The following is a 56,678-nucleotide window of genomic DNA, read 5'->3' on the forward strand; positions in this document are numbered from 1 at the left end:
TAACAGCGTCTGCGTCAACGCTTTCTTGTAGGAGCGCACTTGTGCGCGACCGTAGCGTCCAACCACGCGACTGATTGAAGCCTCTGGTCGCGCACAAGTGCGCTCCTACAGGTCAGAGACGTGGTGGGAGCGCACCCTGTGCGCGACAGGTCCTGTCGATACCGCTCCGTAGGATCGTCGCGCACAGGGTGCGCTCCCACAGAGATTCCCGCAGCGGAAAGCGAATCAGTTCTTTCGCGGCACCAACCCGCGCTCGGTCGCCATGCGGTAGAGATCCAGTTCCGAACCCGCACCCAACTTGCCCATCAGGCCGGCGCGGTGGATGCAGGGAGCGGGCGCGGGTCTAACAGCGTCTTCGTCAACGCTTTCTTGTAGGAGCGCACTTGTGCGCGACCGTAGCGTCCAACCACGCGACTGATTGAAGCCTCTGGTCGCGCACAAGTGCGCTCCTACAGGTCAGAGACGTTGTGGGAGCGCACCCTGTGCGCGACGGGTCCTGTCGATACCGCTCTGTAGGATCATCGCGCACAGGGTGCGCTCCCACAGAGATTCTTGCGACGGAAAGCGAATCAGTTCTTCCGCGGCAACAACCCGCGCTCGGTCGCCATGCGGTAGAGATCCAGTTCCGAGCCTGCCCCCAGCTTGCCCATCAGGCTGGCGCGGTGGATGTAGACCGTCTTCTGCCCGATCCCCAACTCGCCAGCCACCTGCTTGGGCGCACGACCGGCGGCCAGCAGCAGGAACACCTCGCGCTCTCGTGCGGTAAGCCGGTGAATGGGATCGCGCGATTCACTCGGCCGCTCGGCGCGACGCTTGCGCAGGTCAGAACTGAGGAAACATTCGCCCTGCATCACCGCGCGCAGGCCGGCAACCAATTCCTCCGGCGCCACACCCTTGGTGACGTAGCCACTCGCGCCGCGACGCAATGCTTCGGATACGTACGGCTCGCCGTCGTGCATGCTCAGCACCACGATGCGCGTGTCGGAAGCAACGCTGCGCAGATGCTCGATCAACGGCAACCCGCTGCCGTCAGGCAGCGAGAGATCGAGTGCCACGAGGTCGGGACGGTGCTGGCCAATCGCTTCCACCGCATCGTCGGCGCTGCGGCATTCCGCAACGACCTCCAGATCCGGTTCCATCTCGATCAGCCGCTTGAACCCCTCTCGGACAATGGCATGGTCATCGACCAGGACAATGCTGTACATGCTGCATGTATAGCAGCCCCGGGGATGGCCGCCTATACCCCCGCCCACGCCATGTACCATCGCCGGCATGCGATCGAAACCTTCCGTACTGCCCGGCTCCGACCTTCTTCTTGCGATTGGCTATTTTCTGCTCTGGTTGCTGCTCTGGCCCACCGAGCAGCCTTATTGGATGCTTCCCTACGGCCTGCGCTTCGGCGCACTGCTGCTGGCGCCGTTTCGCATGTGGCCGTGGCTGCTCGGCGCGGAAGTTGCCGCCAGCGCGCTGATTGCCTCGTTTCACCCGCTACCCCTGGGCTGGCTTGGATTCTTCCTGGGTGAATTGCCCGAACCCATCGTTGCCGCCATCTGCCTGTGGCTGATGAGACGCGCCAAGCTGCACGCAAGCCTGCGCGATCCGGAAGATGTCGCTCGCCTGCTGCTTTCCGCCGCGTTCACGGTAGCGGCCACCACGGCGACCGACGCCGTATTGCTGGCGCTGATCCACGCCGCACCCAGCACCGACCTGATGATGCAGGCATTGGGGCAGGATCTGCTGGGCAACTACGTGGGCGTGCTGCTGCTCGTGCCGCTGCTGGTGATGTTGCTGCGAGCACGCCTGGACAAGCGCGGACTGGGACGCCTGTTGATGGACGGCCTGCTCGTGCTGATGCCTTCGCTGGCCATCCTTCTGGTGCTCTCGTCCCACGAGGCTCCGCAGCCGCAGTTCGCGCGGGTGCTGTCGCTGGCGCCGGTGCTGTTCTTCGCGTTCCGCCACGGCTGGCGTGGCGCCAGCCTGGCGATGCTGATTTCCAGCCTGGGCATGACACTGGTCGACCACCTGTCCGGCCACGGTGCACCGGGCGCCGCGGGCGAATTGTTCCTGGCCGTGGCTGGTACGGGCGCGCTGATGCTCGGCTCGGCCACCGATGCCCTGCGCCGCAGCAGCGAGCGCGTGGCAGAACAGAACGTCTACCTGGCCGCCGTGAATCGTCGCCTGGATCATCTTGCCCGCCAGCTGCGCGATGCGGCACGCGGCAACCTCCGCACGGAGGAAAACCAGCGCCGCCACATGGCGGCCGAGCTGCACGACGAGCTGGGACAGAACCTTACAGCCATCCAGACCCACCTCAAGCTCGCGCAGTCGCGTTTGGCGCAGGGAGGCATGGACGACATCGGCGTATCGATCAACACCATCCTCGGCCATATGCGACGCGCCCTGCACCGCCTGCTCGACGACCTGCGGCCCGCGGTGCTGGACGAATTCGGCCTGTTGCGCGCTTTGGATGAAGGCCCCATCCGAGACCTGTTGAACGCGGCGGGTGTGGCCTACCGCACCGACCTGCACGGCGACCCGCGATTGCTGGATGACGACACCCGCACCGTGGTCTATCGCCTGGTCCAGGAAAGCGCCACCAACGCGGTGAAGCACGCCCACGCCGATACCTTCCAGCTGCGCCTGCGCATCGGCGAGCGCCAGGGCGTGGCCCTGGCCCTGCTGGATATCCGTGACAACGGCATCGGCCTGCCGGCCCGCATGCCCCGGGGTGGGCGCGGCATGCAAGGCATGCGCGACCGGGTCACCTCCCTGGGTGGCCTGTTCAGGGTCCGGCCCGAGGCCCAGGGCGTTCATCTTCGGATCTTGTTGCGCAGCAACACACAAACTAGTGACGCAGCTCGCACTTAGGAACGTTACATAGGAAATTTTCCGATACCCGAGGTGTGAAGGGTTCGTTACGCTGGATTCATCGATGTGGGGGAGCCACCATCGCAAGATGGTGAGCCATGCCAACCGTGGGGACGGTGGGCATGAAGAGCGGCAGGATGCCGTTCCGCCGGAATCGGTGGCAAAACCGGGATGTGCGAGCAACTCGCCTCCCAGGAGCCATCCGGTAACGGATCAAGCCGCAGGGCGGACAGGAGTCCTCCCGCGGCTTTTTTTATGGGCGGCATTTGGCCTCGGGCACGAAAAAGGCCGGCAGCTTCCGCCACCGGCCCTCGAAAACCGCCCTTTCCGCTTGCTTACTTGCTGCCCTTCTTGGGGCGCACATACAGCACCAGGCTGTGGTCCTCGATGACATAGCCATGCCGGGCGGCGATCTCGGCCTGCAGGCGCTCGATCTCCTCGCTGACGAACTCGATGACCTTTCCGCTGTCCACATCGATCATGTGGTCATGATGCTTGCCACGGTCCAGCTCGTAGACGGCCTGGCCGCCCTCGAAGTTGTGCTTGACGACAATGCCTGCCGCCTCGAACTGGGTCAGCACCCGGTAGACCGTGGCCAGGCCAATGTCTTCCTGATGGGCCAGCAGGCGTTTGTAGATATCTTCGGCGGTGAGATGGTGCGCCTCCTCATCCTCGAAGATCTGCAGGATCCGCATGCGGGGGTGGGTCACCTTCAGCCCGGCTTTGCGCAGTTCTTTTGTTTCCTGTTCCATAGCAAGCTCCACGCACACGGCCAAACGAGGCCGTTAGTGTATCATCCGACACCTTTACGATCCGGACGCAACACGCATGCACAAGCTGATTCGCACGCTGGGTTTCGCCATGCTGGCACTGTCGCTGGCCAGCTGCCGCCTCATCTATACCCCCGACGTGCAACAGGGCAATTTGCTCGACAAGAAGAATGTGGATCAGCTGCAGCCGGGCATGACCAAGCGTCAGGTGCTGGTGCTGATGGGTTCGCCTTCGGTCAATTCCCCGTTTGCCCAGAACGAGTGGGACTACGTGTCCACGCAGCAGCACCGCGGTGGTGACATCAAGGTGCGCGCGCTCAAGCTGACCTTCAACAACGACGTGCTGGTGCGCACGGAAGGCGATTTCTTCGCCGAAGACGCGCAGAAGCTGGTCAACGACACCAAGAAGTACCACGCCAGCTACCCGGTTGACGAAACCAAGGGTGACAAGAACACCGGCGGCTCCAGCGGCGGTGACAAGGGTGGCGACAACGGTGGCGGTGACAACGGCGGCGGCAACGACGGCCACTAAGGCTGCATGGCCGGCGTCAGCCCTCGTGGGCGCGGCGCCGGCGAGCTTCTTTCGGATCAAGCGTGAGCGGCCGGTAGATTTCCACCCGGTCGCCCTCGCCTACCACATGCTCCAGCGTGACCTTGCGGGCGAAGATGCCCAGCCGGGACGGATCGACCACCAGTCCCGGAACATCGCGCGGCAATCCTGATGTCTCGATGGCCTGGGCCACCGTGCTTCCAGCCGGCAACGTGACCTTCCGCAACCAGTGCTGTGCCGGTTCGGCGTAGACCACTTCCACGGTGACCTGCTCAGCCATAGGTGCGTTCGGCCTCGCGGCAGAAATCGTCCACCATGCGGCCGGCCAGCCCCTGGAAGCCCAGTTTCAGCGCGGTGCCGCCGAGTTTCCCGGCGTAGTCGAAATCCAGCGCAAACGACACCTTGCAACCCGCGTCGCCCAGCGCAATGAACTCCCAAAGCCCGTCAAGGCTGCGGAACGGGCCATCCACCAGGCTCATGTGCAGGCGGCTGGGACGCACGGTAGTGTTGCGCGTGGTGAAGCTCTGGCGAAAGCCGGCGTACTTGAGATCCAGGCGCGCCACCAGCACATCATCGCCTCGCTCCAGAATCTCGGCACTGGAACACCACGGGAACCGCTTTGGGTATGCTTCGACCTCATTGACCAGATCAAACATCTGGGCTGGCGAATATCGCACCAGGGCGCTGCGGCGGATTTCGATCACTTCAGCCTCTTCTTGAGCATCATCTGGGTCCCGCGACGAAGGGCCCGTCATCAGGGCATAGAGCCCGAAGTTTAACGGACATGGCCAAGCCCAAGGACAAAGACAAAAACTCCGGCACCATTGCGCTCAACAAGCGCGCGCGCCACGAATATCACATCGACCAGCGCTTCGAGGCAGGACTCGAGCTGCAAGGCTGGGAAGTGAAATCGCTACGCGCCGGCCGCATCAATTTCGGCGACAGCTACGCCATGGTGATCCAGGGCGAACTGTTCCTCGTGGGCACGTCCATTCCGCCGTTGATCAGCGCTTCCACCCACGTGGTCGCGAACGATCGCCGCACGCGCAAGCTGCTGCTCCACCGCGAAGAAATCGACACGCTCATTGGCGCCGTCGAACGCAAGGGCTACACGCTCATCCCCATGGCCCTGTACTGGAAGGGCAACAAGGTGAAGGCGGAAATTGGCCTGGCCAAGGGCAAGCAGGCGCACGACAAGCGCGATACGGAGAAGGAACGCGACTGGCAGCGCGAGAAACAACGCACCATGCGTGCTCACAACAAGCACGCCTGATTCGCTCAGCCAGCCACCCTTCGCCACGAGCCGGGCTCGCCCTCAGATAGCCCGATCACGCCCTGGTGCAATGTCATGTTCATGGCGTCCACCGAGGTGCCGAAGCCGAAGCGCTCGTACAACTTGTGAGCATCGGCGGTGGAATGGAGGTTGAGCGAGTCGACCTCCTGCTCCCTTGCCGCGGCGCCCACCGCGGCCAATAAAGCCGCCGCCGCGCCCTGCCGTCGATGGGCACTCCTCACGTACATGTTCAAGATGTACCAGCCCACGCCGCGGCGAAAATAGGCGGAAGGCAAATGCGTGTACGGATGCACCATCACGCACCCCGCGGCACGTCCATCCCGCTCCGCCAGCCCCGCCAGCAGGCGCCCTTCCGGCATGGCGTCCTCGATCCAGCCGCGCAGCTGGTCGGCAAAGCCGTCCGGCAGCCGCTGTTTCAACTCTTCTTCCAGAAACGCGCAACGCAAATCCGTCAACACACCTGCGTCGTGCAGCCCTGCCTGACGTATCCGCACCATGGTCGATTCCTGGGGTGGGTAGGTGCCGGCAACAATACCCGGGTCATGCAGCCTTGATGAAAGCCCGGCGACCTACATATACTGACGGGTCAGTTATCTGGTTTTCCCCGGGGGTGTCATGGCTTCGACGGGGGTAGTGAGATAGCTTGGTGCATGCCGAGGGGGCAGCTTTCCTCGTTAATCCAGCAGCAAAACTCATAGTTGCCAACGACGACAACTACGCTCTGGCCGCTTAAGGCCTAGCCCCGAACCCACTTGTGCTCGTGCTCGTGGATGTAGGGTCATTATCACGAGATCGCCCGAAGCTGCCGCCTGTCGGCAAGGGTTAAATCAAGCAGGCTGGTCCTTCGATGCGCTTTGCACGCTGTGCTGTCGCGGGACGAGATCTAACGGCGAGCTAAGCATGTAGTACCGGGCGTCAAGCGCCTTCGGACGCGGGTTCGACTCCCGCCACCTCCACCAACTCAACGTCCACGGACGTTCCAAGAAGGCCGGAATCCCTAGCAATACCAAGGGTTCCGGCCTTTTTCTTTGTCCAGCAATGTCCCAGAAGATTTCTTGAAATCCGGGGGCAAGTGGGGGCAAGATCGGGGGCAACACGGACGTCACCTTTTACAGTTGCCCCCATGCGCCTAACGAACGTAGCAATCAGTAAAGCCAAGCCCACTGGCAAGACCCAACGCCTATCCGATGGCGGCGGCATGTATCTAGAAATTGCCCCAAGTGGCGGGAAGTGGTGGCGACTGAAGTACCGCTATGGCGGCAAAGAAAAACGTATCTCCCTTGGCACCTATCCGGACACCAGCCTCGCGGAGGCTCGCGAGAAACGCGATGTTGCGCGGAAACTGCTCGCGTCCGGTGTCGATCCAGCGGAGCAGCGAAAGGCCACCAAAGCGGCCGGCATAGAACGCTCTGCCAATAGCTTTGAAGTTGTGGCACGCGAATGGCACGCCAAGCAATCAACCACATGGGTGGAGCAGCATGCCAGTCGAATCATGCTTCGTTTGGAAAATGACGTATTTCCGTGGCTAGGTAACCGCCCAGTTGCAGAGATGAGTGCTAAGGAATTTCTCGCCACAGTAAATCGCATTGAAGCCCGCGGAGCTATCGAATCCGCACATCGAGTACTTCAAAATTGCGGGCAAGTGATGCGCTACGCCATTGCTACCGGCCGGGCAGAACACAATCCCGTCGACAATCTGCGAGGCGCTCTTTCCCCCGTAAAGCCCAAAAACCTCGCAGCAATTACTGATCCTTCGGCAATTGGCGGCCTGTTACGTGCCATTGATGCTTATCAGGGCACCTTCATTACAAAGTGCGCGCTGAGGTTAGCGCCGCTGGTGTTCGTTCGCCCGGGTGAACTAAGGCATGCTGAGTGGCCTGAGTTCAATTTGGAGACCGGGGAGTGGAACATTCCCTCTGAGAAAATGAAGATGCGCTTACCGCATCTAGTCCCACTCGCCCCTCAGGCTGTGGAAATTTTGCGCGAGCTTCAGCCACTCACCGGTACCGGTCGGTACCTATTTCCTAGCGCACGTAGCCCAAAGCGCCCGATGAGCAACAATGCCGTACTCTCCGCCCTCCGCAGAATGGGATTTGCTAAGGAAGAGATGAGTGGGCATGGCTTTCGGGCGATGGCTCGCACGGTCTTGGACGAAGTTCTCGGCTTCCGCCCAGACTATATCGAACATCAGCTAGCACACACGGTCAAAGACCCCAATGGCAGAGCCTACAACCGCACTGCTCACCTAAGTGAACGACGCAGAATGATGGCAGCTTGGGCAGATCATCTTGATCACCTACGTCTGCTACGCGCTGAGTAAGCAACGTTGGAGTTTCCGAAGATCCGAGGTCCGGTTAGAGCCACACGGAAAATGCCATAGAGGATGGAACCTTGAGCACCAAGAAACGCAATCAAAAAGAACAAGATCGACGGATTCTTGGGATCTACAACCCCAAAGATGGACCTACAGCAGTGGGAGAACTGCGGCTAGAGGGCTCCAACACTTTGCTCAAGGTACATGCTGACTTCCCATTAGACTCTTTCGCACAAGCCGCCAACATCACTGGGACCTCCTTTACCGGCAAGCAGATAACACTAATCGACTGTTTCAGCCCCGGTGTAGGCCATACGCACTTTCAGGGGAAACCGACTAAGTATCACGCAGATATCTTTCCTCACTATGTTGCCATTGGTCACGGCCATATCGAGCCAAACGATCGTTACGTCAAGGCCATCCATTTCACGACCAATGACCTGACACATCTTTTCTACGACTTCGACGCCTTCAGCAACTTGATTGATGCGAAAGCGGTGATTGAAGAGGTGTTGAAAGAACGCCGAAAGATGAGGCCTGTCGAAACAGGCGAACACCCGCAGATAGCTTATTTCACCGGAAAGACGCAGATTGTCGAGACCGAAACTACTATCGGCAAGGTATCTGTTCATCATCGGCCAACCCATAACTTAGGCGGCCCTGCTGGCGTTTACATTAAAAACAGAATGGTCGTCACCATTGAGCCCGATGAACCCATCGCCTTTGATGACGCCATAGACAGGATGTACGTAGTTGCTGCATTTCTGTCGGTGGCGGCAGGTCGCAGGCAGGGCATAAAACACGTCCAAATTGCTACTCTCGATCACGACAACGGAGTACCTCGAACACTTCAGGTACACCCGAGCTATCGTTGGAAAGCAAGCAACAAGATCGAGCTCTTTAAGCCTCATCCCGGCGATTTACCGCTGGACCCTATCCAACATAGCGTTGAATTCGAAACAGTCTTTTGTAACTGGATAGCGCGACATAAAGGCTGGAAGGTTGCGCGCTCCAGATATATCGATTGCCTACAAAAATCTAATGAATACGACGGCGGAAGGCTTGTTGCCGCCGCGAATATGTTCGATATATTGCCAGTGGAGGCGACCCCGGCCCCGTCAACGCTGACAGGTGACTTGGCCAAGACTAGAGACGAGTGTCGCGCCCTATTTCGCAAGCTCCCAGCTGGGATCGATCGAAACAGCGCCCTTGATGCGCTTGGCAGACTCGGAAAACCGTCTCTTCCCAAAAAGGTGGCCTATCGAGTATCGATCGTCGAATCGAGACTCGGCGCAATCTTCCCTGACATCCAAATTCCGGCAGCCGTTGCAGTTAAGTGTCGGAATTATCTCGTACATGGAAGCGCTGGAGATATTGACTACTCAAGAGTGGAACCACTTCTTCCGTTTCTTACAGACACGCTAGAGTTCGTCTTTGCCGCATCTGATTTCATTGAAAGTGGATGGAACACTCAACGATGGGCGTCATCTTCATATGGATGGGGCCATAGCTTCACGCGGTATCGCGCTGAGTATTCAGTAGCGCTGGCCAAGCTTCGAGGCGTTCTGCTAGACGACACTCCTAGCTCCTAAGGCACACATTACGGTGCGCCTAATGTTGCGACACTAGTACGAACAATATTGTGTGCTGCCACGATGAGACGGATCGTGGCGTAAGCGACCTACAGCGATTTGGCGGACCGATACGAATAACTAGAAGGCTCTAAGCGAAAAAGCGTGGACGAGATATCCAAGAAGGCCGTGTCGTTACGTTCGTTTCCGATGCTCTCCCTTATCCGCTGACATAGCCGAGTAAAGGCAAGAATCTCCTCTTCCTTCTCCAGAGTCCCGCCAAGCCGCCAGAAATCTACCAAAGCTTCAACCACATACACATCAGCGCACATACAAATTCGCACTTTCGCATCGTTCAACACGGCAAGATCGCTTATCAGATCCGAGGTACTGCCCATTCTGCGCGCTGCAACAAGTTGGGACGCAGCCGAGATGAAGTCAGCATAGGCCTTCAGCCGAAAGCCATCCAAAGAATCTTTTCGGCTACGTCGTTGGGCGAGAACGTGCCCAAGTACGACACCAACGGCGGCTCCTAGAGCCCCACTTAGCAGAGACAAAACAGCAACGGAAATCGTTGGCATGGCGAACACGATGAAGTTAGAGGTTCGGGCTAGCTAAGAACCGTCAAATTACGAGCCGCGGGACCAAAGAATGAGAACCCTAGGGTGACCGAAACACGATCTCCAATGCTAGGCAACTCCTCCTCATCCCCGAGCGATCTGTTGTCGAAATAGCAGTGAATGTGATTGTGATCGAGCTCTATGAAGCCATAAGAGCCAAATCGCTTCACCACAGTTCCGTTGAAGATTCGTGGAGTTGTCCGATCCCTCAACACCTCTTCCTTGACAGCACTCTTCGCAGCGAAGGGCACGGGAGCAGCCTTTAGTCCGTCATAGAGAACTTTCGCTTCAGAAATCCTGCCAGCCAAACTCAACTGCCGAGCACACAATAGTTGTGCCCTATAGTTCTTATCTCCCTTGGCGAAAGACCGCTGATAGTAGCTCAGCAAGAAATCAGGGCGTTCGGCATCAATCGAAGGTTCGATAAGCCTCGATATCTGCGCAAAGTCGAAATTGAGGTCTTGGCTACCGGGGTTATATTCGAGTGCCTGCCGCAAGACCTCCCTAGCCTCTTCAAGCTTGCCCCTTGCCCTTAGGACAATTGCATAGCGACGAGCGATGAGCTGGCTTCTTTTGTTGCCTTCAAATGCTCGATGAAGAGCACGCTCTGCTCGCTCGTCGTTTTCCAAAAGGCGCGCAAGCGTCGCCTCTTCCGTAAGCAGATGTGAGTCCCCGGGAAACCTCTTTAGTCCATTTCGAATTGTCTCTTCGGCCGACTTGATCGCATCACTGACTGCATCTGCCGAAAGCTGATCTTCCACCTCTGAATCCATCGCATCAGAAAGCGCTTGGATGTGCGCTTTTGCAATGGTGTGGTAAGCGTAAGAGCCATTTGATGCGGCCAAAAGCGTTTGAGCTTTTGTAACCGCCTCATTGCGCCATGCCGCACGCTCGATGGGATCGGTAGATATTCGAGCACGCGTAAGTGCTAGCTCCGCGATTGAGTGCCGGATAGTTCGATCTGTCGGCGCCAATTCCGCAGCTTCCAACAGGGCATCTTCGGCTAGCGCGAGGCCCTCGATATCACTGGCGACCCTCATCAGATATATGCCCTTCTGATGAAGGATGTAATGCTCCTCACCCAGCGCAGACAATGCGAGATCGTATAGCGCAACACCTCGGTGCGATTCGGTGAGAAGCTCAGCCAGCCGACTTCCTCGCAACAAGTCGCCGATAATTCTCCGATCATACGAGTACGTAGGATTGAGGCGCCCAATCAACTTGGCCAAGTTGTCCAAACGTTCGTCTTCGGTCTTAAATACCTGACCGTAGAGTATTTCCGCGATGTAGGGGTGCCTTGAACGATAGATCCAATCGCCGTTACGTGAATCGACCTCCAGCGAAACTACCTGTTCCAGCGGCCGAAAGAACCGCTCATGGAACTGCTCAAAGCTAATGCCGTGAACGCGCGAAATGAGACCCGCACGCACCGGCGAACCGAACCTATGCAGCGCACAGATGTCCGCATACAAGACCTGAGCTTCCCTCGGAACTATCTTGCTGTACTCGTCGAAGATGACGTCCCGGAAGTGACCATTCCTAGTGGCCTCGTGCAGCGCGACAAGGAGTTGCCGCCCATAGACCTCTTCAAGTTGCTTGAGCTGTTGGTCATGCGGAAGATGTTTAAGCTCCCCGAGACAGTCGTTCAACTCCAGCTGCACAAGAAGATCTTCCGTCTCCTTGTGCGACATGTACCGAAGCTCGTATTCAGCTGTGACGCTACTATCGAGATTCTGCGAACGAATGTTCCACTCGTTAAAGCGAGCCCCACCAATGATCACTATTGGCAGCTTGTCCTGCTTAGCTGCGCTCAGAAGTCCCGCAACCCCCTCGGAAACTTGGGTGATGTCGTCGATCACCAAGAACAAGGGTTCTTGCGCAAGAGTTACCAGCTCCTGCAAGGCCTCAATATTTATGTAGCCGGTACTCGGCACAAAGACAACGAGCTTATTGAGCCTGCGCGACGCATCCCAAGCCAATCGGCGCAACATGACGCTTTTGCCTGCCCCCGCGTGGGCCTTGAGGACAACAAGCCGCGGCCCGGTCAATTGTCCGGTCACTACAACCTGCTCTTGCAAAATGGCCTGAGTCAACGGGCGAGCGAAATCGAGCTCCTTCTCGATTGGATACCATCCTAGATCGAACCCGTTGAAGAACCTCTGCGGCGTCCCATCCGGAGACACTGTTTCTGCAGAAACATGCTCTGCACCTGTCTCCAGATAATTTCTGAGGAGCGAACTTTCTCTCCGGTGGCTTGCGATATAGGTCGTGAGCGAAGTGGGTTCTTCGCTCTTTGCCACCGCAAGTTTTCGCAATGCACCGGGAATGGAAGCATCCAGTTCGTCGATGAAAGCTTCGAACGTTGAGTCAATGAGCGTGAAACGGCGTTCCTGCCAGTACTGCCGTTCAACGTCGAGCACACCTTTTTTAACGATATAGTGCCGCGGCCGGGCGTCACCATCCTTAATAATTTCGTCTAGAAGAAGCCTCAAGTTGTAGTCGCGCAAGCTGTAGCCCGCAAAGATCAATGTCTTTACTTTGGCCCATTCGAGCAGCTGGCTAAATTGAGCGGCCCTTCCCTCTTTATGTCGAAGTATCCGTTCTGTGCTGTAAACCATGCCCGGATTCAGCTGTTCAAACGCAGTGACACAGCCATGCAACTTCAAATAGAGGAGGTCTCCCTTCTCCATCGTGTCTATGAAGTCCGGCGTGTCTCTGACTAGCGGACGCAATCTCTGCAATCGATCCGGCTCTTGCTCGTATGCCCGCTCAACCACAAGGTCAAAATTGGTCGTCGCCATTCCTGCCCAATGGAAGGTAGGAATCTTTCTATGGAACCGTGCAGGCTGGAAAGGCGTTAGCGTGTCGTGGATAAAGCGCTGCAGCTCACGGCCACTTTTGGCCGTGGCGGCGTAGTCGCATATCTGCACGAAGTCGAGGTCAGTTACACCCGGACCGAGAAAGGATTCAGCAATAGCCTTCCCAAGCGCCTCTGTACCCGGGATGGTGTGACCTTTTCCGTCCGATGCGCCCAACGACGCCCCTGCTCCGAGAAAAAGTACCGCTCTGCCACCTTTCACTTCTTCAATTAGATTCGCATCCAAGGGCATAGGTCGTTACGGTCCCTGCATCGACTAAGGCAACCCGAGGATATGGGTTCCTTAACAAAGTCGCTAGGCATCCTTCTCTTTTTGTATACCTTCTGATCCACCCGAGAAGGCCTATCAAATCTCTTATCAAAATGATATTCTCACATCATCTAGGAGATATGATAATGAGCGAAATCGTAGGGTACGCCCGCGTCAGTAGCGTCGGCCAATCACTCGACGTCCAGCTGGATAAGCTGAAGCGGGCCGGCTGCACACGGATTTATGCCGAAAAACGGTCAGGCAAGCAGGCTGATAGCCGTCCAGAACTACAGGCATGCCTCCAGTTTCTCCGGGAAGGGGACACCGTCGTCATTTCACGCTTAGACCGCATGGCACGTTCCGTCTTGGACTTGGCGAAGATCGCGGACCTGCTGAAGAAAAAAGGCGTGGCCCTTCGGGTGGTGGATCAGGCTATTGATACAGGTACGCCTGAGGGAAAGCTAATGTTCTCCCTGCTCGCAGGATTTGCTGAATTCGAAAATGACATCCGAGCCGAGCGTCAGGCCGATGGGATTGCGAAGGCAAGGGAAAAGGGTGTGGCCTTCGGTCGGAAGCGTGCCCTGACCCAAGAGCAATGCCAGCGGATCAGGACGCTGCGGGAAGAAGAGAAGTTCTCTGTTCCCCAGCTGGCAGAACGGTTCAACGTTGGACCCGCAACAATTTATAGGGCTTTGCAATCCACCGAATGACGAGTCGCCCAAAGGAGGCTTGGATCGAACTCGGTCGGGTACGCCACCGGGTTCGGCTGTCTCGCCGATATGTTGTTATTTGCGAGAGCACTTAAGATGGGCCCAACATTATTCGGAACAGAGGGCCCGATGAAAAAGCTTGCACTCTTCAACAACAAAGGTGGCGTCGGAAAGACCACCCTTACAGTCAACTTGGCGGACGCTTTCGAAGAGTTAGGGAAAACGGGCCTTCTCGTCGACGCCGACCCACAATGTAATCTGACGTCGTTCTACATTAACGAGGATGAACTGGAGAAGCTCCTCGGCGACTCAGATAACGAGGACTCTGCAGACACTCTGTGGTCAGCGATTAAGCCAGTTGTGATCGGCAGAGGCGGTACAAAAGAGCCACCGATATGGACCGTTCCGAAGCGAAACATTCATCTCCTTCCCGGTGACGTCCTCTTGTCGGAGTACGAAGAGACGCTGCCCGCTGCTTGGACTGACAGCTTCGCACGTAAGACTCGCGGGTATGACGTTACTACTGCACTGGCGAAAGTCGTCGGGGAAGCAGCCGAAAGCGTTGGGGCGGATATTGTTATGTACGATGTCGGACCAAATGTCGGCGCACTCAACCGCGTCGTCCTTATGGACTGCGACAATTTCATTACACCGGTTGCGGCAGATCTATTCTCTCTTCGGGCCCTCTCAACCGTTGGTCGATCCATTGCGAAGTGGGCAACCGATTGGGCAACGATTCGCGGAATGGCGAGCGATGAAGACAAGGAGGCGCTGTTCGCGGGTGTGCCCCACTATCTTGGGTATATAACGTCGGCCTACAAGATTGGACGAGGGGCGAAGGCTAGTGACGCTCATACCGGGTGGGAGAAGGATATCGGCCCCCGAGTCCGCTACCGCGTAATTGATCAACTCCGCAAAGCCAACCCAGCCCTTGCGACCCCCGGACAGAGCAAGCTAGGCGGGATTCGCAATTACCATAGCCTTGCTCCTGACGCACAGCGATACGGGGTCGCCATTGGTAAGCTTAGAGGGCTGATCAACTCCGGCCAAAACGCGCACATCGAGGACGCCCGTCAGGAATTTCTAGACCTCGCCAGCGAAATCATCCAAAGAATAGGTGACTAACACCATGGCGTGGGGCGGGATGCCATCCTGAGTTCTGGAGGCATCTTGGCTTTCTAGCGGCTCGTGCGCCTTGAAGCTCTGGCTTCCATCCGCATCATTAGCGGTTCGGCTCGTCTGGGGCCAATATCTTTCCTTAAATACGCGCTTCCTTGCGACAGCTGCGGAGCAGCTGTAAGCGAGCAAGTCAGCGCTGCTCTAGCCACACTCATCTTTAGGGGGGTCTATGATTACAATCGATTCAAAAGAATTCCGCGACTTGATCGGACAGGCAGTAATCCAGCGAGATCTTGGGTCCTACGAAGTGGCGGCGATGGTGCTGGAGCAGACGATGCCAAGCTTCGATCAGCCAGCAAAAGAAATCGCACTATTGCAGCTCATCTACATTTACGATGCCGCTGGAGATACGACCAAGCGCAAAGCGTCTGCCGAAAAGCTGGCGAAGTACGATTCGGAAATTCCTTCTGTAAAGAAGGTGCTTGGTACGTACATGTAGCCTGCGACAAGCCGCAGGATCACGTACAAGTTCAGATGTCTGCTTTCTAAAGCGAAGCGGACATCCCTCCCCCCGAAAATGTAAATTTCACTGCCTGTTCTCGAACGGAAGAATTGAGGCAGATGCAAATGCAAATGCAAATGCAGAATGGAGCTTCGCGAAGTTTGCTCGTTGGATTAGCCGTAGCTGCTGCGCATCTGCTTCGGAAAAAAAGCAACTCTCGAAATTTCCAAACTTGTTTTCATCTCAGGCCGACGGACTAGTCCAACGTGACCGACTAAATTCGTCACTTAGAGATGCTTTCTAGTGATAGTTGTCAGCCATCATATGGTGGCCCCGGTGGAAGCAGGGGGCCATATCTCCCTCCCTTGATGGCTACTCACCTCGATTGCTTAGGCTTGACCCAACAGTTGAATTCACCATTGGCTGCAACAGTCATCGCCGCAACATATCCCTGATACTCAACCGAACCATACGGGTTGTTCGGAAGTGTCTTGCGGAACTGATCGAACATAGTAGTAACGAGGGCATCCGCCGTTTTAGCTGGAATGCCTAGCGCGGCCTGAACCGTCTGAAGGCATAAAGCGATGGAGCTCGATCGATCCATCGTTGCGACCTCGAAGGTATTGTTCTCCGCATACACAGCCGCGTTTGGCAGGCGGGCTTCATTTCTGCCTAGACGGTTCTTCCGAAATTCATCGATATGGTAGGAGGCGTCAGTCTGGCTGTTCCATCGCTCTTGGAAGGTCGTTGCCGTGTTTGCCCAACCAGTATTGCCGCTTGCTGATGCTCCGCAACCAACTAGGACAGCCAAGGCTGTGGCTGCTAAGCCGGACAGCAACGCCTTAAATGCGTTATCGGACATTTCTTCCCCCTATCGCTCATCCAAAAGCTAAGAAAAACTTAGTCTTGGAGAATGCTAAGTATTCCTTAGTATTCGGTCAACCTCCTCACCTAGCACGCTGGCATCCGTTTAGCCCACGGATCGCCAAGTGCCCCACTCAAGGGACAATCCAACAAGCCTTTCAACAGCTGGGATAGTAGCCCGTAGGCTAAGGCAAGCTAGGGAAGCTGTCGGCTTGTCTCAGCGAGACCTTGGAGTGAAAGCTGGTCTAGATCCCTCAGTAGCCTCTCCTCGCATTAATCAGTACGAGCGTGACAGGCATATCCCCAATCCTGCAGTGCTTGGGCAGCTTGGCGCAGTACTGGACGTTCCAGTGGCTTACTTCTTTGCGGTGGACGACGATCTAGCGCAGGCGATCATGGCGATCCATCGGGCAGCTCCCAGTCGCCGCAAACATTGGCTGCAAGCGCTGCTTGCTGAGACCAGCCCAACCCGGAAGGCATAAAGTTGATGCGGACTGTCCGTAAGTCTTGCTCACGTCATGTCGGCTAAGTGCCGGCTTATCATCGCGGCCGGGCAATCTGCCTCCCCCGCAGACTTACCCTAGCTACCAACAACGAGACCTCGCGGACGCGTTGCTGCGTCTTGCGATGTGGAGACTACACGAGGGACGAGGCACTGACACCGGCACGTATATGTGCTCGCAAAGCATCCGAAGTCAGCTCTGAACTGGACCATATGGGCCAGTTCCACACGATGCTTCGCACCACAAAAGCACAACCTTCTAATTTTTCGAATCGCTGACAGGTTGAAAGCCTCCACCTCGATTTAGATGAAGGCCGCTTTCGCGTGCCATTTTGGCTCCAGACCGATCAGCGAATCGTCAGATTTTCTTCTATGGCCGGCACCCCGATGTCTGCAGGTCGAACGAAAACGATGTCGTGGACATTCGGACCAACAAAGCGAGTACTCATCCCTATTGGTGTGCCCAGTGCGGTCTGACCTAGTTGATAGCTCAACCAAGACCCAGATGCCTCAGCAATGTTGATCGCACCCACTTCACTGCCTGCGTCCACAAAACAAAGCGCGTCGAGAGCTTCTTTGATTCGGCCTTCGAATAACTTGGCCGCAAACAACTCTGCTTTTAACGAACCGTCCGCATGGAACAACAGGTTGTCCTCGATCCACATGTGAATGAGGTGCCACCCTGCTGAGAATGTCCTGCTACCTGAAGGATCAACAACAGCAAGGTGCCCCTGAAATGATCCCGGGCAATTATCAAAGTGGCCGTGTTCTTGGTAGTGCAGTGCAGCGACCAAGTAGCTAAGTGCCGCCTCTAATTTCTCAAGGGATTTGGCCGAGTACTCAATATCAATGCGGATCAAATACGGTCCGTCACGATATACCTCCCCCTTCAAGCTTTTTAACCCACCGCACACATGCGCCGGGAGTTCAAGAACGGTAATTTGCTTACTTGCTTCAAGGTGTGTTGCTTGGTTTATCATTTTGATGTGATTCCTATATAGATTTTGGAGCAAAGCATCTGCTGTCCGCCGTTGCTCAAGCCGGCGAATGCGAAGATGTTCGGGAGTTGCCAATTCATCCAGAGCGGCATGAAGGCTATGAAATTCAAAGGTCAAGGCTGCTGCCAGAGCCCTGTCTGTTCGTTCTTAAAAGACGTCAGATTCCGTCTTTGCCTAGGTAGAACACTCGGTCATCCCAACGCCAATTCTTCAAGCCGACTTCCTTCGCAACATACTTGCAAAAGGCAGGGCTCTCGCCGGACCCAATAGCGATGACATTGACACCATGCTTGCTGACCAACTGCCTACGACGATTGGGTGCTGTCAGCTGCTTGGCTGCATCGGTAAAAGCAAGGAATAGCTTGGCCGCGGCCGCCAATGCATCCCTAGGAAGGCTAGGATGATCATGGACTAGGAGATGGTAGTGACAACTGCCGAACTCACGACTAGACCTATCAAAGATCTGAGCCTTCTCCATGACTGCTATACCTGTCATGGGATTGACACCCTTTTTGATCCAGCGCCTGCCAAGAACCTTCTTCATTGTGCGGCGCCATACCTTAGCTATCGCCTGCTGGCCTTCCTCGTCCGAAATCTCGTACTGAAAAGTCAGGGTTAGGAAGAATCCGTATGGCCCGCAGCCGTCCAAGACCTTCCTTATCTGTACGTAGTCATCCCATCTTGGGTGATGACCAAACTTGTTTGCCTCTTCCTCATAGATATGAGTTGGAATGTTGTAATCAACTATTTTTTTCATATTCGTACCGCTCCTTATATGTTTTCTTTAGGTAATAAAACTCCATCTGATCGGCCCTCGGGCCTACCAGTTCTCGTTCAAAGTTGTGGGAGGTTGCGGCCTAGTTTCACCATATGGCCGCGAGACGCTCGGTCTCTATTTAGAGACTTCTAGGCTGTGTTGTATCGGGTCAACTAGAAGTTTTGCTCTTAGCAGAACTGGCTACTCGCCCAGCCATCCACTCGCGGACCTTAGATTGAGGCCACGCAACGCTGCGTGTGCTCAATTTTATGCTCTGAGGGAAGCGCCCCTCGCCCATGAGCTTATAGACCTGTGTGCGGGATATGCCGCACGAATTGCGCACCTCGGGGAGCTTTAGAAAGCGCTCATCGTTAATTGTTGTATCCACCGTCACCTCGTTGTTTGTTGTGGTGCGCACATGATCTGCTGCAACCGCCTCCACGTAAACTATGAAGTTTCGCCATATCAGTGACTTAGAGAAATTCACTAGATCTCCCAGTCAAACCAAGCGAAAAAGCCGCGCCACTCGAGGTAAATGGACCGTGAGCGCATCCGAGGCTCGCTGAGAACGTCCTGCTTAGTCTCAGACGCGTTCAAGGACCGTGGCGACGGGTGAAAACTTTGTGATGAAGTTTCACTGAATGATGTGCGCTCCTGACGGGTTTGAACCCTTTCTACCAAGCCCTAATCGGCCACCAAGTCGCTGAGCATTACAACTTGCGTCCAACAGGTTGGGGGCAACTTTGGGGGCAACAGTTGGCACCCCTCAACAACCAAGCCTTATTTGGTATGACACACACGGCTTAAGTTGATAGACGCCACCTCCACCATCAACGAAGAAGCCCGGCGAGCCATCGCCGGGCTTTTTTGTCAGCGGACAACGTATATTCGCGACGCCGGCCTTGTCCCCTGCCCCTGTTCAGCCCTCCCCTCCACGACACGAGTACTGAGGTGTGTTCCATGGCGATGACCGCTGAGCTGCAAGTACGTACCCTGGGCAAGGTCATTGTTTCCGCCGTCATGTTTTGCACGGCTACGCTCACGCTGCTCACGACCGTGCAGGACGGACGGCCGCCCCAGCTCCTGTCGTCGGGAGTGGCATCAACGGGCCTGTATGTGCTGCTGATGATCTTCGCTGGCTATCTGGTCAGGACATGCTGGAAGCGCGAGGAAGCGGCGGATGCCGTCGACGCCTCGCTCTGGCGTGTCGTTGCAACGTTCCTCAGTGCCCTGGCCTTCGTGATGTTCCTGGTGTCGCTTGGCTACGACGCGGTGATCAGCGCATAGGGTGGCCTCGGGAACATCTCCTTTCCGCTTCACCTCCGCTTCGCGAGAGCCGCGACACTGTTCAGCCGTCCGGACCAGCCGCGTCCGGCAAGGGGATTACGCATGAGCTTTACGCTGAACCATCCATGGGTGGTGTTCGTCGCGTCGTTCGTTGTCATGCTGATCGCCGAGCTCATCGGCCACGGGCTGTCGCGGCGGCAGTCCGATGATGTGGAGTCGCATGACACCTTCAACGTTATCCAGGGCGCCACGCTCACCCTGCTCGGGCTGATCATCGGCTTCAGCTTTTCCATGGCGATCAGCCGCTACGACCAGCGCAAGAATTACGAGGAAGCGGAAGCAAATGCCATCGGTACGGAATACGTGCGACTGGATCTGCTGCCTCCCGAGGACGCCGTGCGGCTGCGTCCGCTCTTGAAGACGTACCTGGAACAACGCATTCGCTTCTACGAAACCACCGATCGCAGCCAGCTACCCGCTTTGGCTGTGCTGAAGAACCAGTCGCAATCGGCACTGTGGAGTGGCGTCACGGCGCCCGCCAGTCAACAACCCAACCCCATCCAAGCGTTGGTGGTGTCTGGCATGAACGACGTGTTGAATTCGGAAGGCTATACGCAGGCGGCTTGGTGGAACCGCATACCCGTCGCCGCGTGGTTGCTGATGGGCCTGATCGCCCTGGGTTGCAACGTCATGGTGGGCATGGGCGCACGCCGACTGTCGTCGCGACGAGGATTGCTGCTGGTGCTGCCGCTCGTCGTCTCGATTTCTTTCATGCTCATTGCGGACATCGACAGCCCACGTGGCGGGCTGATTCGCGTGAACCCGCAGAACCTGCATGCCTTGCTGGAAAGCCTTCCCCATGGCTGAGCGATGACGTCAGGCCATGAAGGCCCCCGTGATGTCAGTCGGGACCATCGACATTCAACACGGTCGCGAGCGCATCCACTTCACAATGATAAAGCGCTGTCTGGTCGTTGACGCTCGCCGCGAAGGTGAACTGCTTTCCCCCGGCGTTCGCCTCTTCGTCGACAAGACGCCAGCCGTCGATCTCGCCCTGCAGCCTGGGACGGATCTGTTCTTCGCATGAGGCGACCTGGCGATCATGCCGGGTCAGGGCAAGCACGGTGGAGGCATCTTCAGGCTGATGCCAGCGATGCCAGCCCGCAGCACCAACCAGGACGCCCATCACCAGAACGGTAATCAGCGTGCGGACAATGCGCCGTCTTGTACGTCGTTTCATGCATGCACTCCGCCCATCCCATCGACGAAGAAGCCCGGAATCGCTCAGTCACCGCCGGAGCGGTCGGCCATGTTCTGCTTGTACGCGTTGGCACGCGTGAGTATCGCCAGCGTTTCGCGGAAAATGTCCTGCACGGGTGCCGGCAGGTTTTCCTGCTGGCGACAGGCCTCCCAGTCACCTTCCGCACCGGTGATCAGCTCTTCGATAAGGCCGGGCTCCTTCATGTCCATGCGTTGAAGCAGGCTGAGCAGAATGTAGGAACAGGCGTGAGCCTTGGCGTCGGCTCGCGTGAATTCATCGGCCATGGTGGCTACCCGGGTCGCGTGGACGGATTCGGCAAATGTACTGCCGTTCGGTTTCAACGCGGCCATTTTCCGTGCCGCAAGCTTTGGCGCCGCGGGAAAGGGATAAGCCATGCCGAGGCTGTCGTCGCCCACGCCGCCGTCACGGAGTGCCGCTGAGACTGTCGCCGGGGCGGACACCAGGACCACGTACACCTATGCCATCCACGCTACCTATGGGTGAGTCGATCAACCGTCGTTTTCGAATCATCGTCACCGTGCTGTACATGGTGGTGGTCGGGCTGCTGCTCTGGCTGTTTGCTACGCAATGGCGTGGTTACTGGGACGCTCAAGAGGCCCTGAAAGAATTCAACGTTGTAGAGGCCGCACTGCGGGCCATGGCGGACGTATCCAGCGAACGCCGTCCCACAGTTGCGGTTGTCATGCTGAAGGACGCGCCGCCACAGGTTTATCTCGCCGCCCAGCAGGCGGCCCGTCGACAAACCGATGCGCACATGAGCGATCTGGATGCCGCGCTGCGTGATCCCGACTGTCGCAACTGCGGGGCCATCCTGCCGCAATGGGAGGAAACGAGAACCCAGCTGGCACAGGCGCGACAAAACCTGGATGCCCTGGCGAACAACACCGGCACCACGGCCGAGATTGTCGACGGCTTCAAGCGCATGGTGGCCGTGATACCCATGCTGTCTTCCATCGCCCAGACCAGCTCGACGGGCGTCATACGCGAAAACGCGGACGTCCAGAGCTTTCTTCTCGTGGCGCGCCTGTCCGGCCTGTTGCGCGAGCAGGCCGGCATGATTGGGCAACAATTTGCCCCGGCGCTGGTGATGCACAGGCAGCTCACGGATGAGGAAGACGTTGCCATCATCGCCACCGTGGGCAAGATCGAACAATTGCAGCAACTTCTGCTACCGAGCATACGACTGCTTCCGCCCAGCCTTCAGGCTGACTACGCTGATATGGAACGACGCTATTTCGGCGAAGCCATCAGCCAGGTGCAAAAACTTCGCAGTGATGCATTGAGCGCAAACGGCTCGGACGAAACGCTCATGCAACTGGCTGATCGTTACGGCCCGCTGGTAGCACCGATCAACAAGTTCCGCGACGACTCACTTGCACTGGCCGGTCAGACCATTGATGAAAGCCTTCATTTGCACCTGATCTATTTGATCGCCAGTGGCGTCCTTGCGCTGGCGCTCACCGCGCTGTTGTTGCTGATGATCTGGCGCTTCCGCGAAAAAGTCATCCGCCCGTTCGCGGAAGCACGGCGATTCATCCTGGCCATCGCCGCGGGTGACCTGGCGGTGGCACTGCCGACCAAGCATTACGGCAGCGAAGTACGCGAACTGTTCAGCGCCTTGAAAGTGCTCAAGGAAAACGACGCCAAGCGCCAGCGCCTGGAACTTGAACGCAACCGCCTCATTGACGAACTTCGCATCCTTGCTGAAACCGATACGCTCACCGGCCTGCTCAATCGTCGCTCCTTTGAAAGCCGCGCAAAGATGCTTCTGTCGGACAAGCGCGGCGACGAGCAGGTCATTGCACTGATGATGCTGGACATCGACTTCTTCAAGCGCGGGAATGACACCTACGGCCACGAAAGTGGTGACAAGGCCCTGGTGATGCTTGCCACGCTCTGCAGGCAAACCGTGCGCACTGAAGATGTGGTGGCACGCTTCGGCGGCGAAGAGTTCGTGATACTGCTGCGCGTACGCGCCGCATCGCAAGCCCTGGCCATCGCGGAACACCTGCGGCAGCGGTTGCACGAGGAAACCGTAACCAGCACGGATGGCAGGGTTTTCAATGTCACCGTAAGCGTGGGCATTGCCTATGCGAAGCGCACCGGATCGGCCATTCTCGATACCGAGCAGCTTCTGCGCGAGGCGGACGCCCTGCTCTATCGCGCCAAGGAGAACGGCCGGGATCGCATCGAAACCGCTGCAGACCTCTGACGCTCAGCGATCCTTACCGCCAGTCTCTTCCGCGGGATACAGCACGTCGGCAAGCAGCGGCCAGCGTTTCCGGGCGGCGAGCCAGACTTCGCGCGCCTGGCTGTCGAAGTAGCGCGCCGGGTCAACGCCGTCGACATAACGTGCATACGTTTCGATATCGCTGGGCGACAGCTTGGCGTGGGGATCTTGCGGCGTAGCCATCACTTGCCCTCCATCCACACGCCATCGGGCGTGTGGATCACGTAACCATTGGCGGTCGTCAGGGTGATGGTGTTCTCGTTCTCGCCGACCATGCGCGTCTGCGGCAGGTCGTGCGCGTACTGATCGAGTGCCGGTGCGTCCGCCTTGAACGGGCTGTTGGCCACCAGGTTCGACATGAGCTGTGCCAGCGCAAGGTAGCTGGTAGGCGTATCGATGGAAATGGCCTTTCCTTGCGGTGCCTTGCCCGCCGGGAGACCCACCAGCTTTACACCCACGGGAATGTGCACGATGCGCGGCGTGGGAATTTCACGCAGGCCGGAAATCTGGCCCGCATCGCCGCGCAATGCCGCACCGTGTTCGGGCACGAAAATGATCACTGCTTTGCGGCCCGAATGGGCTACGACGTCGGTGAAGCGATCGATGTCACCCAACAGGCGCGTAAGGCGGATGGGATACGACTGCAGGCTGGTCAGATTGCTGTCCGGAAGACGATTGCCGTCGTGCATGGACACGGTGTTGTAGTAGAGCGCCACCGGGCCGCCGCCCTTCGCCGTGCGGTCCTGGTACCACTTGGCCAACGCGTCGTAATCGTCGACCAGCTGCGAGCCGTCGAATTCGCGCATGAACGGCGGCAACCCTTCCGTCGATTCCGGCTGGATGCCGGGCCGACCGATCTCGCGCTCCACGATGCCGCGGAAATCGTCGAAGCGGCCATTGTGGTTCATCATGAACTGCACGTCGTAGCCGGCCGCGGCCAGGTCGGCGAACACGTGACATTCCTGCGGATCGCTGCTGTACAACTCCTGGTGCGATTCCTGGCCGCACGACGCACGCAGCAGGCGAATGGCCGCAGGTCCGCTGTAGCTCGCCGCGCTGCTGAAATTCTTGAAGACGTAGTCGAATTTGCCGAACAGCGGGTTGTCCCGCATGTTGGCCACGTCCAGGTCATCCCACGACAGCGAACAGATGTGGATGACGATGATGTCGAACTGCGCGGCAGCATCGGTACTCATCGGGAAGAACGACACGCGCCGGCTCTTCTCCGCGTGATGAAACGCAGCCAGTTGTTCGTCGTAGCTTCCCGTCGAACCATCCGCTCCGGCATTCGCCGCATTGGCATCCGCACGCGGATTGGCGGCCACGCTGCCCGCGGTGTTCGACTTGGCGATCAACGTGCCCATGCCTTGCCAGAGTGGAAAGATCACCAGTGCCAGCAGCACGAAGGTGGTCACGCGCACCCAACGATTGATGATGGCGTACACCACGATGACGATCAGCGGGATGTAGACCATGGCCGGATGGAAGATGCGGCGCGCCAATTCCATCATGTAGCCCGGTGAAAAACCGGCCAACGCGGGAATCTGCTTCAGCACATAGCCAAACGGCGGCAGGCTGGACTCGTGGTACAGCAATGCCGCGCCCACCACGATGGCCACGATCTGTCGTGTCACCCGCTGCCAGCGCCGGTGGAACGGCACCAGCAGCGCCAGCGCGAACAGAAGATTGAGCCACCACATCGGCTCGATCGTGCCCACGGAGGCCAGGTAAAGCTTGGCGATGAAGTAGAGATTCCAGAAGCCCATGCGTTTCCCCGTTAACCCGACTGACGCGGCCGACGCATCACCACGGCCTCGGTGGCATCCAGGCAGGCATCGAACAAGCGAAGCACGCCCTGGTAGCCCATCTCGATCACTTCAACAAAACTGTGCAGTGGCGCGTCGGGCACCAGCTCCTCTTCCCAGCGCACCCACGCATCCGCTCGACCGAAAGTGCACTGGATCAGCTGCGTCTCTTTCTCGTGCGACCATTCTTCGAACTTCAAGCCCAAGTGGATGCCACTGTTGCGCGCCACCACGGCCGGAAAGTAGTAGTCGATGTCGCCACGGGAAAGCGCCACGCCCAGCGGGTCGCCGCGCTCAAGCTTCAATGCTTCGGGAAGCACGATACCGATGCCGCCTGTGGAATAGTTCTCGGTGTTGCACGCGATGGTCTTGCCATTCGTCAGCACCAGCGTTGCCGGCACACGCAGCGGTACATGGTGCGATACACGCACCTGCCTTGCTTCCTTGGCCACGCCCACCGCGGCGCCAAGCATGGCCACGTTGAACAGCGACCACACCATGTTCATCAGCACCGTGGCCGGCTCGTCGCGCTGCGTGGTGAACATGCGGATGACGCCGGCAAGCAGGCCTGCAAGGTTAAGCGCCAGCAACCACACATAGGGCTTGGATGTGGCCCAGTCGAGATATTCCTGCTCGATCAGGCCGCCTTTCGCCGTGACGTTGAACTTGCCCTTCTTGGGATTGATGAACGCGATGGTGGTAGGCAACACCGTGTACCACGCCAGCACCGACTCGTAGACCTCCGCCCAGAACGAATGGCGGTACTGGCCCTGGATGCGTGAATTGGCCAGGCCGGACACGAACAGGTACGGGAACACGTAAGCCATGACCGAGATGGCGTCCGCGCCGAACACGTGCAAACCGAAGAACAGATAAGCGCCCGGCATGCACAGGAAGATCAGTCGCGGAATACCGTAGAAGAAGTGCAGCATCGCATTGCTGTAGCAGATGCGCTGGAAAAAGGTCAGGCCCTTTTTCAACCAGGGGTTGTCGATGCGGAAAATCTGCGCCATGCCACGTGCCCAGCGAATGCGCTGGCCAATGTGTCCCGAAAGGCTTTCCGTGGCCAGGCCTGCCGCCTGCACGATGCGCAGATACGCCGTCCGATAACCCTTGCGGTGCATCTTCAGCGAGGTATGCGCGTCTTCGGTCACGGTTTCCACCGCAATGCCACCCACCTCCATCAGCGGCGCGCGGCGTATGACGGCACAGGATCCGCAGAAGAACGTGGCATTCCAGAAATCGTTGCCATCCTGGATCAGGCCGTAGAACAGGCTGCCCTCGTTGGGAATGCGCAGGAACGTGTCGTAGTTGCGCTCGAACGGGTCGGGCGAGAAGAAGTGATGCGGCGTCTGAACCATCGCGCACTGCGGATCGGCGAGGAACTCGCCCATCGTGGTCTGCAGGAAGGCGCGCGTAGGAATGTGGTCGCAATCGAAAATGGCAATGAATTCGCCGCTGGTCAACGACAAGGCGTGGTTGATGTTGCCAGCCTTGGCGAAGCGATGCTCTTCGCGCGTGAGGTAACCCACGCCCACCTCGTTGGCGAAGCGGTGAAACTCTTCGCGGCTGCCATCGTCCAGCAGGAAAACACGCAGCTTCTCCGCCGGCCAGTCCATGCGCTTGGCCGCGAGCACGGCGGGGCTCACCACCGACAGGGGCTCGTTGTACGTCGGAATATAGACATCCACCGTCGGCCAACTCTCGATGGCGTCCGGCAGCGGCTTGGGCTGCCGGTTCAAGGGCCATGCGGTCTGGATGTAGCCAAAGAACAGCACGATCCACGTGTTGATTTCGGCAGCGAAAAGCAGATAGCCGAAGAACGCCTCGACCGGCGTCGCGAAATTGAGTGTCTGGGTGATGCGCCACCACATGTAGCGCCCTGTCATCAGGATCGACAACGACACCAGCAGCATGGTTGGCCAGCGCCCGGGAATGCGCCGGGCAAGAATCATCACCACGCAGACGAGAATGAACAGGCGGAATTGATCGGCAATGGCCAGCGGTGTGGTCCAGAACGCCACCGCCACCATGAAGGCGAGCAGCAAAATCACCTGCTTCAGATAAGGCACGCGATCGAGCCAGGACGACCAGTGGTTCACGCGATCGCCGATGCCCGCCCATGGCACCGTAGGCAAACGCGACGTCACGGCCTGCCCTGCGCGCCCCACCGCACCGGTCACCGGCGCAAACCAGTGACCTATGCGGCCCAGCAGCATGGAACGACGACGCGCGCCGCGATGGTGTCGCGAACTGCGCAAATTGGCAGCGAGTCGCACACGACGACGGCGCGGCCGGAAGAACAGGCGCTTGAACCACGTGCCGGTGCTTTCGTCGTCACGCAGCGCCAACTCGAACTGGAGGTGCCGGCCCAGGCGATGCGCCCACAACGCAGGCCAGTCCCGCTGGCCCGGCCGTGGCGCGCGAAACACCAGCCGTAGCAGCCAGGCACCGCGATCCGCATCAGCATCCACGCCCAGCTGCTGCGCCACGGTATGGCGCAGGCGCGCGAACATCGACACGGAGCCTGGCGACTTCATGCGCTGCCTCCCGAGACGGGCGCCGCGGTCTGATAAGCGCTTCGAATCCAGCTCGACAGCCACGACGCCAGGCCCTGCATGTCATGCGCCGCCTGCGAATGTGGCGCGGCGTGCACGAAACTCTCGTTGCGCGCCAACGCTTCGGGGATGCCGCTGTCGGCATGCACGCGATACGTGGAAAGCGCGGTGCCCAGGGTGTCGCGTAACAGGGCGACGATATCCGTATGCAACTGCGAAGCCGGAGACACCGCATTGGCGACGTACACCGCCTGTTTGCCCAGCGCGTTCAGCTCGCTCTTCAGGCGCGGCAGCGTGGCACAGGCGAGCGGCTCGGGAGGCACGACCACCATCACCAAGTCGGCTGCTGCAATGGCTTGTGATGCATGCACGGAAGGCCATGCCGCCGTATCGACCAGCGCCACCGCGTGGCCCGGCAGATCCACGCGGGCAATCAGGTCGCGCAGCCACATCGGTTCCTTGTGCAAGGAAGCAGCAATGCTGGCGCTGGCTTCTGCATCCGGCCCACGACCCTCGCCACGTGCACCGCCCCATGGCAGCCATAGCGCGCCATCATCCGTTTGCAGCGCGGCGTCGCTCCAGTCGTCCGTGGGCGCCAGCACGTGCGATACCAGGCCTTGTCGCGCTGGCGTGCGCAATCCGCAGTAAAGCGTCAACACGTTGCGGGGATCGCACTCAACGGCCAGCACGGCGTGACGGCGCGCCATCAACAGGCCGGCCAGGGCAGCGGTGAGCATGGTGCGACCCGCACCCCCCACGGAGGAAACAATGGCGATCGTCTTCATGCCTTTTTCCCGGTGCCTCCCTGTCGCTTGCCAAGAATCACCAGGCCTTCCAGCTGCGCCGGCAACTGGATGGAGCGCCGCCGGAACAGCGTGCGTGACTGTGACAGCCAGTAACCCAGCCGAAACCGCCAGCTAAGCCACCATAACGGCGCGGCGAGTATCAGGCCCCAGACAAACCAGCCGAGGAAGGTGCTCATGGCGCCATTACCTCCGCGCCTTCAGCGGCAGCGATGCCGTGCGTGGTGCACGGCGAGTGGTGACGGCCGCGTCTGTCGTAGCGGCATCGGATGCTCCCCAGATGGGCAGGTTGGCAGGAGTCACCGCGGCAGACGCCCGGTTTTCGTCTTCGGCCGGTGGCGTCACATCGTGTGACACCACCGGTATGGCGGGCTCGACCAGCCCGGTGTAATCGGGTGGCGGCAACTCCGCGATCTGGTCCGACAGTTCGTTGAGCGCGCCATTGATGGTCTCGCGATCACCGCAACGCAGTTCGCCCTGGAAAAAATCCTGCAGCGGGACATCGAACACCTTCTCCATGGCCTTGCTGGCGTTTTCCACGTGGCAGGCGAAAAAGAAGATGTACAGGCTGTCGCCAGTGGCCGTGCACAGGTCACCCGTGCGGCGAATGTGACATGCCCTGAGTGCGTCGATGCCGGCAACATCGTGTTCCAGCGGCAGCTTCAGCAGCACGTTCGGCAAACGGATCGGACGGCTGCGTTCCACCGCCTGGCGGACGAGTTCAATGAAGCGATGCGCCGGCAGGTAGCCTGTGGTGGAGTCGCGCATCGCCGCGGAGAGCGCGCTGCGATAGTCGTCTGGCACGGGGCGGGAGAACAGCTGCCCCTGCACGCCATCCACGGTAATTTCCACCTGCGCCAACGGCATGCTGCGCGGAATGATGGCGTTGGCGCCCAGCGTGAGCATCAGCAGTTCATAGCGGATGCTGACGTTGTCCTCGCGGATAAGGATCTTCAGCGCCTTGCCGCATTGCCGACGCAGGAAGTTCACCTGCTTGGCCAGCGTCGCCAGGCTCACGTCGATGCCGTAATGCAGGATCACCGTGGCGGCCACGGCGCGGCTTGCCGCAGACACCAGCGCATCGTTGTCCGGCAATACCTGCCAGCCTTTGGGGATGACGCGTTCGCGCGCCACGGCTTCGTGCGACACCATCACCACCGATTCGTCCGGTGCCAGCATGCCGACGCCGGTTGCGCTTTCGCTATCGGTGTCCACCACAGCGACCAATCGGTGATCGTTGGCGGAGAAGCGCAGGGGAATGGATTCGTTCGCCGACAGCGCGCCGCGATTGTCACGCCAGAACGCCACTTCCCAGCGAAACTCGCCCTGCACGTGTACCAGCTGTGCCGCACCGGCAAACTGGATCTGGAAATCGGTGAGCGGACGAAAATCGCCACTCTGTTCAACCAGGGGCGGCAGCATCACCAGCAACACCGAATGGCGAGTCTGTGCGCACCAGCCGGCGAGCGCGGCGCCCTGGCGGATCAACGCAGCGCGGTCATGCCAGGCAAAGCATGTCGCCACGCCTTCCACCAGGAACTGGCTGGCAGGCGTCGCCACCTGCTCGGACAACGCCTGCAACGACTCCATCAGCACGTCGCAGCCGTCGCGGTTTTGTGGGAGATGCAACGAACACACGTTGGATCTCGGATGCACCGCACCCGGCTGGTCGATATCCATGCCGTGCTGGCGCAGCGCTTGCGCCACGTCGGCAGCGGGCCGCGTGGAGAGGACGGTCACCGGCGTCAGCAACGCGTTGGCCGCGGTTTTCCAGAACAGTGCATCGCGCGCGGGCGAGCGGCTCGCGTACACCGCATACACATGCCCGGTCGCCAGCGCCGAAAGCGATGGCGGCAATCCTTCGATCGCCAGCGATTGGTTCAATCGCAGGCGCGCTCGCGACAAGGCGCGTTCGTTGGATTCGGCAGATGGCGGAAGTGGCGTCACGGCATGCGTCCCAGGAGTCGAATGTCACCGGTTCAATACGAGGAATACGGTTTGACCGGATCAGGCGGATACGGCACCGGCATCCGCTGTTGATCGAAGAAATAGCGCAGATAGATCGTGCCAAGGTTCGGAGCGTAGTCACGTGAACGATCGAGCTTGAAGCGCGTACCGATGACCCAGTGTGGCGTGAGGCGATATTCCAGCGCACCGGCCACCGTGTAACTGAAACCGCCACCGGAACCGGTGCCGAAGTACGGCGAGCCCAGGTCGGCTGCCGCCATGCGCGCGATGGCCTGCTGTTGAAGATCGGGACGCGTCGGGAAATACGGCGCCTCGTCTTCGCGCGTGGACGAGGTACCCACCGATGCCTCCAGCTCCCACGCCCAGCGCTTGTAGCGGCCGGTCCAATCCAGCGGGATGGAAATGGATGCGTACTTGCCCGGGCTGTAGTAGCCGCCGTTGCCGAACGTGTAGAAGTGCTGGTTGTTCGCGTAATGCCAGTAATTCAGTACCAACCCGCTGCTGAAGCGCTGGTCGGTGCTGACGTACACCGGCCAGTCGACGCCGGTGCGCACCTTGAATTCGTGATTGGTCTCGGTGTTTTCGCCGGTGAGCACACCAAAGCCCACCGAAGCGAACAACGTGGTGATGCCCACATCCTGTGCGCCGCGCACGGTGACACCGCTGCGCACCACACCACCCCATGCCTCGCCCGTCACCGGATCGCGCGCACCGGCGTACGACACCAGGCTGCTTGTCACAGGGCGTCGCGATACATCCACCGTCAACGACGAACTGTAGAAGTCGTGCCGGTAAAGGAAGCCACCCAGGATGTTGTTGACGGTGAAGCCAATCGGCGTGGTGCCAATGTCCGCCCGCCAGCTGTTGCTTGCACCACTGAAGTCGTAGCCCGCCGCCAGCGCCACGCCCTTGTCGGTCTGGTTGATCGGTCGCAGGCCGTCGTTGCCGAGTGCGGCGATCTTGCCGTACTCGTAGGCGGGGTCCAGCCGATCTGCGGGCAAGGTGCCGGCGTTGAGCAGCACGGTATCCGCATGGAAAAAGTAGTGACCGGTGTAGCCATCGGGAATACGCAGGTACAGCGGAATTTCCGTGGCATCCAGTCGCGACATGCCGCTGCTGCCCGACTCGTTCGACTGGATGACGCCCGTGGCCACCTGCCCCTGCCGACGATCATCCAGACCCTGCAAGGCACGTTGCGCGGAAGTCAGGCCGTCTACCGGACTCGGCGTTTCGCCTTCACCCTGTTCTTGCGTTTGCGCCGTGCGATACAGCTGCGCGGCGTCGTCATAGCGACCCTGCGCCTGCGCGTTGCGTCCCGATTGCATGGTGACGTCCGAACGATCCGGATACTGCGCACGCAGCGGATCGACGATGGCCGAGGCCTGCTCGTTGCGTCCGATGGCCGTGTAGCGACGTGCGATGGCCAGGCGCGTATCGACATCGTCCGGCGGCGTATCTGCCAAGACCTCGTCCACCATGGCCTGGGCGGTCTTGCGGTGGCCCATGCGTTCTTCCATGCGCGCAATGGTGAGCCGCGCGTCGACGTCGCCGGGGTGATCGACCAGCACCGCGCGTGCGGATGCCTCGGCGCCGCGATAGTCGCGATGCGCTTCACGCAGGTCGGCCTGGGCAAGCAGCCAGCGCTTGTCCTTCTTGCTGGCCTCCGGCACCTCATTGAGCGTCGCGGCAGCACCGGCGAGATCGCCGGCATCGATCTGCCTTCCGGCCTTGCGCAGGGTCAGACGCAGCAACTGATCATCGAACTGCGTCTGCTGCTCCGGTGTCACGCCCGGGCGCCGGCGTGAGTCGGCAATCCAGGCGCGCCATTCGTCGTCGCGGTTGGCTGCGCCCAGCAATTCGCCGTACCGCAGACGCACGCCAATGGCGGGATCATCCGGATGCGCATCGAGCCAGTCGCTCACCAGCTTCAGGCCCTTGTCGGGTTCACCGAGCGCGATCCACTCGCGTCCCACGCTGGCCAGCATTTGCGGATCGTCACGCACGTCGACGGCAATGCGGTCGAGCAGGGCGCGCGCTTCGGCTTGCTTGCCCTGCGCTTCGAGCTGCCTAACTTCGCGCAAATCGCCTTGCGCCTTGAGGTTGGCCGCCAGCTCGCGCATACCTTCGCTGCGCTGGCTTTCAGGCACCTGCGCCAGCACGCGGCTCGCCGTGTCGATGTCATCCAGTGAATTGAGGTACAGCGCCGTGGCGTAACGCATGTCGGGCGTGGGGGCGTCGCGCAGCCCATCTTCCATCACCGAACGCCCGAGTGCGGGGAGTCCCATGTCGCGGTACTGGCGCGCCAGCGTGTAGCGCAGCCATGCATCCTGTGGCGTCAGGGTCACGGCGTCTTCCAGCCGCAATACGGCCGCACCGCTCTTGCCTTCGGCGATCAGCTGATCGGCCTCGATGGACAGCAGCTGTGCGCGCAGCTTGATCATGGCCTCGCTGGAGCCCTTGGTGCGCTGCTCCGCCTGGGCGATGAGCGGCGTGAGATCGTCGGTGCGATGCGTGGCGATCAGGCATTTGGCGAGCAATTCCAACGCGTCGACATCGGGCTCTTTCGCTTCCACCATCGGACGCAGGATGGCCTCGGCCTGCGGCCATTTTTTCTGCGCCACCAGCGATGTCGCCAGCACCTTCTGCGCATCGGCCTGCCCGGGTTGTTGCTTCAGGGCATCGCGCGCCAATACCTCGCCCTGCTCCGGATGCCCTTGGTCATTGGCGGCGCGCGCCTTGGACAACGTGCCCCAGAACGTGGCCGTCGCCATGAGGCTGCGCCACTTCCCGGCGTTGTCCGGATCGAGCTTCATCGCCTGCGCGAACAACACACGTGCTTCGTCGTGCTTGCCCTCGCGAAGCTTTGCCAGTCCCTGTTCGCCCAGCGCCTCGCCGCGCCGCGAGGACGCCGATGACACAGACGATGATGGTGCGCGCGACGCTGGCGCGCTTTCCGAAGGCGCCGTCCCCTTGGGCGGGGGCACGTAGTTGGCACCGCCCTTCTTCGCCAGCGCAGCCAAGGCTTCCTTGGCGCTGTCGTCGTCGGGCACTTCCTTGAGGTAGCGCTGGTACCACACGTAGTACGCCGGATCGTCACTGCCCGCGCTGTTGAGCGCTCGGCGCCAGAGCTCAAGCGCCTGCTGGCGGTTGGCATCCTGCCGCTGGTAGACGCGGTAGATGATGTCCAGGCCTTCCAGTCGCGACGACGCACGATCGGTCAGCAAGTCCGCCAGCGTCAGCGCGAGGCCCAGATCATCGGGATTCTGGCGCACGCGATCGCGCAATTCACTCAAGGCGCGATCGCGTTGACCTGCCGCCGACATCGCGCGGTAGTAGTCACCCGCCATGGGACCGTTGGGTGCACCGCGTGGAAACAGCGCCTGCATTTTCTGCCACGCCTCGTCGGGCTTGCCGGCGCGTGAGGCAAGGCGCGCTTCGGCCAGCGCCGTCTTGTCGGTGGTGGCAAGGCGATAGGCATCGGCAAGCTGCAGCGTGGCCGGATGCGTGGGATAAAGCTTCTGCATCTGCGCGAGCACTTTCCCCGCTTCGGCCGGTCGATTGGAGCTGAGTTCGACCTGGCCCATCACGCCCAGCGCGTCCGGCTGCGTGGGATCGATAAGCAACGCCTTTTCCACGATGCCGCGCGCCATGTCGGGCCGGTTCTTGGACAGCCACACGCGCGCCGAATCCAGCAACTGTTTCATCTGCGGGCTGGGTGCCTGCGCATCAGCCTGTGCGAGCGCAAGCGACGGCATCGCGCTGCCGGCCACCAGCAGCACGATGGCGGGTGCGAACAAGTCGTTCAGTGCGCCGCGGGACATGTGGACATCCATGCGGGAACAAGCGCGCCATCACCATCGAACCGGTACAGGCCGTCGAGAAAGCCGAGCCCGAACAGCGACAGCACCTGACTGTAATAACCCGGTGGCGATTGGGTAGCGAGCGAGCGGGAGCGCTGTACTTGCGCCTGTGCGAGATCGTTGCGGCCCAGCGCGGCGAGATAAGGCGCAACGGCGGCGGAGAAGCCGCTGTTGCCATCGTTGGCGCCCGGCGTGCCGCTCTGCGTGTCGACCCGTTCGGGCGGCGCACCGTGCGCGGCAACGTAGTCCGCCAGCGGACGAAACGCGTCGAGCACGCTGGAACGCCCGGCGGCATCCGGTGCCAGCATGCCGGCCCACAGATAGACGCGAATGGCGTTGTACGCGCTCTCGGCCTTGGTCTGCTCGTCAGGCGCGAAGCCCTTGCCACTCTGATAGAGCACCCAGTCCGGCGAATAACCATGCGGTGCCGTGGCAGTCACCAGCGTCGCAGAACTCGCCTGCATGGCTTTCCATTCCACCTGCTGCGGCAACGCAGTGGCCAGGTGCCGCATCACTTGTAACGGCACGTAGCTGGGATTGAGTCGCCACACGTCGTCCTTCGGATGAAAACCGGCGGGCCCCGGCAGCACGGTGCGTCCCAGACCGGGTATCACGGCGGTTTCCTGCGCCACGATGGCGCGCGCCATGGTGGTGCCCAGTGCGGTGTAGCTGCGTTCGTGCCACAGGCGTCCTGCTTCGAGCAGGGTGTAGGCGATCCAGATGTCCGCGTCGGAGGCGGGATTGCTGTCCAGCACGCCCCAGGCCGGCGCACTCTTGTCGCCATCCTTCGCCTCGTGGCGACCCCACTGCCATGCCGGCAAGTGTTTGGTGAGATCGCCTTGCGCCAGGTTGTTCTGCGTCCAATTGAGCACGCGGTCGAACATGGCGCGGTCATTGGCTACCAACGCGAAGAACAGCGCATAGGCCTGGCCTTCGGACACGGTGACCTGCTCGGGTGTGCTGGCATCGATGACGCGACCATCGGCACTCACCATGCCCTGCTTGAAGTGGTCCCAGTCCGGCCACGTGCACGACACAGCTGCCGCGCTACCGGATGCAAGCATCACGGCAGCGGACAACAGCACGCGCAGCAGCGGGGTCATGGCGCGTCGCATGGCTCACCTTTCAAGGCGATGTGCGGCGAGTCGACCCAGCGCCCAGAACACCGTCAGCGCCACGAACAAGCCCGCAAGGATGCCGGCCAGCGCCATCAGCGCGGGGTACTTGGAAATATGCACCCACAACCAGGCGTACCACGGCAGGTGTCCCACGTAATATGTGTCGCCGACGGTAAGGCTGGCCACGATCTTCTGCCGCACGACAGTCAAATCGCCACGCACCTCGCCGACCTTGGCGTCATCGCCCAGCACATCGAGCAGATCGCCAAGGCGGTCGGACGAGTTGGCTGCCAGCGCCACCACGCTCCTGCCCTTGGTGTACGGCGACTGGAACGCCACGAAAGCTGCTGTCGGTCCATTCACGCTCATCGCTGCGCGACCGAGTGGACCATTGGGTTTGGGTCGATCCGTGGCTTCGCGCAGCGCGAGATCGTTCTCGCTGCGTTCGATCAGCATGGGCAGGCCTTTGCCCCACTTCGCCATCAGCTCGCCGGCGCTGCCGGTGGCGATGACCAGAAGATCGCGATCGCGCACGGATTCCACCGCACTGGCCGGCACCAGCGACACGCGCAATGCGGGCAAACCGCTCCAGCGCCCCATCTGGCCCAGCATGGTGAGCATGGCTTCGATGTCGTGTGCGTCCGGCGTATCGGACATCACCACCGCGGTGTCGGCCATGTCGGCCATGCGGGTGAACGGAAAACCGCTGGTCGCAAAGAACGCCAGGTTCGGCATGGCCGTGTAATGCACGAACTGGCTGAAGTCGATGGTGGAGTCGGGATCGACCGCCGCCCGTGCGCTATCCGTGGCGGCAGAGACACACAGCCCGGTCTTCTGCGAATCCATGTGGAACTGGAACTGGAACTGGTTGGTGCTGCCGATGCGCAACGCCGGCACGCGCAGCTCTTCCGCGCCACGCGCCTCCGAACCGGACAACAGCGGCACGTTGAACTGGCGTTCGACACCCGAGGGATCGGCGGGACGCAACCGCACCGAACGCAGCAGCTGATCGTTCACGCCGATGTTGAGCACGGAGTCGTTGTAGCTGGACGGCGCCGTGTAGCGGTAATGGACATTAAGCGGCACGCTGTGGCGCGCCCACGCGAACAGATCAGGTGGCAGGCGCATGTCCACGCGAATGGCCGGCGGATTGAAGCCCGCGGCTTCGAGCTGCGAGGGATCGGTCACCAGTTCCTTGAAGGTCACCGGGCGATCCACCGGCGACCAGTTCGGTGCATCGTAAGGACGACGGTCAGGACCGAGGTCCACCGATTTCACGATGGCCTGGTCACCCGACATGCCAACCTGGCCCAACACCAGCGCGTTGGCTGCCTCCTGCAATTCCTTCGTGTCGCGACCGGCAATCACCAGCAGCTTGCGGCCCGATTCCGGAGGGCTCGCCGGGTTGGGCATCACGATGACGGTGGGGCCCTTGATCTCGCCGAGCTTCAATCCATCCGGCATCGCGTTGGGCAACGCGAAAGCAATGGCATGCGCGTCGGCAGGCGGCGCCTGCACCACGGGGAAACGTGCACCGCGCCAACCGGCCAGCGCACCGAACCACGACGACACCACGCCCGCCGCGCGCAAGGTCTGCGGGTCGGCATGCGCAGGCAGCACGAACGGAACGAGCAGCGCACGGTTGTCGCGACGGTCGAAGAACGGTGCCGGCAACAATGCAAGGCTGTTGGGCAACGCAATGCTCGATGTCGTCAGCGTAAGCGTCGTGTCCGGGCTGATATCCGTCCACAACGACGTGTGATACGGGTCTTCGCAGTGATCCAGCGTGTAGTGCGCGATCATCTGCACGCCGATGCGATTGAAGTCGGTGAACAGGCGCGGGTCCAGGTCCACGTCCTTGGTCACCGTCTGCCCGGCCAGGTCCTTGTCCATGGGCAGCGTGGCGATGACTTCACCATTGAGGAATATCTTCAGGTGCGACAGCGAATAGATGAGCGACGGCGAGTAGGTGTAGACCAGCCGCAGCCTGGCGCCTGTCACCACCTCGTCGTTGCGCACGGCAACGTTCAATGTGCCGTTGGGGTCTTGTCCACGCAGCTTGATGGGACCAAACACGCCCATCTGCTTGAGCGTGAGTTCGCGTGCGACACCGGCAGGTGCCGAAGGCGCTGCAGGAACCTCGGCACCGGGTGGCGTTGTTGCGGAGGTAGCAGGAGCCGGTGGCGTCGCAGGGCGAGCCACCTCGGCAGGCAGCGCGTGGGCTCCCTGTGCCATCCAACAGCCGACCAGCAGTAAAGACCACCAAACACGACGAATTGGCTGCATGGAATGTTGCCTTGGGTCAGTGGCGGAATGTCGGGAACGGATCGGCCCGCATGGCAGATCCAGCGTCCTGCAGTCCTGCCTTTACCAACGAACCCACACGAACCGCGGAACCCCGGCTGCAACGCTATGGCGTGCAGCGATGGGGCGCATCCACGTTCATGCCCCTGCTGACGATGACCTTTGCGCACCACCCTCCGGTGAAGCGTGCACCGCACGTGTGAGCTGGCCAATCATGCGCCTCGCGTGCGAGCCATCGAACATCGTCACTTCAAAGAAACGATTAAAGAAACAAGCATAAAAGGAACGTGAAATGTGCAGCCCAACTGTACGCATTTCCGGCATGACAAATAAAGCTGGGCCCCGCAGGAAAACACGCCATGCCAAAACGCGCTCGCCATCGACGCCGATGCGCGTTGACGGAAGTGGAAGGTGATGCATTCGGTTACCTACCAAAGTCCGTATCGGCTTCTGGAGATCGCGCTTAAATCACGCTGGTCTTTCCACCATCCATCGGGATCACGGCGCCAGTGACATAGCTGGCCAGCGACGAGGCAAGGAACACCGCGACATGGGCAATTTCGTGTGGCTCAGCCATGCGACCCATCGGGATCTCGGCGAGCTGCTCTTCAAGCAAGACATCAGGAGAACGACCACTCGCACGCGACGCAGCATCGAGCCCCTCCTGCACGCGCCCGGTGCGCGTCAGTCCCGGGTTGATCACATTCACGCGCACGCCCTGGGATGCGTACGCGTTTGCGTAGCCCACCGATGCGAGCATCAAGGCCGCATTGGCCGCGCCACCACCGATATGCAAGGGGTTCACCTGCCGGCCACCCTGCCCGACCACGTTGACGATGCTGCCCTTGCCCCGCGACGCCATGCGGCGGATTACCGGATCGATCATGTGCATATAGGTGAAGTACTTCGCCTGCATCGCATCGCGCATGGCATCGGCATGCAGGTCGGCCACGGGCGTGCGTCGCGCGGCGCCGGCGCAATTGACCAGCACGTCGATCGGTCCGAATTCGTTCTCCACGTAGTCGGCCACCATGTGTGCCGCCACGCTTTCGCGCAGGTCCGCCGCGGCGACATCCATATGCAGGCCCTCGCGTTGCAGATCGTGCTGGGCGGCATGCAGGTGATGGAGATCCCGCGATATGCCAATGACCTTCGCGCCTTCCCGTGCGAAGGCAAAGGCGCAAGCCAGACCCATGCCCTTGCTGGCACCGGTGACAACCACGATCTGCCCGGCGAGACCTGTATCCATGGCGTCGCTCCTTTCGCGTCGAAGACGGCATTGAAGCACGGCCTTCGCCGCGCCCGCGTGAGGTGATGGGTGTCATCCGCGATGGCTGATGAGCAGCCCTGCCGCCGGCCAGCCCGGCTGGCCAACATGAGCGCCACCTTCCGGGTGGCGGCCGTGCCCGGATCTCGTTCAGGTTTATAGGCCATCAGTCATGTTGCGAATTTCGACCCGACCCATTGACGCCTCAGGATATGGTGTTATAGTACACTACAACACCGGTCCACGAGGTCACTAAAGGAGACCCGTCATGAAAGCGAACAACCTGCTAGCTCTGACCGCCGCCGCTCTGTTCACCACGGTAGGCCTGGCCGCCATCCACTCGAACGTCAACCCCGTCCCTGTCAGCGAAATCAACGGCGTCAAGGTCATCAACCTGGCTCCGGTCGACGTCCGCCCGACGGCCGAGGACATGCGCACTGCCCTGCTCGCCGACGCGGGTGTTGCCTCAGCCACCGTGGTTTCCCCGCTGCTGGCGCCGGAGGCTTCCTCCCACGCCGTGCTCGGGAGCCAGCTGGCCATGCCCTACTATTCATTTGGCAGCAACAAGTTCGGCCGTATCAGCAAGGAATAACCGTATGACCATTACCTGGAACGACAGCGTCCCGATCTACCGCCAGCTCCGCGAACGCGTGGTGGCGATGATTCTGGACGGCGCCTTGAACGAGGGCGCCCCGCTGCCGTCAGTACGCCAGGTGGCCGCGGATTTCCAAATCAATCCGCTCACCGTGTCCAAGGCGTATCAGGAACTGGTCGATGATCAACTGGTTGAGAAAAGGAGGGGCTTGGGCATGTTTGTCATCGATGGAGCCAGGGAAGCGCTGCTCAAATCCGAGCGCGAGCGGTTCCTGCGCGAAGAATGGCCGGCGCTTTTTGCCCGCTTGCAGCGCCTGGGGCTGGATTTGAAGACCCTGATGCGCGAAGCACCCGACAACGCGGCCGGCCCGGAAGGGAGCCAATCATGAATGCGGTGGTGACGGCCAACGGCCTGACCAAGGCCTACAAGAACTCGCTGGCGCTGAACGACGTGAGCTTCCGCATCGAGTCCGGCCGCATCGTGGGGCTGATCGGCCCCAACGGTGCCGGCAAGACCACGGCACTGAAGGCCATCCTCGGCCTCACCGATTTCAAGGGCGAGCTGAATGTGCTGGGTTTCGACCCGCGCAGCCAGCGCGACCAGCTGATGGAACAGGTGTGCTTCATCGCCGACGTGGCGGTGCTGCCCCGCTGGATACGGGTACGCGAAGCCATCGATTTCGTGGCCAACGTGCATCCGCGCTTCAACCGCGCCAAGTGCGAGGCGTTCCTTGCCCGCACCAAGCTCACGCCCAACCAGCGTGTGAAGCAGATGTCCAAGGGCATGATCGTGCAGCTGCACCTGGCGCTGGTCATGGCCATCGACGCCCGCCTGCTGGTGCTGGACGAACCCACGCTGGGCCTGGACATCCTCTACCGCAAGCAGTTCTACCAGAGCCTGCTGGAAGACTACTTCGACGAGAACAAGACCATCATCGTCACCACGCACCAGGTCGAGGAGATCGAACACATCCTCACCGACCTGATGTTCATCCGCGATGGAAAGATCGTGCTGGATACCGACATGGACACCGTAGGCGAACGATTCGCCGAAGTGCTGGTAGGCGCCGACAAGGCGGCCGCCGCACGCAGCATGAAACCGCTGGACGAACGCCAGGTGTTCGGCAAGAGCATCTTCCTGTTCGACGGCGCCGATCGCGCCACGCTGGAAAGCATGGGCGAAGTACGTCGCCCCACGGTCAGTGACCTGTTTGTTGCCACCATGAAGGGAACCTACGCATGAACACCTTCTTTTGGCTGCTGAAGCGCGAATACTGGGAACACCGCGGCGGCTTCCTGTGGGCGCCGGTGGTCACCGGCGGCATCTTCCTCATCCTCAACCTGATGGCCATCATCACGGCCGAAGTATTGAGTGCGCGCCACGGTGTGCGCATCGGCGGCAACGACATCCAGATGATGATGCGCCACGCCGATGCGGGCGACATGGCGCAGGTCGGTGCCGCCGCGGACGTGGCGATGATCTCCTCGATGGGCATGATCGGCATCGTCATGGGCATCGTGGTGTTGTTCTACTGCCTGGGCTCGCTCTACGACGACCGTCGCGACCGCAGCGTGCTGTTCTGGAAATCGCTGCCGATTTCCAACACGAGCACCGTGCTGTCCAAGGTGGTGAGTGCCGCGGTGGTGGCACCGGTGATCGCGGTGGTGGTGAGCATCATCTGCGGCCTCCTGCAGCTCTTCATGTTCGCCATCGTGCTTTCGTTCCACGGCATCAACGTGTGGCAGCTGCTGACGCTTTCCCATCCGCTTCGCGCCGTGGGTTCGCTGTTGAGCAACGTTCCGCTGTACGCCCTGTGGGCACTGCCCGCCATCGGCTGGCTGATGCTCTGCTCGTCCGGCGCACGCAGCAAGCCCATCCTGTGGGCCCTGGCGGTACCGGTGGTGTTGGGTCTGCTGGTCACGTGGTTCGGCATCATGGGCCTGTTCAACCTGCCGACCGCCTGGTTCTGGACCAACGTCGTGCAACGTGTACTGCTCAGCGTGTTCCCGGGTTCCAACCTGGTGTTCGACAAGCACGGCTTCACGGACATGAGTGGCATGGACGACAACAACCCGCTGATGTACCTGTCGCCGGCACACACTTACGGCCTGCTTGCCTCGCCCAACCTGTGGATGGGTGTACTCGCCGGAGCCCTGCTGATCGGCGGCGCCATCTGGTTCCGCCGGGTCCGCGACGACAGCTGATCTCCTAACGCATCTGCAAGGAAAGCACTCGATGAAGACTCACGTTATTGCCAGCAGCCTTATCGCCATGACGTTGTTGCTGCCGCTGGCCGCCTGCAGTCAGTCCGACCAGGACAGCAAGAGCGGACTGGCGCAGGCGGCGAAAGAAGTGGACCAGCAGATGTCGCCGTCCATGATCGGTGCGGAAATCCAGAAGGGCATCGACCAGGCCAAGCAGGAGCTGGCCACCAAGGACATCGACGTGAGCAACGTGCACATCGGCGAGCATATCGATACGAGCAAGGCGCCGAAGGCCGTCATCACGCCACAGGGCAACCTGGTCATCGCCGGTACGCCCGTGGATGCCTCGCCCGAACAGCACGCCATGTTGCTGGACTACCGCCAGCAGGTCATCGGCATCGCCGAAGACGGCATGGACATCGGCGCAAGCAGTGCCAACATGGGTGTGGGCATTGCCAAGCAGGCCATCGTCGGTGCGCTGTCGGGCAAGAGCGACAAGGAAATCGAGGACAGCATCAAGCCGCAGACCGATCGCATCGAGGCCGCCGCCATGAAACTGTGCAGCCGCATGCCTGGGTTGATGGCGGCACAACAAAAACTGGCCGCTGCCCTGCCCGCGTTCCAGCCCTACGCCACGATGACGCAGAAAGACGTCGACGATTGCGGCAAGCACACTGACAAGAACGGCAAGTCCGGTATCGCCGTTTTCTCGGAATAAAGTTCCACCCGATGCCTGCCGCCGCATGGCCGGCTGCCAGCGCCACGGGCTGCTTCGAATGACAGTTGAGTGACGGTCCTGTTCCGCCAGCTTGTTCCGCAAGGATGCGGAGAAGCTGGCGGAACAACTTTTTCGCGTCGCCGAAAATTCATGGCGAACACGGCAGCGACATGCGCCGCCCCTCTTTCTTCATCGTCAATGCTGAAGACTTCCGACGGACAAGCCTGAAACCATCAGGCAGCCCGCAGACACCCGTCCCTCACGTCGGCGTCACGTCTGGCCCAACTTGTTGCACATGGTTCCGGGGCCGCCACTCCTTACGATCAAGCCGAATGGAGCGAGGAAGCACGCGCCAGCGTCGCCACCTTGCATGGCATTGCCTTCCAGCTGAGGAGTTCAACGTATGACTGCCCATCGCCTTCTGCCCGGCGTACTTGTCCTGGCACTGCTGGTTTCGGCGTGCAACGGCTCGGGCGACGACGTCCAGGTATTCGGTGGCAGCACCGACGTGGTCAACAACAGGATCACGTTGCATGACGGCCTCGTCTCCATCAAGGCATCCGGCGCGCCCGATGCCACGGTGGATCAAGCGGGGCAACTGATCATCAACAACCAGCCGGTTGCCGTGAATGACGCGCAGCGTGCCTTGCTGCAGCGCTACAACGGCGCCGCGCGACAGATGCGCGAAGACGCCATCGCCACGGGCAAGGCCGGCGTGGCCACGGCAACGAAGGAACTGGGTGCGGTGGCCGGCAAGATGACCGGCGCGACCACCAGTGAACAAGCCAGCCAGCAGGCCGAAGAAGCGTCGCGCGCCGTTGAACTGGCCGCGGCACGGATCTGCGATGACATCGCCAGCATGAAGTCGGCCCAGGACGATCTGGCCGGGCAACTTGACGCATTCAAACCGTATGCCCAGGCACTCACCGATGAAAACGTCGAGAAGTGCCACAAGGGTACGAGGCCGAAGAACTGAGGCCCGTACGGAGATCAGATCGTCAACGACACCTCGCCGTCATTCCCGCCAAAGCGGAAATGACGGCATGCCCAACCGCTTGATTCGGCAGCGACCGATCAGCCGCCACCGCCACCACCGCCGTGGATGCCACCGCGCGTCAGCGTCAGCGGGTCCAACAGCTTTTGCAGCTCCGCCTTTGACAGTCCCGTCGTTTCCAGGGCCACGTCCATGATGGGACGCTTTTCCTTGTACGCCTGCTTGGCTGTCGCCGCGCCCTTCTCGTAGCCAATCACGGGATTGAGCGCGGTGACCAGGATGGGATTCTTGTCCAGCGCCTCTTTCACGCGCTCCGTATTCACCCTGAAACCCGCGATGGCCTTGTCGGCCAACAGCACCGTCACCGTGGAAAGAATGGTGATCGACTGCAACAGATTGTGCGCCACCAGCGGCAACATCACGTTGAGCTGGAAGTTGCCCGACTGACCCGCAATGGTGATGGCCGCATCGTTGCCGATCACTTGCGCGGCCACCATGGCCGTGGCTTCCGGAATCACCGGATTCACCTTGCCCGGCATGATGGACGAACCCGGCTGCAAGGCCGGCAGTTCGATTTCACCAAGACCAGCAAGCGGACCGGAATTCATCCAGCGCAAATCGTTGGCGATCTTCATCAACGCCACGGCAAGCGTCTTCAGCTGGCCTGACAATTCCACGGCGGCATCCTGCGCGGCCATGCCTTCGAAGAAGTTCTCCGACGCGTCGAAACGCACACCGGAAAGCTTCTTCAGCTCGCGTGCCACCGCCGCACCAAACTTCGGATCGGCATTGATGCCCGTACCCACCGCCGTGCCACCCAACGGAAGACGACGCATGCGCTTCAGGCTGTCTTCGATGCGTTCGATGGCCGTGCCGATCTGCGCCGCCCAACCCGAAAGTTCCTGCCCGAACGTCACCGGCATGGCATCCATCAGATGCGTACGTCCCGTCTTCGCCACATTGCGCAACTCACGGGCACGACGCTCGATGGTGCGCTTCAGATGCTTGAGCGCCGGCAGCAACTGCTCGCTGGTGGTGAGCGTGGCGCTGACGTGGATGGCGGTGGGAATCACATCGTTGGAGCTTTGCCCGTAATTGACGTGATCGTTCGGGTGCACCTTGCCGCCACCGCGATTCGCCAGATGGGCAATCACCTCGTTGGCATTCATGTTGGTGCTGGTACCCGACCCGGTCTGGAACACGTCGATGGGAAACTGATCGTCGAATTCCCCCTCTGCCACCGACAGCGCCGCCTTGCGAATGGCGTGCGCCTGATTCTTCTTCAAGTGCCCCAGCAAGAAATTGGCGTCGGCGGCAGCGGCCTTGATAAGACCCAGCGCGCGAATGAAGGCGCGCGGCATGTGCATGCCCGAAATGGGAAAGTTGTCCACGGCACGCTGCGTCTGCGCGCCATACAGCGCCTTGGACGGCACCTTCAGCTCGCCCATGCTGTCGTGTTCAATGCGGAACTGGCTCATGTCCTTGCGATTCCTGCGGGAGGGAGGGATGTGGGGAATATAGGTCGGGGCGTGTTAGGGCGTCGCCAAGGGGGATGGGGTCTTTGGTGGCTTTCGCTTTGTCGTTGGCCTTCTATCCCATCACCGTTATTTATTTCGGGACCGCCACCTATCCCATCACCTTCGTCCCGGTGGACGCCTTGCCATTCCGTCACCGTCACTCCCGCGAAGGCGGGAGTCCAGTGACTTTGCTTCTGTTTTTTTGCGCTGTGCTCGGGTATCGCTTCTTCGAGCGTTCCTGCGATCTGGCCGCTCACGCCGCGGCGGCGTTTCGATCGTCTGCCGACGCTCGAGTCACTTTTCTTTTGCTGGCCCAAAAGAAAAGTAACCCAAAGAAAATGGCCTAAGAGCCAAGGCTCGTAGCATTGCGCTGGGATAAGCCCGCACGGTTGAGGTGCGTTGGTGCTTGGCAACCTCCGCCGAGACACAGCGGGTACTCCCAAGCGCTTCGCAACGCGCCGTTGCGAAGAGGGCTTAAAGCAGGTGTTCGCTCCGCTTCCCGACCACTGCGATGGTTCAAAGCGAACGCTACGCTTCCCACCGCTTGGGTGGGGTAAAGCCCGCGCGCTGCTTTCCGACCGCAGGGTCGATTCAAGAGATGCGCTTCGCTTTCCGACCGCCGTGGGCCATGAACTCCGGTGCGCGCGGCGGTGCGCAACCGCAGACGTTGCTCCCTCTCCCCTCCGGGGAGAGGGCTGGGGTGAGGGGCGAACCTGGCCTCTCCCTTCCAAACGATCCTCGCTGCAAAGGTAGGAGCGTAGCGACCCGCTCACGACGCGATGTGCAGCGCAGCTGCACGAGCCGTCCGCTCCGCCTTGGATCTTGGGCCCCCTGTGCGGCGGTGAGGGGTGGACGAGCAGGCCCCGCAGGGGTGCCTGGCAGGACGCCAGGCACTTTTCGTCCGGGCAGGAGCCCGGTCGAAAAGCCCGGCCGCCTCTCACGGACTGGCTGGGCTGTAAGCCCAGGCAGCGCCAAGTGGGGGTGCCCTTTCTTTTGGTTACTTTCGACGCGAAGCTAGTCCCGTGGGATCTTTGGGCAAGCAAAGAAAAGTGACCCGGCCTCCGGCAGGAGGTCGGAAGCCCGCCGCAGGCGAGCCAGGTCGCGGAGAGGCCGAAAAGAGCCGACGAGCAAAGTCACTGGATTCCCGCCTTCGCGGGAATGACGGTGAGGGGTAGAGACGCCGTTGTAAGGATGACGGTGAGGGATAGGGACGGCATCGCGACAATCGCAGTGATGCCATTGCCAGGATGGCGGTGAGGGATAGAAACGGCATCGCGAGCACCCGCCCCTCACCCCAACCCTCTCCCCGAAGGGGAGAGGGAGCAACGCAAAGCGGAGCGTTACTGCTTCACCGGCTTCACATACGTATTGAACAACTCATCAATACGGCGGTACTCGTCATACCAGGAATCCGGATGCGTGAAGCCATGGCGTTCCATGGGATACAGCGACATCCAGAAGTTGTTCTTGTGCAGCTCGATGAAACGCTGATACAGGCGAATGGTGTCGCTGGTCAGCACGTTGTCGTCGATCAAGCCATGCTGCATCAACAGCGGGTCCTGCAGCTTGTCGGCGTAGTTGATCGGCGAGCTGATCTGGTACGACTCCGGATCGAGCTGAGGATCGTTGAGGATGTTCGATGTGTATTCGTGGTTGTAGCTGGTCCAGTCCGTCACCGGACGCAGTGCGGAGCCCGCCGCGAATTCACCCGGTGCGCGCAGCAGCGAGATCAGCGTCATGAAGCCGCCGTAGCTGCCGCCGTAGATGCCAACACGCTTGGGATCGACGTTGTGGTTCTTCACCAGCCACGCCTTGCCGTCGAGCAGGTCTTCCAGTTCCGGATGCCCCATCTGGCGATAGATCGCCGTGCGCCACGCACGACCGTAGCCGTCGGAGGCGCGGTAATCCATGTCCAGCACCACGTAGCCCTGCTGCACGAGCAGGTTGTGGAACATCTGTTCGCGGAAGTAGTTGGAGTACGACAGCGTGACGTTCTGCAGGTAGCCCGCGCCGTGCACGAAGATCACTGCCGGACGCGACGCCGCCGATTCATCCGCTGGGCCGTAGTACTTCGCCCAGACCGTGCCGGCACCATGCGAGGAAGGCACGCCGATGATCTTCGGTTGAATCCACTGGCGCGCGGTGAAGGCCGGCTTCATGGTGTTGGTGAGTTCGCGCGGCGTACCACCGTCGGCGCTCTGCACCGCCAGCTGGGCGAGCGTGTACGGCGAGGAATGCAGCACGGCGAGCTGGAGACCATCGGGCGACAACGCGAAATCGTCCATGCCCTGGTACTGCGTGAGGCGCGTGAGTTCACCACCTGCGCTCGGTACGCGATACACGTCGTAGCTGTATGGCGCGACCTGGTTGGTACGCACGTAGAACCACTGGCCGTCTTCGCTCAGTGCCGGATGGCTCACTTCGAACTTGCCCGTGGTCAACGCCTTGGCCTTGCCGCCGAGCGTCTTCGAATACAGCTGCGAATAGCCGGTTTCTTCGCTGAGGTACCACAGCGTGCGGCCGTCCTTGAGGAAGCCGAAATCGTTGAAGTTCCAGTTGATCCACGCGTTGTCGGTGAGGCGGTGCTCGTTCACCAGCGCGTGCTTGCCGAAATCGACGCTGGCGATCCAGCGATCCTTGTTGTCGATGGCGCGCAGCTGGATGGCCACGTTCTGGCCGTCGTCGCTCCACACGATGCCGCCGCCACCGCCATCATCGGCGCCGGAGACAATGCGCACGGCGCGAACATCCGGTGCCTTCAGCGCCTTCGCCTCATCGGCCTTGCCGTCCTTCTGCAACGCGGCGATGGTCTTGGCGCGGATGTCCTTGAGCGGGTCGTCCTTGATGCCGGGCAGCGCGTCGGTCTTGAGCGGATAGAACTTCGCGGTGGTCAGGTCCACCAGCACCAGCGACTGCGGCGCGGGATCGTTGCGGCCCACGTAGACGCGCGTTTCCTGCTGCTCGGCGTAGCCCGAATCGGTGACGTAGTGGGTGAGCTCGGGACGCTTGCCTTCCTTCGCGCCCTTGGGCTTGGTGACGACCACCATCCAGCGACCATCGGGCGAGAGCTCGGTGTCGGCCGGTTCGCCGCCTTCGCCGAGATAGATGGGCTTGGGCGCGCGATTGGGATCGGCGGCGATCAGCGCCTCTTCGTTGTCGCGCGCGGCGTCCTTGTCGGACTTGTTTTCGCGCAGCGACTTGAACAGCTCCAGCTGCATGTCTTTCAGCTGGTCGGGCTTCTTTTCCTGCGGATCGTCGGTGAAGCGCAGCACGGCGGCCGGCGCGCTCACGCCGGAGGCCAGGTTGTAGACGAACCAGTTGTTGGCCTGGCGGTATTGCAGGCTGCGGCCATCGGCGGAGAAACGCGGCGAGGATTCCGCCTCGGTCGACTGGGTCACCTGCACGCGGCGACCGCTGGACAGGTCAACCACGAAGATGTCGCCGTGCATGACGTAGGCGGCGTGGCGATGCGTGCGGTCGTACACGGCCTGGCCTTCGGCCTGGGCCATGGCGGCGGGATCGAGCTTCACGCTCTGGCCGCTGGCGGCGTCCACGCGATACAGGTCGCGCACCTTGCTGCCGTCGCGCTTCAACGAGTAGTACAGGCTGTGGCCGTCCACGCTCCAGTAGGGCTGTTCCACCGCCGCGCCGATCCAGTCGGGATTCGCCATGATGGTTTCCAGGTCCAACTGGCCGCCGGACGAGGCAGGCGACAGGGCCGCTGCAGGCAAGGTGGCGAGGGCGGCAAGGCCGGCGAACAGCGTTCGGCGCATGGAAGGCTCCACAGTCAAAACGCCGAAGCATAGCCAAGGGAACGGCCTGCACAAGCGCCGTTGGTCCCGGTTCAAACTGGCGTCCTGGGCAGCTAATCTTCCGGGTTACCCCTGCCGCCCTGTCGGCCAACCCGCGGCCCATGCGTTCCGTGAGGTTCTCCCGCGTGTCTTCCAGGCATGCTGTCCCCCGTAGTCCCCAGCCCGGCGAACCACCATGCCCCTGCCCACCGTTGAAATCGAAACCGCCCCGAATCCCGGCCACAGCGTGATCTGGCTGCATGGATTGGGCGCGGATGGCAACGACTTCGCCCCCATCGTGCCCGAGCTGGTGTCCCCGTCGTGGCCCGCGCTGCGCTTCGTGTTCCCGCATGCGCCGGTGCGACCGGTGACGGTGAATGGCGGCATGCCGATGCGCGCGTGGTACGACATCGTGGGCGTGGACCTGATTTCCCGCCAGGACGAAACCGGCATGCGTGCGTCCATCGCCAGCGTGGATGCGCTGATCGCCCGCGAAAACGAGCGTGGCGTGCCCACCGATCGCATCCTGCTCGCCGGCTTCTCGCAGGGCGGTGCCATCGCGCTCTCGGCAGGCCTGCGCCATGCGGAGAAGCTGGCGGGCATCATCGCCTTGTCCACCTACCTGCCGTTGCAGGAGGCCTTTGCAACCGAACGCAGCCCGGCCAACGGGCAGACGCCGGTGTTCTGGGGCCACGGCACGGCCGACCCCATCGTGCCGCTCACACGCGGTGTCAATTCGCGCGACCTGCTGCAATCGCTGGGTTATTCGGTGAGCTGGCACACGTATCCGATGCCGCATTCGGTCTGCGCGGAAGAAGTGGCCGACCTGCGCCAGTGGATGACGGTGCGCCTGGGCGCCTGAGCACACCACTGCGGCTGGGACGAGCCGCAAGAAAGCCTCCACAGGCATGCGGCATACTTCTTCGCATGAGGGAGTCCACCGCCGCACCAACCACGCCGGGTCGCGCCGAACATCACCCGCTGCCTGATTTCTGCAGCGGTCCGGTGGTGTTTGCGCTGCTGATCACGGCCTCCATCACGGTCACCGTGATGTGGCTGGCGCCCAACAACGGGCACGGCTGGCGCGGTTACAGCGTGGGCATGCTGTTCGCCGACTGGCTGGCGGTGGTGATGGGCGTGGCGTTGTGCAAGCTGCGGCCCTTGTTTGCGCGATTGCCCGGCAATGCGTCCTACGCTGCCGTCTGGCTCGCCATGGTGGCCATCGTGGCCGGCGGCAGCGTGCTGGTGTACTGGATGGATGGCGTGATGCAGATGGAACTGCTGCAGGACACCGCCGGCGACTTCGTGCGCAACAACACGCTGATCGCCGCCCTGCTCGGCGCGGCGATGTTGCGCTACTTCTACCTGCTCGCGCAGTGGCAGACCCGCCTGGAAGCCGTATCACAGGCGCAAGTGGCCGCGTTGCAGGCACGCATCCGGCCGCACTTCCTGTTCAACAGCATGAACACGGTGGCCGCGCTGGTTCGCGTGGACCCCGATGCCGCCGAACGCACGGTGGAAGATCTCTCCGAACTCTTCCGCGCCGCGCTGGGCGAGCACAGCACGCGCGATGGCACGCTGGCGGAAGAACTGGGGCTGGTCGACCGCTATCTTGATATCGAGCAGTTGCGCCTCGGCGAGCGCCTGCGCGTACGGCGCGAACTGGACGACCTGCCCGGCGATTTCCCGTTGCCGCGCCTGCTGCTGCAACCGCTGGTGGAAAACGCAGTGCGCCATGGCATCCAGCCGCTGCGCGAAGGGGGAGAGGTGATCCTGCGGGGGCGTCGCGAGGGCAGCGGCGTGCTCATCGACATCGACAACCCCCTGGCAAGCACGCCCGCGCCGGGAGGCCACGGCCACGGCCTTGATAACGTGCGTCGTCGCGTCGCTTTTCGTTATGGTCCGCGCGCACGTGTCACTGCCGGCCCCAAGGGCGAGCGGTTCATCGTTCGGCTTGAGCTGCCGGCACCCTAGAACGGATACCCATGCGCGTACTTATTGTTGACGACGAACCCCTGGCACGAGCACGTCTCGCGGCGCTGCTCGGCGAATGCAGCGACGTCGATGTCGTGGGCAGCGTGGGCGATGGCGAAGCCGCGCTTGATGCACTCGGCGAGCTGCAGCCGGACGTGCTGTTGCTGGATATCAACATGCCCGGCATGAGCGGCACGGCGCTCGCGCAACGGCTGGCCGGATGCAAGCGGCCCGTGGTGGTGTTCTGCACCGCGTACGAAAGCCACGCGTTGCATGCCTTCGAACTCGGCGCCGTCGATTACCTGCTCAAGCCGGTGCGCCTGGAGCGCCTCAACGAGGCGCTCCAGCGCGCGCGCCAGCGCTTGCAGCACGCACCGCGCGATACCGGTGGCTATCTGCACGGTCGCCTGCGCGGCGAACAGGTGCGCGTGGCGCTGGACGATGTCATCTGCCTGCTGGCGGAAGAAAAATACGTGGTAGTGCAGCACCGTGGCGGCCAGCTGCTGCTGGAAGAGTCACTGAAGCAGCTTGAGGAAGCCTACGCGGACAACCTTATTCGTCTTCATCGCAACTGCCTGGTGCCGGCACAACGGCTGCTGGGCCTGAAGACACTGGCCGACGGCCGCGTGCTGGCACGGCTCGGTGGCACCGAGTTGATGCCGGAAGTCAGTCGCCGCAACCTGCCTGCGCTGCGCAAGCTGCTACGGATGAGTTGAACGATCAGCGGGCGGCGAGAGCGTGCGGATCGGTCTTGCCCGGTTGTTCCGCAAAGCCGATCAGTTGCCGGATCAGGGTACGCTCGCGCGGCGTCCAGTGCAGGGTTGTGCGCAACGTGGCGTTGTCCGTGCCAAAACGCAGCGGATCACTTTGCGCGGCTGCGCGATACCAGGCGAGGGCGGCATCGCGTTGGCCGGACGCCGTATAGGTCAGCGCCATGGCCATGGGCACCCATTGCGGTCGCTGTTCCGGACGGAACGAGAGATTGCGCTGGAACGCTTCCAGTGCGCACGCCGGATCGTTGAGGTTGATCATGCCCCAGCCATACGCCCACAGCAGGCGGCGATCGTTCGGCTTGATGCGCAGCGCACGATGGAAATTGATCTGCGCGGCACTGGCGCGCTGGTTGCTCGCCGCCAGCCAACCTTCATCGGTAAGCCTGGTCACCGGCGAAATCTGCGGATACGCACCCGGCGGGCCCACCTGGTGAAACGCGGACGCTTCAGGCAAGCCACGCGCCGAGACATCGGCATCGGTGTAGGGCCGGCCGTCGGGCAACAGTACGGGCAACGTGATGACGTCCACGCCTGCCGTTGCGGGAATGTCCGCGGCAAACGCGGCGTGGCCGGCCATGGCGAAAAACATCGTGCAGATCAGTCTGCGGGTCTTCATGACAACACTCCTTGCTGTCCCCACCCCGCGCACAGCATAGCCCGCCTGCGGCGCCATACCTAATGCAGCCGCGGCAGTAATTACGCAACAATGGCGTACCCCGCCGAAGCCCCGCGCGACGCCCCACCGAGAACACCATGACGCCTACGACGCTGCGTATCGCCACCCGCAAAAGCGCGCTCGCCCTTTGGCAGGCCGAACACGTCGCCGCGGAACTGCGCGCCGTCCATCCGGGATTGATCGTGGAACTGGTGCCGCTGTCGACGCGCGGCGATGAAATCCTGGACAAGCCGCTGGCCACCATTGGCGGCAAGGGCCTGTTCCTGAAGGAACTGGAAGTGGCGATGCTGGAAGGCCGCGCCGACCTGGCCGTGCATTCCCTCAAGGACGTGCCCGCCGAACTGGAACCGGGCTTCACCTTGCCGGCCATCCTGCCGCGCGCCGATGCGGCTGATGCCTTCGTCAGCAACGACTACGCGGACCTCGCCGCGCTGCCGCTGGGCGCGCGCGTCGGCACGTCATCACTGCGTCGCCAGGCGCAGCTGCGCGCCGTGCGCCCGGACCTGACCTTGCTGGACCTGCGCGGCAACGTGGGCACGCGCCTGTCCAAGCTCGACGCCGGCCACTACGACGCTATCCTGCTGGCCTGTGCCGGCCTGGAACGACTGGGCCTGGCCTCGCGCATCCGCAGCCGCCTCACCGCACCCGACTGGCTTCCCGCACCGGGGCAAGCCGCCATCGCCATCGAAGCGCGCTCGGATCAACCGCAGGTACTCGAATGGCTGGCCGCGCTGGACGATGCGCAGACGCGCCTCGCCGTGACCGCCGAGCGATCCATGAATCACGCCCTGGGCGGCAGCTGCACGGTGCCGGTGGGCGCCTGGTGCACCGTCACCGAACGCGGCTTGCACTTGCGCGGCATGGTGGGCGACGTCAGCAGCGGTCGATTGCTGCACGCGCAGGCCGACGCCGAAGGCGATCAGGCTGAAGCGTTGGGCAAGCGGGTTGCCCAGGCGTTGTTTGACCAGGGCGCCGGCCCGCTGCTGCAGGCCTGAGGCGAAAAAAAACCGCCTCGCGCGCCGTCGAAACGGTGCGGAGGCGGTTGGAGATGGGCAGCGCGAACGCTTAGAAGTTGTAGAGCAGGTTCGTCGTCACCAGCGAATCGGTGCTCTGCGTACCCGGCTGCACGTCGCTGTTGTAGCGCACCTGGTAACCCAGCTTCAGCGCCACCTTCTTTGTCATGCTGACCGACAGGCCGATGTCGTTCTGGTAGTACTTGTTGTCGGCGCCCGCTTCGATCAGCAGCGTGTCTTCGAACGCCGTGTTGTCGGTAAGGCGGTACTTGTAGTTCACCAGGCCACGGCCTACGGCTTCGCTCACCGTGTTCTGGCGCACGCGCACGGTTTCCGTGGCGGTGGTGCCGTCGGGCTGGTTCACCGTCACCGACTGGTCGACGTCGGCGGGGCGGTAACGCTTGTAACCGGGACCGGCTTCGAAGGAGAGCTCGGTGCGATCGGTCTTCAGCGCGATGTAGCCGTAGCCGACCGAGACAATGCCCTGCCACAGGTTGGCACCGAAGTCGTCGTGCTCATAACGCGCGGCGGTCACGATGTAGCTGCGCGGATCGAGCTTGTAACCCACCGAGGCGCCGGTGTCGTAGCGGTTCGCCGTGGTGGTCAGGCGGTCAATGGTGTTGCCTTGCTGATCCTGCACCTGCACTTCGCCCTTCGAACGCAGGCCGTTGAGGAAGAAATTGTTCTTCCACAGGTCGTTTTCCTGGTTCAGGCCGAGCTTGGCGTTGATGTTTTCGGAGCGGGAATTGCCGTAGGAGGACGCGAAACCGAATTCGCCCTGACCCGTCCATCCGCCGTTGTTGGCCGGATTGGATGACGCGTCGTCGGCTTGAGCGCCAAACCTGGCCAGCGCTGCGAGCAGGGCGCCCGTCATTAGGGTGCTTTTCATCGCTGATTGTTCCTTTTTCGTTAAAAGATGGAGGCCGCCACCTTAACGGGGCGGATTGAACTGCCTGTGAACCGGGGGAGGTTTTGTTCAGCGCAAGCGCGCTGCAGGGCCGTTTATGGCCCGCCTGGCAGGGCGGCCAGGGCTTCATCATACAAACTTAGCTCGATGGCCATACCCAGGGTGCAGCTGACGGCCGCCAGCGAGGCCAGGACCAGCCAGGCGGCGTCCATGCTCATCAGCAGCAACGAGCTGCAGGGAATGGCGTAAACCAGCACGGCGGCCAGATAGCGCTTCGGCTGTAATTCCAGCCGCCCGGGCGGCATGGCGGACCGTTGCAGGGCAGCCTGCCAGCGGAGGTTTTCCACCAGCCCACGCAGCAGCGCCAGCACGAGCAGGCCGGTGATCCACGCCACCGGATGCAGGCTGCGCTCATCGGTGTCCTGGCCTGCGGTGCACAGCCAGAGCCACAATCCGCCGCCATACGTGGCCGACACCACGCGACTGAGAGGCAGCTGCGTGGCCAGCTGATGATCCATGTCCGGCGCCTGGCGCCACGCAGCGGCGTACGTGGTGACAATGAGGCTGCACAGACTACACAACGCCATGGCGGCACCCGACAGGCGCGTAGCCCAAAATGTGTTGTCGCCACGCGCCAATCCTGCAACGGCCAGCGCAGGCAAGGCGCACGCGAGCGCGATGAGTGCATCGCGCGTCGGCCAGGAGCCTTTGGCGATGACCCACCCGTGCCAGTGCGGCATCCATCGCGAATGCACGCACGCCGCGAGCAAACCCACCGCAACCAGCACACCACCCAACGTCACCGGCACCAGCACATCGCCGCGCCCGTCGGGATAGACGCCGATCGCCAATGCCAGGCCAAGCACCATCCACAAGCCAAACCCGTCGTAACCGCACACGTGCAGCAGCGTTGCCGGCCACGGACGCGGCCGTGCCCGTTCGGGCCGTTGTCCATCGGCGTGGGCAGGCTGCGATTGAGCGTGTTGTCGCGGTTTCATGAGGGTGGCGTCTTTGGTACGTGAAGGGCGGATCACGCGCACGTGACCAAGGTGTGGTCTTGCTGAATCCCACCATCTGGTGGACTTGCGGCTACCGCCAACGGTGCGCATGCTACGCGGAGGCAGCCGTCGAAAGTCATTTCATGGATCGTTACGAGCGCATTCTCACCCTGCATCGACTGCTCAAGTCGGCGCACTATCCCGTGCCTCTTCCTCGCCTGATGGACGAGTTGGAGTGCTCGCGCGCCACGCTGTATCGCGACGTGGCGTTTTTGCGCGACGCGCTGGGCGCGCCCATCGAAAGCGCGGGCGGCGAACATGCCGCATTCCGCTATGCCATCGGCGAAGGCGAACGCTTCGAGCTTCCGGGCTTGTGGCTGACCTCCGACGAACTGGCCGCGTTGCTCGCGCTCAACGAACTCATCGGACGCAGCGGTCCCGGTGTGCTTGCCGGCGCGCTCGCGCCATTCAAGGCGCGCATCGAGCACCTGCTCTCCGATCAGGGCACCGGCAAGACGCTGCCGATCGAACGCATCCGCGTCATTGCCTGGGGCGAGCGCAAGCTCGACCAGCAGGTGTTCCGCGTGGTGGCGGGCGCCGTGCTGGAACGAAAGCAGCTGCGTTTCCGCTATCGCGCGCGCACGACCAATGCGGACAGCCATCGCCGCGTGTCGCCGCAGCGCCTGACGCACTATCGCGACAACTGGTATCTGGACGTGTGGGATCACGACCGCGAGGCACTGCGCAGTTTCGCCGTGGATCGCATCGCCGAACCGCAAGCACTGGAAGAACCTGCGCGCGACGTGCCCGAGCAGGAACTCAACGACGCACTGGCATCCAGCTACGGCATCTTTGCCGGCAAGCCGAAGGCATGGGCCACGCTGCGCTTCTCGCAGCATGCCGCGCGCTGGGTCGCCGACGAGCATTGGCATTCGCAGCAGAAGGGCGAATGGGTGCCCGATGGTCGCTACGAACTGCAGGTGCCCTACTCCAATTCCAAGGAACTGCTGATGGACGTACTCAAGTACGGACCGGATGCGGAAGTGGTGGCGCCGTTGTCGCTGCGCGAGGAAATGAAGATCCAGCTGCAGCTGGCACTGGGTGGCTATCAGTGACAAAAGTGAGTAAACAGGCATGAGTGGCAAGAGAAAGCCTTGAAACCCTCTCTCGCTCCTTACGCCTTTCCACTCACTTTTTGTTGCTTGAGCCATGAGCGCCACTGACATCGCCGATCCGTCCACGCTTCCTGCTGAAGCCACGCTTCCCAAGAAACCGACCGTCGCGCTGGCGCTTGGTTCCGGCGGCGCGAAAGGGCTGGCGCACATCGGCGCCATTGAAGAGATCCAAGCGCAGGGCTTCGAGATCGTCGCCATTGCCGGCACGTCGATGGGTGCGCTCATCGGCGGCATCTACGCGGCAGGCAAGCTGGACATCTACCGCGACTGGGTGTGTTCGCTGGCGAAGATAGA

At 61.1% G+C, this 56,678-nt stretch carries 53 protein-coding genes, 1 other RNA gene and 1 pseudogene (1 of these 55 only partly in view); 26 read left to right on the forward strand and 29 right to left on the reverse strand.

Annotation, left to right across the window (positions count from 1 at the left end):
- Positions 1-225 precede the first annotated feature (225 nt).
- Both DK366_RS21610 and DK366_RS18385 read right to left on the reverse strand, forming a co-directional pair.
- Positions 226-324: pseudogene (locus tag DK366_RS21610) on the reverse strand (DNA-binding response regulator); the annotation flags it as partial.
- Positions 325-569: 245 nt separating this feature from the next.
- The gene (locus DK366_RS18385; protein WP_109127010.1) at positions 570-1,205 is read right to left on the reverse strand and encodes a response regulator transcription factor; all 636 of its coding nucleotides are present in this window, start codon (positions 1,203-1,205) and stop codon (positions 570-572) included.
- A 67-nt stretch (positions 1,206-1,272) separates the two neighbouring features.
- Here DK366_RS18385 and DK366_RS18390 point away from each other — a divergent pair, with 67 nt between their 5' ends.
- Positions 1,273-2,868, forward strand: coding sequence for an MASE1 domain-containing protein (locus tag DK366_RS18390; protein WP_109127011.1), 1,596 nt, complete (start codon positions 1,273-1,275; stop codon positions 2,866-2,868).
- Positions 2,869-3,203: 335 nt separating this feature from the next.
- Here DK366_RS18390 and fur read toward each other — a convergent pair whose 3' ends face one another.
- On the reverse strand, positions 3,204-3,620 hold the full coding sequence (fur, locus tag DK366_RS18395; protein WP_109127012.1) for a ferric iron uptake transcriptional regulator: 417 nt from the start codon (positions 3,618-3,620) through the stop codon (positions 3,204-3,206).
- A gap of 76 nt (positions 3,621-3,696) precedes the next feature.
- Between fur and bamE the strand changes: the two genes are divergently transcribed.
- Positions 3,697-4,170, forward strand: coding sequence for an outer membrane protein assembly factor BamE (gene bamE, locus DK366_RS18400; RefSeq protein ID WP_109127013.1), 474 nt, complete (start codon positions 3,697-3,699; stop codon positions 4,168-4,170).
- Between the two features lie 16 nt (positions 4,171-4,186).
- On the opposite strand, the gene DK366_RS18405 is transcribed toward bamE, so the two are convergent.
- Both DK366_RS18405 and DK366_RS18410 read right to left on the reverse strand, forming a co-directional pair.
- Positions 4,187-4,468: an RnfH family protein gene (locus DK366_RS18405; RefSeq protein ID WP_109127014.1), complete on the reverse strand. Its 282-nt coding sequence runs from the start codon at positions 4,466-4,468 to the stop codon at positions 4,187-4,189.
- Positions 4,461-4,892: a type II toxin-antitoxin system RatA family toxin gene (locus DK366_RS18410; protein ID WP_109127015.1), complete on the reverse strand. Its 432-nt coding sequence runs from the start codon at positions 4,890-4,892 to the stop codon at positions 4,461-4,463. The genes DK366_RS18405 and DK366_RS18410 overlap by 8 nt, the downstream gene beginning before the upstream one ends.
- Positions 4,893-4,972: 80 nt before the next feature.
- On the opposite strand from DK366_RS18410, the gene smpB reads away from it, so the two are divergent.
- Positions 4,973-5,461, forward strand: a complete 489-nt coding sequence (gene smpB, locus DK366_RS18415; RefSeq protein WP_109127016.1) for an SsrA-binding protein SmpB — start codon at positions 4,973-4,975, stop codon at positions 5,459-5,461.
- A 5-nt stretch (positions 5,462-5,466) separates the two neighbouring features.
- Here smpB and DK366_RS18420 read toward each other — a convergent pair whose 3' ends face one another.
- The gene (locus DK366_RS18420; RefSeq protein WP_109127017.1) at positions 5,467-5,979 is read right to left on the reverse strand and encodes a GNAT family N-acetyltransferase; all 513 of its coding nucleotides are present in this window, start codon (positions 5,977-5,979) and stop codon (positions 5,467-5,469) included.
- A gap of 109 nt (positions 5,980-6,088) precedes the next feature.
- On the opposite strand from DK366_RS18420, the gene ssrA reads away from it, so the two are divergent.
- The 3 genes from ssrA (at position 6,089) to DK366_RS18435 (ending at position 9,388) form a co-directional block, all read left to right on the forward strand.
- Positions 6,089-6,441: a transfer-messenger RNA gene (ssrA, locus tag DK366_RS18425) on the forward strand.
- A 164-nt stretch (positions 6,442-6,605) separates the two neighbouring features.
- A complete protein-coding gene (locus DK366_RS18430; protein ID WP_109127018.1) occupies positions 6,606-7,802 on the forward strand; it encodes an integrase arm-type DNA-binding domain-containing protein in 1,197 nt (398 codons plus the stop codon).
- 71 nt (positions 7,803-7,873) lie between these two features.
- On the forward strand, positions 7,874-9,388 hold the full coding sequence (locus tag DK366_RS18435) for a HEPN domain-containing protein (RefSeq protein ID WP_157956608.1): 1,515 nt from the start codon (positions 7,874-7,876) through the stop codon (positions 9,386-9,388).
- An 89-nt stretch (positions 9,389-9,477) separates the two neighbouring features.
- Here DK366_RS18435 and DK366_RS18440 read toward each other — a convergent pair whose 3' ends face one another.
- Positions 9,478-9,948, reverse strand: coding sequence for a hypothetical protein (locus DK366_RS18440; protein ID WP_157956609.1), 471 nt, complete (start codon positions 9,946-9,948; stop codon positions 9,478-9,480).
- A 29-nt stretch (positions 9,949-9,977) separates the two neighbouring features.
- Positions 9,978-13,091 carry an SIR2 family protein gene (locus DK366_RS18445; RefSeq protein WP_157956610.1) on the reverse strand — a complete coding sequence of 1,038 codons (3,114 nt, stop codon included), beginning with the start codon at positions 13,089-13,091 and terminating at the stop codon, positions 9,978-9,980.
- A 170-nt stretch (positions 13,092-13,261) separates the two neighbouring features.
- On the opposite strand from DK366_RS18445, the gene DK366_RS18450 reads away from it, so the two are divergent.
- The 3 genes from DK366_RS18450 (at position 13,262) to DK366_RS18460 (ending at position 15,443) form a co-directional block, all read left to right on the forward strand.
- Positions 13,262-13,825, forward strand: a complete 564-nt coding sequence (locus DK366_RS18450) for a recombinase family protein (protein WP_109127062.1) — start codon at positions 13,262-13,264, stop codon at positions 13,823-13,825.
- 129 nt (positions 13,826-13,954) lie between these two features.
- Positions 13,955-14,950, forward strand: a complete 996-nt coding sequence (locus tag DK366_RS18455) for an AAA family ATPase (protein ID WP_157956611.1) — start codon at positions 13,955-13,957, stop codon at positions 14,948-14,950.
- Positions 14,951-15,173: 223 nt separating this feature from the next.
- The gene (locus DK366_RS18460) at positions 15,174-15,443 is read left to right on the forward strand and encodes a hypothetical protein (RefSeq protein ID WP_109127023.1); all 270 of its coding nucleotides are present in this window, start codon (positions 15,174-15,176) and stop codon (positions 15,441-15,443) included.
- A 379-nt stretch (positions 15,444-15,822) separates the two neighbouring features.
- Here DK366_RS18460 and DK366_RS21315 read toward each other — a convergent pair whose 3' ends face one another.
- A complete protein-coding gene (locus DK366_RS21315; RefSeq protein WP_157956612.1) occupies positions 15,823-16,308 on the reverse strand; it encodes a hypothetical protein in 486 nt (161 codons plus the stop codon).
- 127 nt (positions 16,309-16,435) lie between these two features.
- On the opposite strand from DK366_RS21315, the gene DK366_RS18470 reads away from it, so the two are divergent.
- Entirely contained in the window at positions 16,436-16,792 is a 357-nt protein-coding gene (locus DK366_RS18470) for a helix-turn-helix transcriptional regulator (protein ID WP_255412617.1), read from the forward strand.
- A gap of 367 nt (positions 16,793-17,159) precedes the next feature.
- On the opposite strand, the gene DK366_RS18475 is transcribed toward DK366_RS18470, so the two are convergent.
- From DK366_RS18475 to DK366_RS21615, 3 genes are all read right to left on the reverse strand, one after another.
- Positions 17,160-17,927, reverse strand: a complete 768-nt coding sequence (locus DK366_RS18475; RefSeq protein ID WP_157956613.1) for a hypothetical protein — start codon at positions 17,925-17,927, stop codon at positions 17,160-17,162.
- Positions 17,928-17,967: 40 nt separating this feature from the next.
- A complete protein-coding gene (locus DK366_RS18480) occupies positions 17,968-18,567 on the reverse strand; it encodes a hypothetical protein (RefSeq protein WP_109127026.1) in 600 nt (199 codons plus the stop codon).
- Between the two features lie 169 nt (positions 18,568-18,736).
- A complete protein-coding gene (locus DK366_RS21615) occupies positions 18,737-19,054 on the reverse strand; it encodes an AlpA family transcriptional regulator (RefSeq protein WP_157956614.1) in 318 nt (105 codons plus the stop codon).
- 473 nt (positions 19,055-19,527) lie between these two features.
- On the opposite strand from DK366_RS21615, the gene DK366_RS18490 reads away from it, so the two are divergent.
- Positions 19,528-19,854, forward strand: a complete 327-nt coding sequence (locus tag DK366_RS18490) for a hypothetical protein (protein ID WP_109127027.1) — start codon at positions 19,528-19,530, stop codon at positions 19,852-19,854.
- A 102-nt stretch (positions 19,855-19,956) separates the two neighbouring features.
- Positions 19,957-20,721, forward strand: a complete 765-nt coding sequence (locus DK366_RS18495) for a hypothetical protein (protein WP_109127028.1) — start codon at positions 19,957-19,959, stop codon at positions 20,719-20,721.
- 34 nt (positions 20,722-20,755) lie between these two features.
- Here the strand turns inward: DK366_RS18495 and DK366_RS18500 are convergent, their stop codons facing one another.
- Both DK366_RS18500 and DK366_RS18505 read right to left on the reverse strand, forming a co-directional pair.
- Complete coding sequence (locus DK366_RS18500; RefSeq protein ID WP_157956615.1) at positions 20,756-21,094, reverse strand: hypothetical protein; 339 nt, start codon at positions 21,092-21,094, stop codon at positions 20,756-20,758.
- Positions 21,095-21,138: 44 nt separating this feature from the next.
- Entirely contained in the window at positions 21,139-21,399 is a 261-nt protein-coding gene (locus DK366_RS18505) for a hypothetical protein (RefSeq protein WP_109127030.1), read from the reverse strand.
- A 194-nt stretch (positions 21,400-21,593) separates the two neighbouring features.
- Between DK366_RS18505 and DK366_RS18510 the strand changes: the two genes are divergently transcribed.
- Positions 21,594-23,348, forward strand: a complete 1,755-nt coding sequence (locus tag DK366_RS18510) for a GGDEF domain-containing protein (protein WP_157956616.1) — start codon at positions 21,594-21,596, stop codon at positions 23,346-23,348.
- A gap of 3 nt (positions 23,349-23,351) precedes the next feature.
- On the opposite strand, the gene DK366_RS18515 is transcribed toward DK366_RS18510, so the two are convergent.
- The 10 genes from DK366_RS18515 to DK366_RS18560 all read right to left on the reverse strand — a co-directional run bounded on the left by DK366_RS18515 (position 23,352) and on the right by DK366_RS18560 (position 39,031).
- The gene (locus DK366_RS18515; RefSeq protein WP_109127032.1) at positions 23,352-23,549 is read right to left on the reverse strand and encodes a hypothetical protein; all 198 of its coding nucleotides are present in this window, start codon (positions 23,547-23,549) and stop codon (positions 23,352-23,354) included.
- Positions 23,549-25,132, reverse strand: a complete 1,584-nt coding sequence (bcsG, locus tag DK366_RS18520) for a cellulose biosynthesis protein BcsG (RefSeq protein WP_109127033.1) — start codon at positions 25,130-25,132, stop codon at positions 23,549-23,551. The genes DK366_RS18515 and bcsG overlap by 1 nt, the downstream gene beginning before the upstream one ends.
- An 11-nt stretch (positions 25,133-25,143) precedes the next feature.
- On the reverse strand, positions 25,144-27,711 hold the full coding sequence (gene bcsA / locus DK366_RS18525; RefSeq protein ID WP_109127034.1) for a UDP-forming cellulose synthase catalytic subunit: 2,568 nt from the start codon (positions 27,709-27,711) through the stop codon (positions 25,144-25,146).
- Complete coding sequence (bcsQ, locus tag DK366_RS18530; protein ID WP_109127035.1) at positions 27,708-28,514, reverse strand: cellulose biosynthesis protein BcsQ; 807 nt, start codon at positions 28,512-28,514, stop codon at positions 27,708-27,710. Before bcsQ ends, bcsA begins: the two co-directional genes overlap by 4 nt.
- Positions 28,511-28,711, reverse strand: coding sequence for a hypothetical protein (locus DK366_RS18535; protein WP_109127036.1), 201 nt, complete (start codon positions 28,709-28,711; stop codon positions 28,511-28,513). The genes bcsQ and DK366_RS18535 overlap by 4 nt, the downstream gene beginning before the upstream one ends.
- A gap of 7 nt (positions 28,712-28,718) precedes the next feature.
- Positions 28,719-30,479 (reverse strand): cellulose biosynthesis protein BcsE, encoded by a 1,761-nt coding sequence (bcsE, locus tag DK366_RS18540; RefSeq protein ID WP_109127037.1) that lies wholly within the window; start codon positions 30,477-30,479, stop codon positions 28,719-28,721.
- Between the two features lie 32 nt (positions 30,480-30,511).
- Positions 30,512-34,321: a cellulose biosynthesis protein BcsC gene (locus DK366_RS18545; RefSeq protein ID WP_109127038.1), complete on the reverse strand. Its 3,810-nt coding sequence runs from the start codon at positions 34,319-34,321 to the stop codon at positions 30,512-30,514.
- Positions 34,303-35,475 carry a cellulose synthase complex periplasmic endoglucanase BcsZ gene (gene bcsZ / locus DK366_RS18550; protein WP_109127039.1) on the reverse strand — a complete coding sequence of 391 codons (1,173 nt, stop codon included), beginning with the start codon at positions 35,473-35,475 and terminating at the stop codon, positions 34,303-34,305. The genes DK366_RS18545 and bcsZ overlap by 19 nt, the downstream gene beginning before the upstream one ends.
- Before the next feature lie 3 nt (positions 35,476-35,478).
- Entirely contained in the window at positions 35,479-37,713 is a 2,235-nt protein-coding gene (bcsB, locus tag DK366_RS18555; RefSeq protein ID WP_109127040.1) for a cellulose biosynthesis cyclic di-GMP-binding regulatory protein BcsB, read from the reverse strand.
- A 532-nt stretch (positions 37,714-38,245) separates the two neighbouring features.
- A complete protein-coding gene (locus DK366_RS18560; RefSeq protein ID WP_109127041.1) occupies positions 38,246-39,031 on the reverse strand; it encodes an SDR family oxidoreductase in 786 nt (261 codons plus the stop codon).
- A gap of 286 nt (positions 39,032-39,317) precedes the next feature.
- Between DK366_RS18560 and DK366_RS18565 the strand changes: the two genes are divergently transcribed.
- From DK366_RS18565 to DK366_RS18590, 6 genes are all read left to right on the forward strand, one after another.
- The gene (locus tag DK366_RS18565) at positions 39,318-39,641 is read left to right on the forward strand and encodes a hypothetical protein (protein ID WP_109127042.1); all 324 of its coding nucleotides are present in this window, start codon (positions 39,318-39,320) and stop codon (positions 39,639-39,641) included.
- Positions 39,642-39,645: 4 nt separating this feature from the next.
- Complete coding sequence (locus DK366_RS18570) at positions 39,646-40,032, forward strand: GntR family transcriptional regulator (protein ID WP_109127043.1); 387 nt, start codon at positions 39,646-39,648, stop codon at positions 40,030-40,032.
- The gene (locus tag DK366_RS18575; RefSeq protein WP_109127044.1) at positions 40,029-40,886 is read left to right on the forward strand and encodes an ABC transporter ATP-binding protein; all 858 of its coding nucleotides are present in this window, start codon (positions 40,029-40,031) and stop codon (positions 40,884-40,886) included. The genes DK366_RS18570 and DK366_RS18575 overlap by 4 nt, the downstream gene beginning before the upstream one ends.
- Entirely contained in the window at positions 40,883-41,848 is a 966-nt protein-coding gene (locus DK366_RS18580) for a hypothetical protein (RefSeq protein WP_109127045.1), read from the forward strand. The genes DK366_RS18575 and DK366_RS18580 overlap by 4 nt, the downstream gene beginning before the upstream one ends.
- A gap of 31 nt (positions 41,849-41,879) precedes the next feature.
- Positions 41,880-42,566 carry a hypothetical protein gene (locus tag DK366_RS18585; protein WP_109127046.1) on the forward strand — a complete coding sequence of 229 codons (687 nt, stop codon included), beginning with the start codon at positions 41,880-41,882 and terminating at the stop codon, positions 42,564-42,566.
- Positions 42,567-42,969: 403 nt separating this feature from the next.
- Positions 42,970-43,542, forward strand: a complete 573-nt coding sequence (locus tag DK366_RS18590; RefSeq protein WP_109127047.1) for a DUF2884 family protein — start codon at positions 42,970-42,972, stop codon at positions 43,540-43,542.
- Positions 43,543-43,640: 98 nt separating this feature from the next.
- Here the strand turns inward: DK366_RS18590 and DK366_RS18595 are convergent, their stop codons facing one another.
- Positions 43,641-45,038, reverse strand: a complete 1,398-nt coding sequence (locus DK366_RS18595; RefSeq protein WP_109127048.1) for a class II fumarate hydratase — start codon at positions 45,036-45,038, stop codon at positions 43,641-43,643.
- Between the two features lie 86 nt (positions 45,039-45,124).
- Between DK366_RS18595 and DK366_RS18600 the strand changes: the two genes are divergently transcribed.
- Entirely contained in the window at positions 45,125-45,424 is a 300-nt protein-coding gene (locus tag DK366_RS18600; RefSeq protein ID WP_157956617.1) for a hypothetical protein, read from the forward strand.
- Positions 45,425-46,417: 993 nt separating this feature from the next.
- Here DK366_RS18600 and DK366_RS18605 read toward each other — a convergent pair.
- Positions 46,418-48,850 (reverse strand): prolyl oligopeptidase family serine peptidase, encoded by a 2,433-nt coding sequence (locus tag DK366_RS18605; RefSeq protein WP_109127050.1) that lies wholly within the window; start codon positions 48,848-48,850, stop codon positions 46,418-46,420.
- A gap of 214 nt (positions 48,851-49,064) precedes the next feature.
- Here DK366_RS18605 and DK366_RS18610 point away from each other — a divergent pair, with 214 nt between their 5' ends.
- The 3 genes from DK366_RS18610 to DK366_RS18620 all read left to right on the forward strand — a co-directional run bounded on the left by DK366_RS18610 (position 49,065) and on the right by DK366_RS18620 (position 51,558).
- Positions 49,065-49,730, forward strand: a complete 666-nt coding sequence (locus DK366_RS18610; RefSeq protein ID WP_109127051.1) for an alpha/beta hydrolase — start codon at positions 49,065-49,067, stop codon at positions 49,728-49,730.
- A 65-nt stretch (positions 49,731-49,795) separates the two neighbouring features.
- On the forward strand, positions 49,796-50,842 hold the full coding sequence (locus tag DK366_RS18615) for a histidine kinase (protein ID WP_109127052.1): 1,047 nt from the start codon (positions 49,796-49,798) through the stop codon (positions 50,840-50,842).
- A gap of 11 nt (positions 50,843-50,853) precedes the next feature.
- Complete coding sequence (locus DK366_RS18620; RefSeq protein WP_109127053.1) at positions 50,854-51,558, forward strand: LytTR family DNA-binding domain-containing protein; 705 nt, start codon at positions 50,854-50,856, stop codon at positions 51,556-51,558.
- Positions 51,559-51,562: 4 nt separating this feature from the next.
- On the opposite strand, the gene DK366_RS18625 is transcribed toward DK366_RS18620, so the two are convergent.
- On the reverse strand, positions 51,563-52,231 hold the full coding sequence (locus DK366_RS18625) for a hypothetical protein (RefSeq protein ID WP_109127054.1): 669 nt from the start codon (positions 52,229-52,231) through the stop codon (positions 51,563-51,565).
- 137 nt (positions 52,232-52,368) lie between these two features.
- On the opposite strand from DK366_RS18625, the gene hemC reads away from it, so the two are divergent.
- Positions 52,369-53,286, forward strand: a complete 918-nt coding sequence (hemC, locus tag DK366_RS18630; RefSeq protein WP_109127055.1) for a hydroxymethylbilane synthase — start codon at positions 52,369-52,371, stop codon at positions 53,284-53,286.
- 70 nt (positions 53,287-53,356) lie between these two features.
- Here the strand turns inward: hemC and DK366_RS18635 are convergent, their stop codons facing one another.
- Positions 53,357-54,193, reverse strand: a complete 837-nt coding sequence (locus DK366_RS18635) for a DUF481 domain-containing protein (protein WP_109127056.1) — start codon at positions 54,191-54,193, stop codon at positions 53,357-53,359.
- 113 nt (positions 54,194-54,306) lie between these two features.
- Entirely contained in the window at positions 54,307-55,209 is a 903-nt protein-coding gene (locus tag DK366_RS18640; protein ID WP_157956618.1) for a hypothetical protein, read from the reverse strand.
- A 143-nt stretch (positions 55,210-55,352) separates the two neighbouring features.
- On the opposite strand from DK366_RS18640, the gene DK366_RS18645 reads away from it, so the two are divergent.
- The gene (locus DK366_RS18645) at positions 55,353-56,324 is read left to right on the forward strand and encodes a YafY family protein (RefSeq protein WP_109127058.1); all 972 of its coding nucleotides are present in this window, start codon (positions 55,353-55,355) and stop codon (positions 56,322-56,324) included.
- 94 nt (positions 56,325-56,418) lie between these two features.
- A protein-coding gene (locus DK366_RS18650; protein WP_109127059.1) for a patatin-like phospholipase family protein crosses the window boundary here: on the forward strand, positions 56,419-56,678 show its 5' portion. Its footprint extends 706 nt past the window's final position; the window shows 260 of its 966 coding nt (coding positions 1-260); its start codon is at positions 56,419-56,421; its stop codon lies off the right edge, out of view.

The organism is Dyella sp. C11 (assembly GCF_003121485.1).
Lineage (GTDB): Bacteria > Pseudomonadota > Gammaproteobacteria > Xanthomonadales > Rhodanobacteraceae > Dyella.

Bases quoted from the DNA above. Each gene is read 5' to 3' on its own strand.
- DK366_RS18385 (WP_109127010.1), bottom strand. From the start codon at position 1,205: ATGTACAGCATTGTCCTGGTCGATGACCATGCCATTGTCCGAGAGGGG.
- DK366_RS18390 (WP_109127011.1), top strand. From the start codon at position 1,273: ATGCGATCGAAACCTTCCGTACTGCCCGGCTCCGACCTTCTTCTTGCG.
- fur (WP_109127012.1), bottom strand. From the start codon at position 3,620: ATGGAACAGGAAACAAAAGAACTGCGCAAAGCCGGGCTGAAGGTGACC.
- bamE (WP_109127013.1), top strand. From the start codon at position 3,697: ATGCACAAGCTGATTCGCACGCTGGGTTTCGCCATGCTGGCACTGTCG.
- DK366_RS18405 (WP_109127014.1), bottom strand. From the start codon at position 4,468: ATGGCTGAGCAGGTCACCGTGGAAGTGGTCTACGCCGAACCGGCACAG.
- smpB (WP_109127016.1), top strand. From the start codon at position 4,973: ATGGCCAAGCCCAAGGACAAAGACAAAAACTCCGGCACCATTGCGCTC.
- DK366_RS18420 (WP_109127017.1), bottom strand. From the start codon at position 5,979: ATGGTGCGGATACGTCAGGCAGGGCTGCACGACGCAGGTGTGTTGACG.
- DK366_RS18430 (WP_109127018.1), top strand. From the start codon at position 6,606: ATGCGCCTAACGAACGTAGCAATCAGTAAAGCCAAGCCCACTGGCAAG.
- DK366_RS18440 (WP_157956609.1), bottom strand. From the start codon at position 9,948: ATGCCAACGATTTCCGTTGCTGTTTTGTCTCTGCTAAGTGGGGCTCTA.
- DK366_RS18450 (WP_109127062.1), top strand. From the start codon at position 13,262: ATGAGCGAAATCGTAGGGTACGCCCGCGTCAGTAGCGTCGGCCAATCA.
- DK366_RS18455 (WP_157956611.1), top strand. From the start codon at position 13,955: ATGAAAAAGCTTGCACTCTTCAACAACAAAGGTGGCGTCGGAAAGACC.
- DK366_RS18460 (WP_109127023.1), top strand. From the start codon at position 15,174: ATGATTACAATCGATTCAAAAGAATTCCGCGACTTGATCGGACAGGCA.
- DK366_RS21315 (WP_157956612.1), bottom strand. From the start codon at position 16,308: ATGTCCGATAACGCATTTAAGGCGTTGCTGTCCGGCTTAGCAGCCACA.
- DK366_RS18480 (WP_109127026.1), bottom strand. From the start codon at position 18,567: ATGAAAAAAATAGTTGATTACAACATTCCAACTCATATCTATGAGGAA.
- DK366_RS18490 (WP_109127027.1), top strand. From the start codon at position 19,528: ATGGCGATGACCGCTGAGCTGCAAGTACGTACCCTGGGCAAGGTCATT.
- DK366_RS18495 (WP_109127028.1), top strand. From the start codon at position 19,957: ATGAGCTTTACGCTGAACCATCCATGGGTGGTGTTCGTCGCGTCGTTC.
- DK366_RS18500 (WP_157956615.1), bottom strand. From the start codon at position 21,094: ATGAAACGACGTACAAGACGGCGCATTGTCCGCACGCTGATTACCGTT.
- DK366_RS18505 (WP_109127030.1), bottom strand. From the start codon at position 21,399: ATGGCCGATGAATTCACGCGAGCCGACGCCAAGGCTCACGCCTGTTCC.
- DK366_RS18510 (WP_157956616.1), top strand. From the start codon at position 21,594: ATGCCATCCACGCTACCTATGGGTGAGTCGATCAACCGTCGTTTTCGA.
- DK366_RS18515 (WP_109127032.1), bottom strand. From the start codon at position 23,549: ATGGCTACGCCGCAAGATCCCCACGCCAAGCTGTCGCCCAGCGATATC.
- bcsG (WP_109127033.1), bottom strand. From the start codon at position 25,132: ATGGGCTTCTGGAATCTCTACTTCATCGCCAAGCTTTACCTGGCCTCC.
- bcsA (WP_109127034.1), bottom strand. From the start codon at position 27,711: ATGAAGTCGCCAGGCTCCGTGTCGATGTTCGCGCGCCTGCGCCATACC.
- bcsQ (WP_109127035.1), bottom strand. From the start codon at position 28,514: ATGAAGACGATCGCCATTGTTTCCTCCGTGGGGGGTGCGGGTCGCACC.
- DK366_RS18535 (WP_109127036.1), bottom strand. From the start codon at position 28,711: ATGAGCACCTTCCTCGGCTGGTTTGTCTGGGGCCTGATACTCGCCGCG.
- DK366_RS18545 (WP_109127038.1), bottom strand. From the start codon at position 34,321: ATGTCCCGCGGCGCACTGAACGACTTGTTCGCACCCGCCATCGTGCTG.
- bcsZ (WP_109127039.1), bottom strand. From the start codon at position 35,475: ATGCGACGCGCCATGACCCCGCTGCTGCGCGTGCTGTTGTCCGCTGCC.
- bcsB (WP_109127040.1), bottom strand. From the start codon at position 37,713: ATGGCACAGGGAGCCCACGCGCTGCCTGCCGAGGTGGCTCGCCCTGCG.
- DK366_RS18560 (WP_109127041.1), bottom strand. From the start codon at position 39,031: ATGGATACAGGTCTCGCCGGGCAGATCGTGGTTGTCACCGGTGCCAGC.
- DK366_RS18565 (WP_109127042.1), top strand. From the start codon at position 39,318: ATGAAAGCGAACAACCTGCTAGCTCTGACCGCCGCCGCTCTGTTCACC.
- DK366_RS18570 (WP_109127043.1), top strand. From the start codon at position 39,646: ATGACCATTACCTGGAACGACAGCGTCCCGATCTACCGCCAGCTCCGC.
- DK366_RS18575 (WP_109127044.1), top strand. From the start codon at position 40,029: ATGAATGCGGTGGTGACGGCCAACGGCCTGACCAAGGCCTACAAGAAC.
- DK366_RS18580 (WP_109127045.1), top strand. From the start codon at position 40,883: ATGAACACCTTCTTTTGGCTGCTGAAGCGCGAATACTGGGAACACCGC.
- DK366_RS18585 (WP_109127046.1), top strand. From the start codon at position 41,880: ATGAAGACTCACGTTATTGCCAGCAGCCTTATCGCCATGACGTTGTTG.
- DK366_RS18590 (WP_109127047.1), top strand. From the start codon at position 42,970: ATGACTGCCCATCGCCTTCTGCCCGGCGTACTTGTCCTGGCACTGCTG.
- DK366_RS18595 (WP_109127048.1), bottom strand. From the start codon at position 45,038: ATGAGCCAGTTCCGCATTGAACACGACAGCATGGGCGAGCTGAAGGTG.
- DK366_RS18605 (WP_109127050.1), bottom strand. From the start codon at position 48,850: ATGCGCCGAACGCTGTTCGCCGGCCTTGCCGCCCTCGCCACCTTGCCT.
- DK366_RS18610 (WP_109127051.1), top strand. From the start codon at position 49,065: ATGCCCCTGCCCACCGTTGAAATCGAAACCGCCCCGAATCCCGGCCAC.
- DK366_RS18615 (WP_109127052.1), top strand. From the start codon at position 49,796: ATGAGGGAGTCCACCGCCGCACCAACCACGCCGGGTCGCGCCGAACAT.
- DK366_RS18620 (WP_109127053.1), top strand. From the start codon at position 50,854: ATGCGCGTACTTATTGTTGACGACGAACCCCTGGCACGAGCACGTCTC.
- DK366_RS18625 (WP_109127054.1), bottom strand. From the start codon at position 52,231: ATGAAGACCCGCAGACTGATCTGCACGATGTTTTTCGCCATGGCCGGC.
- hemC (WP_109127055.1), top strand. From the start codon at position 52,369: ATGACGCCTACGACGCTGCGTATCGCCACCCGCAAAAGCGCGCTCGCC.
- DK366_RS18635 (WP_109127056.1), bottom strand. From the start codon at position 54,193: ATGAAAAGCACCCTAATGACGGGCGCCCTGCTCGCAGCGCTGGCCAGG.
- DK366_RS18640 (WP_157956618.1), bottom strand. From the start codon at position 55,209: ATGAAACCGCGACAACACGCTCAATCGCAGCCTGCCCACGCCGATGGA.
- DK366_RS18645 (WP_109127058.1), top strand. From the start codon at position 55,353: ATGGATCGTTACGAGCGCATTCTCACCCTGCATCGACTGCTCAAGTCG.